48 protein-coding genes (2 of these 48 cut by a window edge) are annotated in these 57,671 nt (G+C 56.4%); 23 read left to right on the forward strand and 25 right to left on the reverse strand.

What is annotated here, in order from left to right:
- Both H4317_RS11860 and H4317_RS11865 read right to left on the reverse strand, forming a co-directional pair.
- Positions 1-415 carry the 5' end (the start) of a pyruvate carboxylase gene (locus H4317_RS11860; RefSeq protein ID WP_185886811.1) on the reverse strand. It extends 3,035 nt beyond the left edge of the window, so only the first 415 of its 3,450 coding nucleotides appear in the window; its start codon is at positions 413-415; the stop codon falls past the left edge of the window.
- Between the two features lie 208 nt (positions 416-623).
- Positions 624-1,931, reverse strand: a complete 1,308-nt coding sequence (locus H4317_RS11865) for an OmpA family protein (RefSeq protein WP_185886812.1) — start codon at positions 1,929-1,931, stop codon at positions 624-626.
- Between the two features lie 256 nt (positions 1,932-2,187).
- Here H4317_RS11865 and H4317_RS11870 point away from each other — a divergent pair, with 256 nt between their 5' ends.
- From H4317_RS11870 to H4317_RS11895, 6 genes are all read left to right on the forward strand, one after another.
- Positions 2,188-2,901 carry an SDR family NAD(P)-dependent oxidoreductase gene (locus H4317_RS11870; protein ID WP_185886813.1) on the forward strand — a complete coding sequence of 238 codons (714 nt, stop codon included), beginning with the start codon at positions 2,188-2,190 and terminating at the stop codon, positions 2,899-2,901.
- 48 nt (positions 2,902-2,949) lie between these two features.
- Positions 2,950-4,260 (forward strand): cryptochrome/photolyase family protein, encoded by a 1,311-nt coding sequence (locus H4317_RS11875; protein WP_185886814.1) that lies wholly within the window; start codon positions 2,950-2,952, stop codon positions 4,258-4,260.
- A gap of 93 nt (positions 4,261-4,353) precedes the next feature.
- Positions 4,354-5,022 carry a TetR/AcrR family transcriptional regulator gene (locus H4317_RS11880; RefSeq protein WP_185886815.1) on the forward strand — a complete coding sequence of 223 codons (669 nt, stop codon included), beginning with the start codon at positions 4,354-4,356 and terminating at the stop codon, positions 5,020-5,022.
- A 127-nt stretch (positions 5,023-5,149) separates the two neighbouring features.
- The gene (locus tag H4317_RS11885) at positions 5,150-6,457 is read left to right on the forward strand and encodes an ABC1 kinase family protein (protein WP_185886816.1); all 1,308 of its coding nucleotides are present in this window, start codon (positions 5,150-5,152) and stop codon (positions 6,455-6,457) included.
- 121 nt (positions 6,458-6,578) lie between these two features.
- Entirely contained in the window at positions 6,579-7,436 is an 858-nt protein-coding gene (locus H4317_RS11890) for a dienelactone hydrolase family protein (RefSeq protein WP_260625645.1), read from the forward strand.
- Positions 7,437-7,582: 146 nt separating this feature from the next.
- Positions 7,583-8,071 (forward strand): Mpo1 family 2-hydroxy fatty acid dioxygenase, encoded by a 489-nt coding sequence (locus H4317_RS11895; RefSeq protein ID WP_185886817.1) that lies wholly within the window; start codon positions 7,583-7,585, stop codon positions 8,069-8,071.
- Positions 8,072-8,112: 41 nt separating this feature from the next.
- Here H4317_RS11895 and phhA read toward each other — a convergent pair whose 3' ends face one another.
- The 14 genes from phhA to H4317_RS11965 form a co-directional block, all read right to left on the reverse strand.
- Complete coding sequence (phhA, locus tag H4317_RS11900; protein WP_185886818.1) at positions 8,113-8,868, reverse strand: phenylalanine 4-monooxygenase; 756 nt, start codon at positions 8,866-8,868, stop codon at positions 8,113-8,115.
- A gap of 397 nt (positions 8,869-9,265) precedes the next feature.
- Positions 9,266-10,006, reverse strand: coding sequence for a phenylalanine 4-monooxygenase (locus H4317_RS11905; protein ID WP_260625646.1), 741 nt, complete (start codon positions 10,004-10,006; stop codon positions 9,266-9,268).
- Positions 10,007-10,423: 417 nt separating this feature from the next.
- Complete coding sequence (locus tag H4317_RS11910) at positions 10,424-11,458, reverse strand: DoxX family protein (protein ID WP_185886819.1); 1,035 nt, start codon at positions 11,456-11,458, stop codon at positions 10,424-10,426.
- A gap of 36 nt (positions 11,459-11,494) precedes the next feature.
- Entirely contained in the window at positions 11,495-11,884 is a 390-nt protein-coding gene (locus H4317_RS11915) for a hypothetical protein (RefSeq protein WP_185886820.1), read from the reverse strand.
- Positions 11,885-12,001: 117 nt separating this feature from the next.
- Positions 12,002-13,339, reverse strand: coding sequence for a helix-turn-helix domain-containing protein (locus tag H4317_RS11920; RefSeq protein ID WP_185886821.1), 1,338 nt, complete (start codon positions 13,337-13,339; stop codon positions 12,002-12,004).
- 129 nt (positions 13,340-13,468) lie between these two features.
- Positions 13,469-14,482 (reverse strand): 3-deoxy-7-phosphoheptulonate synthase, encoded by a 1,014-nt coding sequence (aroF, locus tag H4317_RS11925; protein WP_185886822.1) that lies wholly within the window; start codon positions 14,480-14,482, stop codon positions 13,469-13,471.
- 54 nt (positions 14,483-14,536) lie between these two features.
- A complete protein-coding gene (trpA, locus tag H4317_RS11930; RefSeq protein ID WP_185886823.1) occupies positions 14,537-15,316 on the reverse strand; it encodes a tryptophan synthase subunit alpha in 780 nt (259 codons plus the stop codon).
- A 43-nt stretch (positions 15,317-15,359) separates the two neighbouring features.
- Entirely contained in the window at positions 15,360-16,556 is a 1,197-nt protein-coding gene (gene trpB / locus H4317_RS11935; RefSeq protein WP_185886824.1) for a tryptophan synthase subunit beta, read from the reverse strand.
- Positions 16,557-16,638: 82 nt separating this feature from the next.
- Complete coding sequence (locus H4317_RS11940; RefSeq protein ID WP_185886825.1) at positions 16,639-17,304, reverse strand: phosphoribosylanthranilate isomerase; 666 nt, start codon at positions 17,302-17,304, stop codon at positions 16,639-16,641.
- A gap of 12 nt (positions 17,305-17,316) precedes the next feature.
- Entirely contained in the window at positions 17,317-18,129 is an 813-nt protein-coding gene (gene trpC / locus H4317_RS11945; RefSeq protein WP_185886826.1) for an indole-3-glycerol phosphate synthase TrpC, read from the reverse strand.
- 40 nt (positions 18,130-18,169) lie between these two features.
- Positions 18,170-19,162 (reverse strand): anthranilate phosphoribosyltransferase, encoded by a 993-nt coding sequence (gene trpD / locus H4317_RS11950; RefSeq protein WP_185886827.1) that lies wholly within the window; start codon positions 19,160-19,162, stop codon positions 18,170-18,172.
- 84 nt (positions 19,163-19,246) lie between these two features.
- The gene (locus tag H4317_RS11955) at positions 19,247-19,813 is read right to left on the reverse strand and encodes an anthranilate synthase component II (protein WP_185886828.1); all 567 of its coding nucleotides are present in this window, start codon (positions 19,811-19,813) and stop codon (positions 19,247-19,249) included.
- Positions 19,814-19,852: 39 nt separating this feature from the next.
- The gene (locus H4317_RS11960) at positions 19,853-21,268 is read right to left on the reverse strand and encodes an anthranilate synthase component I family protein (protein WP_185886829.1); all 1,416 of its coding nucleotides are present in this window, start codon (positions 21,266-21,268) and stop codon (positions 19,853-19,855) included.
- Between the two features lie 317 nt (positions 21,269-21,585).
- Complete coding sequence (locus tag H4317_RS11965; RefSeq protein ID WP_185886830.1) at positions 21,586-23,058, reverse strand: alpha/beta hydrolase-fold protein; 1,473 nt, start codon at positions 23,056-23,058, stop codon at positions 21,586-21,588.
- Between the two features lie 948 nt (positions 23,059-24,006).
- Here H4317_RS11965 and H4317_RS11970 point away from each other — a divergent pair.
- The 3 genes from H4317_RS11970 (at position 24,007) to H4317_RS11980 (ending at position 29,552) form a co-directional block, all read left to right on the forward strand.
- Positions 24,007-27,033 carry a SusC/RagA family TonB-linked outer membrane protein gene (locus tag H4317_RS11970; RefSeq protein ID WP_185886831.1) on the forward strand — a complete coding sequence of 1,009 codons (3,027 nt, stop codon included), beginning with the start codon at positions 24,007-24,009 and terminating at the stop codon, positions 27,031-27,033.
- Between the two features lie 12 nt (positions 27,034-27,045).
- A complete protein-coding gene (locus H4317_RS11975) occupies positions 27,046-28,695 on the forward strand; it encodes a RagB/SusD family nutrient uptake outer membrane protein (RefSeq protein WP_185886832.1) in 1,650 nt (549 codons plus the stop codon).
- 74 nt (positions 28,696-28,769) lie between these two features.
- A complete protein-coding gene (locus H4317_RS11980) occupies positions 28,770-29,552 on the forward strand; it encodes a SusE domain-containing protein (RefSeq protein ID WP_185886833.1) in 783 nt (260 codons plus the stop codon).
- Between the two features lie 328 nt (positions 29,553-29,880).
- On the opposite strand, the gene H4317_RS11985 is transcribed toward H4317_RS11980, so the two are convergent.
- Positions 29,881-31,062: a T9SS type A sorting domain-containing protein gene (locus H4317_RS11985; protein WP_185886834.1), complete on the reverse strand. Its 1,182-nt coding sequence runs from the start codon at positions 31,060-31,062 to the stop codon at positions 29,881-29,883.
- Between the two features lie 428 nt (positions 31,063-31,490).
- Here H4317_RS11985 and H4317_RS11990 point away from each other — a divergent pair, with 428 nt between their 5' ends.
- Positions 31,491-32,336, forward strand: coding sequence for an N-acetylglucosamine kinase (locus H4317_RS11990; RefSeq protein ID WP_185886835.1), 846 nt, complete (start codon positions 31,491-31,493; stop codon positions 32,334-32,336).
- Between the two features lie 107 nt (positions 32,337-32,443).
- On the opposite strand, the gene H4317_RS11995 is transcribed toward H4317_RS11990, so the two are convergent.
- A complete protein-coding gene (locus tag H4317_RS11995; RefSeq protein ID WP_185886836.1) occupies positions 32,444-35,272 on the reverse strand; it encodes an alpha-amylase family glycosyl hydrolase in 2,829 nt (942 codons plus the stop codon).
- A gap of 226 nt (positions 35,273-35,498) precedes the next feature.
- On the opposite strand from H4317_RS11995, the gene H4317_RS12000 reads away from it, so the two are divergent.
- The 6 genes from H4317_RS12000 (at position 35,499) to H4317_RS12025 (ending at position 42,957) form a co-directional block, all read left to right on the forward strand.
- Positions 35,499-36,461, forward strand: a complete 963-nt coding sequence (locus H4317_RS12000) for a DUF2279 domain-containing protein (protein WP_260625647.1) — start codon at positions 35,499-35,501, stop codon at positions 36,459-36,461.
- A 138-nt stretch (positions 36,462-36,599) separates the two neighbouring features.
- Positions 36,600-37,697 carry a Smr/MutS family protein gene (locus tag H4317_RS12005; RefSeq protein ID WP_185886837.1) on the forward strand — a complete coding sequence of 366 codons (1,098 nt, stop codon included), beginning with the start codon at positions 36,600-36,602 and terminating at the stop codon, positions 37,695-37,697.
- Positions 37,698-37,847: 150 nt separating this feature from the next.
- Complete coding sequence (locus H4317_RS12010; protein ID WP_185886838.1) at positions 37,848-38,765, forward strand: metallophosphoesterase; 918 nt, start codon at positions 37,848-37,850, stop codon at positions 38,763-38,765.
- A 98-nt stretch (positions 38,766-38,863) separates the two neighbouring features.
- Positions 38,864-39,838: an alpha/beta fold hydrolase gene (locus tag H4317_RS12015; protein ID WP_185886839.1), complete on the forward strand. Its 975-nt coding sequence runs from the start codon at positions 38,864-38,866 to the stop codon at positions 39,836-39,838.
- Positions 39,839-39,939: 101 nt separating this feature from the next.
- Entirely contained in the window at positions 39,940-41,805 is a 1,866-nt protein-coding gene (locus H4317_RS12020) for a M1 family metallopeptidase (protein ID WP_185886840.1), read from the forward strand.
- A 48-nt stretch (positions 41,806-41,853) separates the two neighbouring features.
- Positions 41,854-42,957: an NHL repeat-containing protein gene (locus tag H4317_RS12025; protein ID WP_185886841.1), complete on the forward strand. Its 1,104-nt coding sequence runs from the start codon at positions 41,854-41,856 to the stop codon at positions 42,955-42,957.
- A gap of 74 nt (positions 42,958-43,031) precedes the next feature.
- Here H4317_RS12025 and porX read toward each other — a convergent pair whose 3' ends face one another.
- Positions 43,032-44,600, reverse strand: coding sequence for a T9SS response regulator signal transducer PorX (porX, locus tag H4317_RS12030; protein WP_185886842.1), 1,569 nt, complete (start codon positions 44,598-44,600; stop codon positions 43,032-43,034).
- Positions 44,601-44,948: 348 nt separating this feature from the next.
- Between porX and H4317_RS12035 the strand changes: the two genes are divergently transcribed.
- The 6 genes from H4317_RS12035 (at position 44,949) to H4317_RS12060 (ending at position 50,996) form a co-directional block, all read left to right on the forward strand.
- The gene (locus H4317_RS12035) at positions 44,949-46,178 is read left to right on the forward strand and encodes an HD domain-containing protein (protein WP_185886843.1); all 1,230 of its coding nucleotides are present in this window, start codon (positions 44,949-44,951) and stop codon (positions 46,176-46,178) included.
- A 103-nt stretch (positions 46,179-46,281) separates the two neighbouring features.
- The gene (gene lpxD, locus H4317_RS12040) at positions 46,282-47,322 is read left to right on the forward strand and encodes a UDP-3-O-(3-hydroxymyristoyl)glucosamine N-acyltransferase (RefSeq protein ID WP_185886844.1); all 1,041 of its coding nucleotides are present in this window, start codon (positions 46,282-46,284) and stop codon (positions 47,320-47,322) included.
- Positions 47,323-47,427: 105 nt separating this feature from the next.
- Entirely contained in the window at positions 47,428-48,822 is a 1,395-nt protein-coding gene (locus tag H4317_RS12045; protein ID WP_185890024.1) for a bifunctional UDP-3-O-[3-hydroxymyristoyl] N-acetylglucosamine deacetylase/3-hydroxyacyl-ACP dehydratase, read from the forward strand.
- 113 nt (positions 48,823-48,935) lie between these two features.
- A complete protein-coding gene (gene lpxA / locus H4317_RS12050) occupies positions 48,936-49,733 on the forward strand; it encodes an acyl-ACP--UDP-N-acetylglucosamine O-acyltransferase (RefSeq protein ID WP_185886845.1) in 798 nt (265 codons plus the stop codon).
- A complete protein-coding gene (locus H4317_RS12055) occupies positions 49,723-50,355 on the forward strand; it encodes an ABC transporter ATP-binding protein (protein WP_185886846.1) in 633 nt (210 codons plus the stop codon). The genes lpxA and H4317_RS12055 overlap by 11 nt, the downstream gene beginning before the upstream one ends.
- A gap of 278 nt (positions 50,356-50,633) precedes the next feature.
- Entirely contained in the window at positions 50,634-50,996 is a 363-nt protein-coding gene (locus H4317_RS12060; protein WP_185886847.1) for a hypothetical protein, read from the forward strand.
- A gap of 93 nt (positions 50,997-51,089) precedes the next feature.
- Here H4317_RS12060 and H4317_RS12065 read toward each other — a convergent pair whose 3' ends face one another.
- Together H4317_RS12065 and H4317_RS12070 are read right to left on the reverse strand one after the other, a co-directional pair.
- Positions 51,090-51,845: a DUF4197 domain-containing protein gene (locus tag H4317_RS12065; RefSeq protein WP_185886848.1), complete on the reverse strand. Its 756-nt coding sequence runs from the start codon at positions 51,843-51,845 to the stop codon at positions 51,090-51,092.
- Positions 51,846-51,952: 107 nt separating this feature from the next.
- Entirely contained in the window at positions 51,953-52,780 is an 828-nt protein-coding gene (locus H4317_RS12070; protein ID WP_185886849.1) for a DUF4197 domain-containing protein, read from the reverse strand.
- 98 nt (positions 52,781-52,878) lie between these two features.
- Here H4317_RS12070 and H4317_RS12075 point away from each other — a divergent pair, with 98 nt between their 5' ends.
- Positions 52,879-54,141, forward strand: coding sequence for a competence/damage-inducible protein A (locus H4317_RS12075; protein WP_185886850.1), 1,263 nt, complete (start codon positions 52,879-52,881; stop codon positions 54,139-54,141).
- A gap of 26 nt (positions 54,142-54,167) precedes the next feature.
- Here the strand turns inward: H4317_RS12075 and H4317_RS12080 are convergent, their stop codons facing one another.
- The 4 genes from H4317_RS12080 to H4317_RS12095 all read right to left on the reverse strand — a co-directional run.
- Positions 54,168-54,941 (reverse strand): metallophosphoesterase family protein, encoded by a 774-nt coding sequence (locus tag H4317_RS12080; protein ID WP_185886851.1) that lies wholly within the window; start codon positions 54,939-54,941, stop codon positions 54,168-54,170.
- Between the two features lie 69 nt (positions 54,942-55,010).
- The gene (locus H4317_RS12085) at positions 55,011-55,586 is read right to left on the reverse strand and encodes an ArsI/CadI family heavy metal resistance metalloenzyme (protein WP_185886852.1); all 576 of its coding nucleotides are present in this window, start codon (positions 55,584-55,586) and stop codon (positions 55,011-55,013) included.
- Positions 55,587-55,617: 31 nt separating this feature from the next.
- Entirely contained in the window at positions 55,618-55,965 is a 348-nt protein-coding gene (locus tag H4317_RS12090) for an ArsR/SmtB family transcription factor (RefSeq protein ID WP_185886853.1), read from the reverse strand.
- A 135-nt stretch (positions 55,966-56,100) separates the two neighbouring features.
- Positions 56,101-57,671 carry the 3' portion of a heavy metal translocating P-type ATPase gene (locus tag H4317_RS12095; protein WP_260625648.1) on the reverse strand. The gene runs 502 nt beyond the window's last position, so only the last 1,571 of its 2,073 coding nucleotides appear in the window; its start codon lies beyond the right edge, outside the window — the gene reads right to left on this strand; it ends in the stop codon at positions 56,101-56,103.

A 57,671-nucleotide genomic window follows, 5' to 3' on the forward strand; every position in this document is an offset into this window, starting at 1 on the left:
CCTGCTCGCTACTCTCGATGATGGGCACCTGGCATTCTACTGCCACCCGCTTGGCAGCTACTTTGTCGCCGAGGGCTTCCATTACTTCCGGCCGGGGCCCCACGAAAATGAGACCTTCCTCACGGCAGCGCCGGGCCAGCGTGGCATTCTCACTAAGGAACCCATAACCGGGATGAATAGCATCGGCACCGTTGGCCTTGGCCGTCCGGATAAGCCCCTCAATGTCCAGATACGGTTTCAGCGGCTCATCGTCACGCCCAATCTGGTAGGCCTCGTCGGCTTTGTAGCGGTGCAGCGAGTACCGGTCCTCGTACGTGTAAATGGCTACCGTCGTGATGCCTAGCTCAGTAGCGGCGCGCATCACACGAATAGCAATTTCGCCACGGTTGGCGACCAGCAGTTTGCGGATATTCATCAGGAAAAGCGGTGTAAGGGTGGCGAAGTAGTGCGGCTGGCAAGCTACAGAAACCAAAAAGAACTTTCAGCGAAAATTCGCTAAAAGTTCTTTCCTGAGGTTAGCAAGATGAATTCGCAAGTAGTTAACCTCTTGTAATCAGCTAAATACAAACCATCCAACAAGAAATTTCAGAGGCTGCACGTGTCACCTGTTCAGTTGCAATGCGCTATTTCTGCAGCACTTTCACGCTGAGCCGGCGGTTCATGGCGCGGCCAACTTCGGTCTGGTTAGAAGCTACCGGATAGTTGGAGCCGTAGCCACGGGCATCGAGGCGAGACGGGCTGACGCCCATGTCTACAAGTGCTGTCCAGGCGGTGCGGGCGCGAGCTTCACTCAGCTGCCGGTTCATCTTGTATGTGCCTGTGCTATCCGTATAGCCTCCGATTTTCAACCGAATATTTGGATAGGCCTTCATCAGAGCCGCAATATTCTGCAACTGCGGCATCGACTCTTTCGTCAGGGTAGCTTTTCCAACCTCGAAATAGACTCGGTCGAAGCTCATCCAGCCAGCAGACAGGTTTACAGTATCAACCTTTGCTTTGGGGTCGGACACGAATTTGTAGAGGAAGCTTTCGGTAGAACTGGTGCCTACGCTAGCTAGTTTGTGGCCGTTGGGCAATTGCAGGGTTGTAAGCGCACCCGTCTCGTAGATATAATTCCCAGACTTCGCGTCGTAATGACCACTGACGGCTGGTGGAGCAATTCGGGTAGCAGGGCGCCGGGTAGCCACGTAAGGACTTGGCCGGCCAGCCGCTGGCACAGTGGTGCCGGTAACAGAAGTGCCGGCAACAGAAGTGCCCACTTTGGCTAGCGGCCGTGTTGCGGCTGAGGTAGCCGCAATAGGAACTGTAGTTGCAGGAGCCAGCTTAGGATTAGCACCAGGAGCTAGCGCAACTGACGCAACAGGGCTTGCAGACGCCGTTACCGGCATAGTGCGCGGCACCGATGAGGATGTAGTGCGAGCAGCCGGCGCCGGAGTAGACGGAATAATCTGACACTGCTGTATGTATGTGAGGTGGTTGCGGGCGAGAACTGGCGCCGAAACGGCGGCAGTGCCCGTAGCAACGGTCAGCTTTTCCTCTTTGCTGTCTGCTGCCCCGCGAGACTTCCCTTTTTTGCCCGCTACCTTTTTCTCCTCCGGATGGAGCACAAAGTTTCCATTGGCCGTCTTGCCAGTCAGCAGGAATATGTCGTTGATGGTTTCCGTCTGGTAGCTAGGCTGGCTCACCTGCACCGTATAGGGCCCCCCTACTGCCAACTCCTCCACCACGAAGTTACCGGCAGCATCAGTTGTAGCATTGCGCTTCACTCCTGAAGGGATATGCACCACCGTTACGGAAGCCTTGGCCAGCAGCTGGTTATCAGTGGAGCGCACCACCCCAATTATGCCGGTAGTGCCCTGCACCTGCCCTGATCCTGCATGCAGAAGCAGCGAGCAGCAGAAAAGTAATACGGAAGTAATAAAGTACTTCATGGAGGGAAATTGAATAGCAAGTACAAAATGGACGTATAAATGTAATATTTTTTCTAAAAACTATTCAAATATAATCTGTATCAAAACTATTTTTTTATGGATTATACGAACTTACTATTCTACCAGTCTCTCCTTACACTTCAATCATTCAGCGTTTTATCCAGCACCAGAAAGCACATAGGCTCCCGTGCAGGACGCGTAAAAACCTTATGCGTAAGGCTGAGTTGTGATGTGGACCTACTCCAACCCATATCCTATGGATTTCGCAGACAAGAACATCCTCATCGTTGGTGCCTCCTCGGGCATTGGGCTGGCAACGGCGCAACTACTTAAGCAACTCGGTGCCCATCTCTACACCGCTTCGCGCCAGTTGACGCCCGCACTGGAGGAAATCGGGTCTGATTTCATGGAACTGGATTCCACGCAGCCTTTGGGCACCGCGCTGGATGGGTTGCCGGAAGTGCTGCACGGCGTGGTGTATTGCCCGGGCAATATCCGGCTGCGGCCTTTCGAGCGGATTTCGGCTGATGACTTTCGGGCCGACTTTGAGCTGAACGTAATGGGCGCAGTACAGGTACTGCAGGCAACCATGAAGCGGCTGAAAAAGGCCAACGGTGCTTCCGCTGTGCTCTTCAGCACGGTAGCTGCCGAAACCGGCATGGCATTTCACACCAGCATTGCTACTGCCAAGGCAGCAGTGGAAGGCCTGACACGTGCCCTGGCGGCCGAATACGCGGCCAGCAACATTCGGGTGAATGCCGTGGCTCCTTCCCTCACCAATACTCCGCTGGCGGCCACCCTGCTCAGCACCCCCGAAAAGATAGATGCTAGTGCCAAGCGGCATCCGCTGCAGCGTATCGGTGAGCCAAAGGACATAGCCTACATGGCCTCCTTCCTACTCTCCGACCATAGCTCCTTTATTACGGGCCAAGTGCTGCCGGTAGATGGCGGCATGAGCCGATTGAAGTAGCCGCTTCTTTACTAGTTACCCAAGCGTCCGGCAGTTCATCTAGACTTTATGGCAACTATTTCCTTATTCTGGCACCGCCGCGACCTGCGCTTCGAAGACAATGTAGGCTTGGCGGCTGCGCTACAGGCCGAGCATCCGGTTGTGCCCCTTTTTATCTTCGATCCGGAAATCCTGGATAAGCTGGAAAACCGGCACGATGCCCGGGTGACCTTTATTTATGATGAGGTGGAGCGTCTGCGGCAAGAAGCCAAAGCGGCGGGCGGGAGCTTTTTGGTCCGCTACGGCCACCCTGTGCAGGTGATACAGCAGCTACTCAAGGAGCTGGATGTAGCTGCAGTCTACACCAACCATGATTACGAGCCGTATGCCGCCACGCGGGAGGCTGCCGTGAAAGAGTTGCTGGACAAGCATTCCGTAGCGTTTCATACGTTTAAAGACCAGGTTATCTTCGAGAAGGATGAGCTGCTGACTAAAGGAGGGCTGCCATATAAGATTTACGGCCCTTATAAGCGCAGTTGGCTCGCAAAGCTCACGGAGCAGGATTACCAGACCAGTCCATCGGCCAGCCACCTTGCTAAGCTGGCCACCGTGAAGGCCGGTCACCACCCAACGTTGCAGGAGTTGGGTTTTGAGCGGAGCAAAGAGCCTGTTCCAGACCGGAAACTGACACTGCACACCCTGGAGCACTACGCGGCCACCCGCGACCTTCCGGCCCGCGACAGTACCAGCCGACTAGGCTTGCACCTGCGCTTTGGCACCGTCAGCATCCGAAAGCTGGTGCAGCGGGCACTGGCCGCACACTCCGACATCTGGCTGAGTGAGCTGATCTGGCGCGACTTCTTTATGCAACTGCTCTGGCACTTTCCTCACACTGCCACCCAGAGCTATGACCCCAAACTGCGCGACATCCGGTGGCGCAACAACGAAGCTGAATTTCAGGCGTGGTGCGAAGGCCGCACTGGCTTTCCACTCATCGATGCTGGCATGCGCCAGCTCAATGCTACAGGCTTCATGCACAACCGAGTGCGCATGGCAGCCGCCAGCTTCCTGATCAAAAATCTGCTGATAGACTGGCGCTGGGGTGAGGCATATTTCGCTGAAAAGCTGCTCGACTACGAAATGGCCTCTAACGTAGGCAACTGGCAATGGGTGGCCGGCACCGGCGCCGATTCGCAGCCTTGGTTTCGGGTGTTCAGCCCGGATGCGCAACTGGCCAAGTTCGATAAACAGCACGCGTACGTAAAGCAGTGGGTTCCGGAGTTCGGCACAGCACGCTACCCAGCTCCTATCGTAGAGCAAGCGGCCTCGCGCGACCGGGCGCTGGCGGCCTACCGTGCTTCCCGCGAGCGGCACTCCTGAGCCGGTGTTGTAGCGCGGAGGCGGGTGTTCTTTTTCTGCTTTCACGAGTTCAGATGCGTAACTTTGCGGGGCAGCGGCGGTTATAGATGCATTATGGAACAGCAACCTACGCCTGCCACCGAGGCGGCCCCCTCACCCAAGGCCCGTATCAAACAGGCCTATCTGGAGTATGTGCTGCGCAAGGGCACTCCACCCGCTTCAGTGTACAAGCTCACACGCAAGCTCAATTTGCCGGAAGAGGAGTTTTACCGCTCCTATGCCAACTTCGACACCATCGACCGGGAACTGTGGGCCGACTTTGGCCGGGATGCCCGTGCTACGGCGGAGCGGGAGCCGGTGTGGGAGCAATACGGCAGCCGCGAAAAGCTGCTGAGCTTCTACTATACTCTGCTTGAAATCCTTAAGCGCAACCGTAGCTATGCGCTGCAGGCGCTGCGCCGCTCGTTGCACCGCATGCCCGGCTTTACGCCCCGCGTGCTCGACGATTTTCGGCAGGAGTTTGAGGTATTCGTAGCTGACATTCTGCGCGAAGGCCGCCGTACAGAGGAAGTAGCCAGCCGGCCGCTGCTGCAGGAGCAGTATCCGCGTGCTTTCTGGCAGCAGATGCTGTTTGTGCTCGGCTTCTTTGCCAAAGACGATACCGTAGATTTCCAGCGTACTGACGCCGCTGTAGAAAAGGCCGTCACGCTGAGTTTCGACCTAGTAGGCCGCAACACATTGGACTCTGCAGTAGACTTTGTGCGCTTTCTGGTGCAGCGCTAGAGCATTGCCACTCAAAGGAAAGTTGAGCTAGCACTTCTGCAGGGCTTCCCATTCCACCTTCCCACTTCTTCTCCAGCCCACACGGTGCATAGGCCAGTCCTATGCGCCGCGTGTTTCCCTGCTTTTCATGGACGAAGCTCCTCATTCTCTCAACTCCCTGCCTACTACCAAGGTGGCGCGGGCCGCACGGTTTGCCAAAACCGGCCTCAATGTGGGGGCCAACTACGTGAAGCATTATGCCAAGCGGGCCGTAGGTGCCGAAAGCACGACAGCCGACCTGCACGCGGCCAACGCGGCGGAGCTTTACGGCACCCTCAGTGAAATGAAGGGCTCTGTGCTGAAGGTAGCCCAGATGCTGGCCATGGAGAAAAACCTCCTGCCCACCGCCTACGCCGACCAATTTGCGCAGGCACAGTATCAGACGCCTCCCCTTTCCGGGCCACTCGTGGTAAAAGCCTTTCGGGACTCGTTCCGCAAATCGCCATTTGAGGTGTTCGATGAGTTTGATATCAACGCGCGGCAGGCTGCCAGTATTGGGCAGGTACATTTTGCGCGTAAGAACAGCAAGCATCTGGCAGTCAAAGTACAATACCCCGGCGTTGCAGACAGTATACGCTCCGATATTCGTTTGGTAAAGCCAATTGCGTTGCGCATCCTAGGGCTCGATGAAGCCACCGTGCGCCCCTATATGGACGAGGTAGAAGCACGCCTGCTGGAGGAAACCGACTATGTGCTGGAGCTTCGCCGCGGCCAGGAAATAGCGGCGGCCTGTACTGGGCTGGCGCATCTGCAGTTTCCGCAGTACTACCCGGAGCTTTCTTCGGCCCGCATTCTGACAATGGACTGGCTGCCCGGCCAGCACCTCAAGGAATTTCTGGCCACTAACCCTACCCAGGAAGTTCGTAACCAGTTGGGGCAGGCACTCTGGGACTTTTATATGTACCAGCTTAATACCCTGCGCCGCGTGCATGCCGATCCGCACCCCGGCAACTTCCTGCTGCAAGCCGAAGCCGGCGGCACCGTGGGTGTGCTGGATTTTGGTTGCGTAAAGGAAATTCCGGCAGATGTGCACCGCCTCTTCACGGCGTTGCTGGCTCCTGAAACACTGGCTGATCCGAACCGCTTGGCAGAGCTATTGACCGAAGCCGGCGTCGTACGCTCGGAGGATGCTCCGGCCAAGCGCGCCTTTTACGTGGATACCATGCGCCAGTCGCTGGAGCTGGTTGGCCGCCCTTTCCGTCAGGATACGTTCGACTTCGGCGACCCAGCCTATCTGCAGAGCCTTTATGCCCTCGGCGACGACCTGATGCAGCAGCCGGAGCTACGCCAGCAGCGCGAGCCCCGAGGCTCTGAGCACTTCATTTACCTCAACCGCACTTACGTCGGGCTCTACGCGCTTCTGACCGAGTTGCGGGCCAGCATCCGAACCAGTTAGCGGTAGTATCTGGCTGAGTTCAAAAACCAACTTGCGTCGGGCGGGTTTACTGACTCCCGATGCAGTCTATGTAGCTACACAGGTAGGCAACGGGGTTCTCCCATTCACTCATTTCCTTTCCATGAAGAAACTCTGGACTCTCTGTGCCGCATTGCTGGGCATGGCATCGGTGGCCTCGGCCCAAACACTGAGCTGTTGCGCCAAAGCACCTGCTGCCAATGCTACCGAAGTATTTGCTATGCTGGCTACCAACGAGGATTTTTCCGGTGGCCACGATGCCCCACTGCCCTTCAACTACCAGGGCACCGGTAGCATGATTCAGTTTAAAACAGCCGATGGGCAGACTAGCAAGGCCTTTGAAATCAAAAGCAACACGCCTTCTGACAAGTACCTGTTCGTGATTCATGAATGGTGGGGCCTGAATGACTACATCAAACAGGAAGCAGCCCGGTTCGCGCAAGAGCTGCCTGGCGTGAACGTTATTGCGCTGGACCTGTATGATGGCCAAGTAGCTACAGACGCCGACCAAGCCGGTAAGCTAATGCAAGGCGCCAAAACCGAAAGGGCTCAGGCCATCATCAATGGGGCGCTGGGCTATGCCGGCCCGAAGGCACAGATAGCCAGCATCGGCTGGTGCTTTGGTGGCGGCTGGAGCATACAGACTGCGCTACTGGCCGGCCCAAAAGCCAAGGCCTGCGTGGCGTACTATGGTATGCCTGAAAAAGATGTAGCCAAGCTCAAGACGCTGAATACAGATGTGCTGTTCGTCTTTGCAAAGCAGGACAAGTGGATCAACCAGGAAGTAGTGAATCAATTCCAGAAGGACATGGCCGCAGCCAAGAAGGGCCTTACGGTGAAAGCCTATGACGCTGACCATGCTTTTGCCAATCCTTCCAATCCCAAATACAGCAAGACCTTTGCTGAGGATGCCCATGCTGCATCGGTGGCTTACCTGAAGAAGAATCTGAAGCTTAAATAGCACAGTCGTCCATTCGTTCCAATACAAAAAGGCTACCCGGTGGGTAGCCTTTTTGTATGCAGCTGGCATCCGAATGAGCAGAGGCGTGGTGCTTACTATGCTGATAATGCCCTATATTTTAGCTCCCTCCCACTTACCACATGGCTATGTATCCTGCTTCCAGTTCCGCTGTTCAAAGCCTACTCGATGAGTACGGCGAAAGCCACCAGAACCCAACTAACAAGCTGGTACACTGGATATGTGTACCGCTGATTATGTTTTCGATACTAGGCCTGCTTTGGTCGGTGCCGGTGCCGCACACCATACGTGACATCAGTCCCTGGCTGAACTGGGCTACGTTGGTCATGGTACTGGCACTGGCTTACTATGTTCGCCTCTCCGGGCGGTTGGCGGTGGGTATGATACTAGTTTGGGGGCTGATGGCCGCCATACTGCGGCTGGTGGCGGCCGAGGCCCCCCTCCCGATGTGGGCTATCTGCCTCCTGATTTTCGTGCTGGCCTGGATTGGGCAGTTCTGGGGGCACAAGGTGGAAGGCAAAAAACCGTCTTTTCTCAAGGATCTGCAGTTTTTACTTATCGGGCCGCTGTGGCTGTTGCACTTCATCTATCGGCAGCTGGGCTGGCGCTATTCGTGAGGCACTTCGGCAGTAGCTTCTGGTATTGCTGGAATCAGGTTTCACTCCAGCAAGCGTTGCAGCAGTTCCTGCAAACTATCCGGCAGCTGCTGCATGTCGTTCAGCACGAAGTAGAGGTCCTGAAATTTATCCTTTTCGAAAGCCGTATCTAGCACTCCATCAAGGCTGAATGGCAGCCGCGTAGGGCTACTGCCAAGGCTGAACTGCACTTCCCCGTGCGAAGAAAGCAACCCCGCTCCGTAGATGCGGAGTCCGGCCGGCTCCTGAATCAGGCCAAACTCGGCCGTGAACCAGTACAAACGGGTAAACAGCTCCAGCGTACCGGGCCAGCGCTGAAAATGGTGCACTGCTGCCTGGCCCAGTTCCTGCAGAAACGTGGCAAAACCCGCATCAGTCAGCAACGGCACGTGCCCGAACACGTCATGAAACATATCGGGCTCCTCTAGGTAATCAAGCTGCTCAAGCCGCCGAAGCCACGTGGTAGCCGGAAACTTCTTCTGGGCCAGCAGGCCAAAAAACGTGGCATCGTCTACGATACCCGGCACGACGACCAACTCCCAGCCCGTAAGCTCGCGTAGCCTTGGATTTACCTCCCTAAAATCAGGAATTGCGTCGCGCCTAAACCCCACGCGCCATACTCCTTCCAGAAATGCGTCGGAGGCCCTGCCCGGCAACAGTTCCATTTGTCGGTCGAAGAGCAGCTGCCATACGTGCTGGTCGGCGGCAGTGTAGCGGCTGTAATGCTGGGTTAGCAGTTGTGGAGATTCTACTACCGGAGAAATGTGTGTAGAAACCATGGGTATTAGAAAAGTGGTAAAAAGAAAAGCCTGACTCCGCTAATGCGGAGTCAGGCTTGGAGAAAGTGCCGGAAGGTATGGTTACCTCTCAAGACACGCCGCAGCCGCTCCGCTTCGTAGGGAAGCGTAATAGGCATAAGCGTAATAGCGAGTGGTAAGCAACATCAGGGTTTGGTTTGATTATAGAAGTAAGCAGAAAGTAAACAAGCCAGAAGCGCAGAAACTTATTCTGCCGCTAGCCGCGAAGCATCCCCACCGTACAGAAACAGCAACAGTAGTATCCCACCCCCACCTGTTGCATTTCTGTCATTCGGGTAGCTACAAAACAGCCTCCACACCCTGGTTTGTTATCCTTTTCTGCGAGTTGCAGTGAAAAATGAGCTAAAAGAGCCGCTGCCTACTGCTTTTCCACCGGCTCCAACTGCCAGCCAGAGGCAAACAACGCCGCCAAGTCGGCTACGCTTTCTGTAAGCTGGTCCCAGCCGTTGAGTAGAAAGTACTGCTCCTGCAAGTGAGCCTCGCTATAAGGCGTCTGTAGCACCGTGGCCAGATCAAAAGGCTGGCGGCGCGTCACGTCACTGATACAATGGTGAATTTCGCCCGAGGACGAAAGCAAACCCGCGCCGTACATCCGAGTTTCGCCCCGCTCCTGCACCAGGCCAAATTGCACCGTAAAACCATAGAGGCGTTCCAGACGGCTGAGTGCTACGGCATCGTCGAGGTGCTGAACCGCCATCTGCCCCAGGAAGTGCAGAAAATCGGCAAAGCGCTGGTCCATCAGAAGCGGGGCGTGGCCAAATACCCCGTGGAACAAATCGGGCTCCTCAATGAAGTCAAATTGCTCCATTGACCGAATCCAGACAGTTGCCGGGAACTTGCGCTGTGCCAGCAGCCCGAAGAACTCAGCATCGTTGAGTGCGCCCTTTACTGGCTCCAGTTGCCAGCCGGTAGCCCGGTACAGCCGTTCACTCACTTCCGAAAAATCGGGAATAGCATTGCGGTGCAGGCCCACCGCTGCCAGGCCCTGCCAGAAGGCAGTGCAGGCCCGCTTGTGCAGCAGGGCGGTCTGGCGGTCGAACAATACTTTCCAGACCAATTGATCCTGGGCAGTGTACCGGTCGTAGTGTTGCTGTAGCATGAGAATGGGCAGAAAAAAAGCCCGGCTCCTTGTCGGAGTCGGGCTTGTTTGAGGTCTTTCAGAGGCGAAGGTGCATGTTGCTCTTCTAGCTTCCGTACCGGCAAAACAGCCCGACTCCGGTCTGCACGGGGCAGATGGAATTCAGATAGGCGCGCTTTGCTGTCAGTTGCATCATGATAGAACAAATATATACAGCTTTATAAATAAGTTGTAGCTCATGAGCCTATATTTTTTTCATGTGTCGCAACATAGAAACTATAGTTTTACTATTACCCCTTTAATTGATAGGGCCATGCTCATAAAAACTAACTGTTACTTTAACCCCTCCTTTCTAAATCTCACCCATTTATTCCCAAAAAGGCATATAACCAGCTACACTACTCTTACCATGCATTGCTGGTAGTAACAGGTGGGGTTTTAGCGCTGAAAACGATAGGTATTGCGCACTAGAAACGTCGAGCTGCCGACATATTTCACTTCTTTCACCACCAAAATCTGTTGCGGGCCCAATAACAGTGTGCGGCGAATCAGACAGTCTCGTTGGTCGTCTTGGCCTATCCCTTCAAACTTAAGACGTAGCGTCTGGTTGGGGAGGGGCGTTTTCTCGACTAGCACCATAGGCACTCCGTCCCATTCCAGTTTTGTGCCGGTATCATCAAGAATGAGTTTGTCGTAGCCCTCCACCTGCTTTCCTTCGGGCTCTTGGTATACGAAGTCGAGGACTAGCTCATTGGAGCGGGGCCGCATTCCATTGAGATAAGTAGGTAACGTAACTGACTTTCGGGAGCTATAGTCCAGGTATGTCAGGGAACCCCGCTCCCACTGCTGCGCCAGCCTGGCTAACTCTTGCATAGTCAGGCGAGGAGTTGCGGATTGGGCACATACATCACCGTTTCCTAGCAGCAGCAGTAGTAGCAGAAGTAATGCTGGTTTTAGCGTACCAGCATCGCCCTGACTATGACTGTGCTGCGGCCGGATCAGGAAATAATCGAGTGAGTACCGGCCACCACCTACCATGGCTACCAGCACAAAGGCCCAGAAAAGCAACTGCTGATAGTACATGCCCAAGAGTGGCTCCGGACTATCGTACCACAGAAAGGCGATAATCAGAAACTGTAGCGCCAGTTGCAAGCCGCTCCAGCGAGTAAGCAGCCCTACCGCTACCAGCAGGCCGCCGGCAAATTCGCCCCAGGCCGCCAGCCAGGCCCACACGTAGGGCGAAGGATACACAAACCCAAGTTGTGCCACCTGCTGCACAAACCAGTCGGGTGGGCCCAGCGCGGCCGCCCCCGTAAGCAGCTTAGAAACCTCAGAGGCGGTGGTCAGGTTGACGAGCTTGGACCAACCGGCGCCAACAGCAATAGACAGGCCCAGATGCAGGCGAAACAGAAGCCACGCTACATCTGCAAAGCGCGACGAAAAAGGACGAGCGAAAAACAGCCATTTTTTCATGATGACACGATAGCAGAAAGTGAAATATGATTTCGCTTACAGCTTCCCGTTGGGCTCATAGCCCATGCTGAGTTTCGTATCGCCAGTGATGGTGAGGTTCAGGCTGGCTTCTTCCTTAGATGGATTTAGAAGCAATGCCGAGGAGCCCGCCATAAACCGGACAGTCCCTCTGGCGCCGGGGGCCAGGGTAGTTTTGCCGAAAATGCCACCACCGCGCGGACGCTCTTTGATTTCGACAGACACCTTCCCTACGTTGTGGGCCTCTACCTTAAAGGCACCGAGTTGACTTCCGCCTAATACGAATTGCTTGCCGGGCTCAATGCGCAGCCCGGAACGGATACCAGCCCAGCAGACCGTAGCCAGCAACAGCCCGAGAATGAATATGGCTACCGCGGGAGCCGAACGGAAAATGGAAAAAGTACGCATGACAGGTTGGGGGTTGAGGTGAAACAATGGTTCAAAGGAACCGCCGCTTAGCCTCCCAAACGCCCCGATTTACAGCCTGGCACGCCCCAATATATAATCTGACACCTTCGGGCACGCTTACTCTTCGCGTGCTACCTCACTGGGGGTGAGCCCGCGCAGCTTCTTGAATACCCGATTGAACGTAGACTTGGAATTGAAGCCGGCTTCCAGCGCCACGGCCAGCAACGTGTAGTGCCGGAATTTCGGGTCACGCAGGCGGCGCTCGGCTTCGCGCACCCGATACTCGTTGATGAAGTCGTTGAAGTTCTGCTCACAGCCCGTGTTAATGACTTTGGAAAGCCATGAGGTATTTGTGCGAAGCTGCGCCGCCAGCTCGCCCAGCGTTAGCTCGGGCTCCAGATAAGGGTGCACAACTTGCATATGGTGCAGCAAACGTTTCGTCCACCGGGCAAGCTCAGCATCGGCTTCTGCTGGCGCTGCGGTGTCGTCCGAATCTGCCGGGTCAGCAACCAGCAGCGTTTTGGGTTCGGCTCTATCCACCGCTGCTTCTGGCTGCGCGGCTGGCTCGTGCGCATAGTGCTGGCCTGGGACTACGGCTGCTGGCTGCTCGTCGGGGCTTGCACTGGGGTTAGTGGCCAAAACCGGCTGAGCGGCCGGCTGAAACCGCAGTGCCGCCAACCGGTGACCGGTGAGCAGGCCCGCAATACTGAGGTAGTAAATCAGCACACCCGTAAACAGGTAGTCGTACCAGGACTCATAGTAGCTCAAGGGGCTGATGAAGCTACCAATAAGCCCAAATGCCAGCGTAATGCCCGTGCCCGCCACCACGGCTACCAGCACGTTGCGCAGCCACCGGAGACGGATTTTCTCGGTATCGGAAAAGTTGTCGTTGAGGTAGCGGGCATACGCCCGGTATTCGCGCAGGCTACGCACCGCATACGCCAGCACCGATAGGTAGCCCAGCGCATCGGCTAAGTAATAAATGGGCTGCTGGTCGGCCCAGAAAGCCAGCGGGCCTTTGGTGCCAAAATGTTCCAGCAGTGGTTGATGCTGTATCCCGTGCCACCAGCCAATATCGTAGCCGAACACTAGCAGCCGCCACAGCAGTAGTAGCGCTACCGGCACGAAATGCCAGCCGTGCCTGCGTTCGAGCCGAAACTCCTGGTTGGTAAGACTGCGGAAGTAGAAGTATAGCCCAGGCCCTACGGCCAGCCAGTTGCTGAATGGCCAGTAGAACATAAACGTAGTGCGGGCATCGTGTGAGTCGTACCACCCTGCAAAGCCCAGCATCCACTGTGCCAGCCGCCCCGCAAACAGCAGCAGCAGCAGGGCCAGCCAGCCATCAGCCGCCGTCCCCTCTCGCCGCCGACGTGCCCATAATACCGCTGCCACCACAATGCCCTGCACGAAAAACGGCAGCAGCCCCCCACTATAGACATTGAAGCCGAACCACATACCGGCAAGGTAACAGCCGATTGGCTTTCGACTATATAAAAAACGGCCCCGACTCGGTTAAGTCGGGGCCGTTTGTAGAAAAGGCAACAGGCTCAGCAACGCTCGATAGTGCGTCTACATCCTGAGGGTTTATTCCAGCTCTTCCCGCAGCTGATACACTTTCCGCAGACTGCGGATCAGACGGGCCGACTCCTGAAAATTCAGGGTCTGCGCACCATCGGAGGCTGCTTCTTCCGGTTTCTCGTGTGCTTCGTAGATGATGCCATCGGCCCCGGCCATCAGTCCGGCCAGAGCCATAGTGGGCACATATTCCCGAATACCAATGCCATGCGAAGGATCCACGATGACCGGCAAGTGCGTTTTCTCCTTCAGAATGGGCACCGCGTTCAGGTCGAGAGTGTTGCGCGAAGCCGTTTCGAAGGTTCGGATGCCTCGCTCGCAGAGAATTAGCTTCTCGTTGCCACCCGAAAACACGTACTCGGCCGAGGACAGCAGTTCTTCGAGTGTACCAGAAATGCCCCGCTTAATCATCACCGGCTTGTCTACTCCGCCCAGCGCATCGAGCAGGTTAAAGTTCTGAGTGTTGCGGGCTCCTACCTGAAATACGTCCACGTAATCGTGCATTTCCTCCACCTGCGACACTTGCATTACCTCTGTCACGATTTTGATGCCGTGGGCACGAGCCATCTGATGAAACAGCTTCAGCCCGTCCATACCCAGGCCCCGGAAAGAGTACGGCGACGAGCGAGGCTTGAACACACCTCCCCGCATGATGCGCACGTCGTTTTCTACGAGGTGCTGCATAATCAGCTCCATCTGGGCTTCGCTCTCGATGCTGCAGGGTCCGGCCGCCAACGTAAGGCTGCCCTCCCCGATACACACTCCGTCGCCGAGGTCGAGGACGGTGGGCCGCACGCGCCACTTGCGGCTCACCAGCTTGTAGTCGTCCGAAACGCGGTGAATGTCCAGAATACCAGGTAGCTGCCCAATGGTACGCAGGTCGATATCTGCTTTGCCAATGGCCACCAGATAATGTGCCCGCTGGGTTTTCACCTCTGTGGCTTTGTATTTAAGGTCGTTGATGCGGGCCAGAATATCAGCCTTGGCGGCTTCTGAAATGGCGGGCTCGAGTTGAATGATCATACTGGAAAGAGAAATAGGGAATCTGGCCTGCGGTGCATTACTACTACCGCAGGCTTAGGCTACTACTGACTGCACGAACCGTTGGGCCGCGGCCGGAACATCTTCTACCCCATCGAGGGCACGAATGAAAGCGGAGCCGATAATGGCACCTTCGGCGTAGCGGCAGGCATGCTGGAAAGAGGCTTTGTCGCCGATGCCGAACCCGATAAGGCGAGGGTTACGCAGCTTCATGTCCTCGATGCGCTGAAAATATGCGTCCTGCACGCCAGCTGCTTGCGTGTTGGCGCCGCCCGTGGTGCCAGGGCCCGACACGAGGTACAGAAACGAATCGGTTAGCTCATCGATGCGGCGAATACGTTCGGGCGCCGTTTGGGGTGTAATGAGAAACACCGGCCGCAGGTTGTGGCGCCGAAATACGTCCTGGTATTCCTGCACATAGTCATCCAGGGGCAAATCGGGCAGAATTACCCCGTCCACGCCAGCGGCGGCGGCTTCACGGCAGAAATTTTCCACTCCAAACTGCATCACCGGATTCAGATAGCCCATCAGCAGAATGGGCGTATCCGGCACCGACTCGCGGATACCCTGCAACTGGCTGAACAGCACCCGCATATTCATGCCATTGTGCAGCGCCGCCGTGCTGCTGGCCTGAATCACCGGGCCATCCGCCAATGGGTCAGAGAATGGCATCCCGATTTCAATGAGGTCGGCGCCAGCGGTAGCCAGAGCCTGTAGCAGCGGCACAGTATCGTGCAGGCGCGGGTAACCGGCCGTAAAGTAAATATTGAGCAGGCCTTTCTGCTTTTTTTGGAAGGCACTTTTGATTCGGTTCATTGTGTTGTTCCGGTCTTCTGGGTTGAGCAGCTGATAGGGGGCGTTACATGATAGTGTCGGCGTACTTGATGTACGTTTCCAAGTCTTTGTCGCCGCGGCCCGAAAGATTGATAACTACTACCTCTTCAGGCCCAGCTCCCAGCTGGCCGATGGCAGCCAGCGCGTGCGCCGTCTCCAGTGCCGGAATAATGCCCTCCAATCGGCTGCACTCCGATACCGCCTTCAGCGCCGGCTCATCCTCAATGCTGATGAAACGCGCCCGGCCCGATTCTGCCAGAAACGCATGCAGCGGCCCGATACCAGGGTAGTCGAGCCCCGCCGACAGCGAGTAGGGTTCTGTAATCTGGCCGTCTTCGTCCTGCATGAGCAGGGTGCGTGAGCCATGAATGATGCCCGGCTTGCCCAGTACTGAGGTAGCTGCCGAGTGCCCGGAGTGAATACCGTGCCCGGCGGCCTCTACCGCCACCAGCTGCACCGACGGCTCCTCCAGAAAATGGTAGAACGCGCCGGCCGCATTGGAACCACCGCCTACACAGGCCACCACATAGTTAGGCAGCTCCGAGCCCGTTTTTTCCAGCAGTTGCTTGCGCATTTCCTCACTGATAACGGCTTGTAGCCGCGCCACAAGGTCAGGGTACGGATGCGGCCCAACTACCGAGCCGATGATGTAGTGCGTGTCAACCGGGTTGGAAATCCAGTCCCGGATGGCTTCGTTGGTAGCGTCCTTCAGCGTGCGGCTGCCACTCATGGCGGCGCGCACTTCGGCTCCTAGCAGCCGCATCCGGTACACGTTGGGCTTCTGGCGCTCCATGTCTATTTCGCCCATGTACACAATGCACTCCATGCCCATCAGGGCGCAAACCGTGGCTGTGGCTACTCCGTGCTGGCCGGCGCCGGTTTCCGCAATGATGCGGGTTTTGCCCAGCCGCTTGGCCAGCAGAATCTGCCCTACCGTGTTGTTTATCTTGTGGGCGCCCGTGTGGCATAGGTCTTCGCGCTTGAGAAAAATCCGGGTGTTGTACTTCTCAGAAAGACGCTTGGCCTCAAACAGGGGCGTGGGCCGGCCGACATAGTCGCGGAGCAACTGCTGGTATTCGCGTTGAAACTCCGGGTCAGCGAAGATAGTCAGGTAGTTGTCGCGCAGCTCTTCCACGTTGGGGTAGAGCATTTCGGGGATGAAAGCGCCGCCAAACTGACCGTAGTAGCCGCGTTCCGTGGGGTGTTGGTACGTAGGATTCATGTGTTAATGGATTTGAGAGTGGCCAATGCAGCGCTTATATCAGTTGCCGCAAGCACACGGCAACGCACTGTAGTACACCACGTCAGGCTCGCAATTCAGTAAACATTTGCGCCAGCAGTTCTGGATCTTTCACGCCGGGCGCCGTTTCGAAACGGCTGTTCAGGTCCAGCGCAAACAGGCCAGGCACATGCAGGCTTCGGAGCGTGGCAGCCTGCGCCAAGTCCAGGCCCCCGGCCAGAAAGTAGGGCACCGCCAAAGGATAGGCTGCCAGCACGTTCCAGTCGAAGGCTGTGCCGTTGCCGCCGGGTTGCGGGCCTATGGTATCGAAGAGAAAGTAATCTACTTGCCCTACGTAGGGCAGCAGCTGCGCGAAGTCGAACGTCTCTCCTACTCCGAAGGCCTTGATAACCGGGATACCTACCGCCTGAAGCTCAGCGCACTGCACCGGACTTTCGTGGCCATGCAACTGCACCAACTCCAGCCCAAATGCTGCAACCTGCTCCTGTATCTGCGCATTCGGCGCATCTACGAACACACCTACTTTACGGATGGAAGCCGGCAGATCTAGCAGGGCCGCTCGGCTCAGCTTCTCTCCCACGTAGCGGCTGGATTTCGGGTAAAAAATGAAGCCCAGGAAATCAGGCTGCAGAGCCGCTACAGCTGCCAGGTTGTCGGGCTGCGTCATGCCACACACCTTGATATGAGGTACGGCGGCACTGGCAGAAACGTGGAGACCTGTGACGGACATAGCGGCAAGTAGTTAAATCAGGGTGAAGGCCTCCGTAGTGCGGAGCTGCTGCACCAGCGCAGCGCAGGCTTTTTCGGGGCGGCTGTGGCGCATGAAGGTTTCGCCGATGAGAAAACCTCGGTAGCCAACGGCCCGCAGCGCCTCGATTTCAGCTGCCGAGCTCAGGCCACTTTCCGTAACTTTCACATACGCCGCCGGAATGCGCTGAGCCAGCTCGCCGGAAGTATCGAGGCGGACGCTGAAGTCGTGAAGGTTGCGGTTGTTGACGCCCACCAGAGTCACGGCATCGGGGTGAAGGGTATTTTCCAGTTCTTCGGCGCTATGGATTTCGAGCAGCACTTCCAGCCCCAGGCTCTTGGCGAAACGCCCCAGTTGCAGCACTTCTTCTGGCATCAGCGCGGCCGCAATAAGCAACACGGCATCGGCTCCAATACTCTTGGCCTCCAGAATCTGGTATTCGTCTATAACAAAATCTTTGCGCAGAATGGGGCAAAAGTTGTAGCGCCGTGCCGTGGTGAGGTCCTCGTTTTTGCCGCCGAAAAACTCCGTATCGGTCAGGATAGAAAGTGCCGAGGCGCCGGCCTGCATGTAGCCCAGCGTGGTACGCTCGACGGGTGCGTGCGGGTTAATAAAGCCCTTGCTCGGCGACTTGCGCTTGAACTCGGCAATGATGCCGCTCAAATCGTCGCGGAGCAGGTAGTGGCTCAGGCTGAGCGGCTGGGCATCCATATACAGGCTCTGTTCCAGCCGTTTGGCAGGCACTAGGCTCTGGCGCTCAGATACTTCTTGGCGCTTATGGGCAATGATTTTATCTAGAATTGTCATAGTCGAAAAAGATGTGGTGGCGTTCATGCGCGAATCCTGATTACTGCAACGCTACCAGTTGCCGTAGCGCCTGCCTGGCCCGGCCCGAGTCCAGTGACTCTTGCGCGGTGGCTAGTGCATCTCTCAAACCCAACTGCGGCTCCAGGCACCGAATGGCCAGCGCCGCATTAGCCGTCACAACGTCGCGCTGGGCACGGGTGGCGCGGCCCTCCAGCACGTCTACGAAAAGCCGGGCCGACTCGGCGGGGGTGCGGCCGCCCGCCAGCTCGGCGGGCTGCTTGGCGGCCAGCCCGAAGTCGGTAGCTGTCAGCAGCTGCTCGCCGGCTATGGTAGCCAGCTTAGCCGCACCGGTCAGCGAAAGTTCATCGTAGCCATCCAGCGCATGCACCACGGCATAGCAGGTATCGGTTTGCTGCAGTAGATACTGGTAGAGGCGCAGCAGCTCCAGGCTGAACGTGCCGGCTACTTGGTAGCGCGGCCGGGCCGGATTGACGAGCGGACCCAGAATATTAAAGAACGTGCGGACGCCTAACTCCCGCCGAACCGGGCCAGCATGGCGCATAGCCGGATGGAACGAAGGCGCATGCAGAAAACAAATATTGGCGTGCTCCAACTGCCGCTTGAGCAAGTCATTACTCGCTCCAAACGCTACACCCAACTGCGCCAGCACATCCGACGAGCCACACACCGATGACACGCCAATATTGCCATGCTTCGTGACTTTGTACCCCGCCCCTGCCACTACAAAGCAAGCCAACGTACTGATGTTGAGCGTGTCCTTGCCGTCGCCGCCGGTACCTACTATATCTACTGTTTCGCGTGTGCCTAGTTCCGGGTCGCGGCTGAGGCTGAGCAGCGCCTCGCGGAAGCCAGCCAACTCTGGCACCGAGATGGGGCGCATGCGGTACACGGTCATGAAGGCGGCCATTTCCGACGCGTTGGCCTCGCCCTGCCCAATGCGCAGCATGGCCTCTCGGGCTTCGGCGTGCGTTAGGATCTGCTGGTTGAAAAGCTGATTGAGAAGGTGTTTCAAAACTGTTTCTATTGCTACTTGGGTGCCTATAACCGACTGTCGTTCTTTATAAGTGGAGGCTGAAGAATTCCTCCCTCAGGGCCACTAGCTGAGCCAGTTGCGGAGCATCTGGTGGCCGTGCTCCGTCAGAATAGACTCTGGATGAAACTGCACGCCACGCACATTATAGTGGCGGTGGCGGAAGGCCAGCACCTGGCCATTTACGTCTAGCGCTGTCACTTCCAGCTCTGCCGGCACCGACTCGGGGCATACGCTCCAAGAATGGTAGCGCCCTACTTTAAACTGCTGGGGCAAGCCTTCGAACAGCAGGTCGTCGGCCACCACATGAGCGTCAGTAGCAATGCCGTGGAGCACATCGGGCAGGTTATACAGTTCGCCACCGAAGCTTTCAGCCAACCCCTGATGGCCCAGACACACCCCTAATATGCGCTTGGTACTGGCATAGCGCCGGATAATTGTGGGCATCAATCCGGCCTCCGATGGCAGCCCCGGCCCCGGCGACAAAAGCACTGCATCGTAAGCTTCTACATCTTCCAGTGTCAGCTTGTCGTTGCGGATTACCGTCACCTTATCGGTATGCCCCAACTCGCGCAGTACCTGCACCAAGTTGTAGGTAAACGAATCGTAATTGTCGAGAACGAGAATTTTCATGGCAGAGGTCATTAGTCAGCGGTTCAAGTCCAGCAGCTACTACACTTGTTCTGCCTCTTTCAGGGCGCGGCGCAGAGCAGCCAGCTTGTGGTGCACTTCCTGCAACTCGGAGTTGATGTCGGAAGCGGCCACCACGCCTGCGCCGGCCTGGAAGTAAAGCTGCCCGGCGGTGCTCAGAAACGAGCGAATCATGATGGCGTGGTTGAAGTCGCCGTTGAAGCCCAGGTGCCCGATGGCTCCGCCGTAGTACCCGCGGGCTGTTGGTTCCAGCGCATCAATGAGCTGCATGGCACGGTGCTTTGGCGCACCGGAAAGCGTACCGGCCGGAAACGTATCGGCCACCACCTGCAGCGGACTGGCCTGCGGGCTGAGCGTGGCGTTTACCTCGCTCACCAGATGAATGACATGCGAGAAAAACTGGATTTCGCGGAAGGTTTTTACGCGCACATTGTCGCCGTGCCGGGCCAAATCGTTGCGGGCCAAGTCTACCAGCATGGTGTGCTCGGCATTTTCCTTGGGGTCGTCGGCCAGTTTTTGAGCCAGCGCAGCATCTTCGGCATCGTGGCCGGTGCGGCGGAAAGTACCTGCAATAGGAAAAAGGCTGGCTTCGCGCCCTTTAATAAGCAGTTGCGTTTCGGGTGAAGACCCGAAGATTTTGAAGTTGCCGTAGTCGAAGTAGAACAGATACGGCGATGGGTTGATGGAGCGCAGCGCCCGATACACGTTGAACTCGTCGCCCAGAAAGCCCTGCTGGAAGCGCCGCGACAATACAATCTGGAACACGTCGCCGCGGTGGCAGTGCTGCTGGCCGGCCGCCAGTATCCGCAGAAATTCCGCATCGGTTTGGTTGGTCTGCTCCTCGCCGGCCAACTCGAAGCTATAGTCAGGCAACGAAGGGTTGCGGATGAGGTGGGCAAGACGCGTCAGGCCATCCTCGTCCAGTTCCTCGCCGACCAGCGTGTGCTCAAACACGTACAGCTCGTTGCGGAAGTGGTTGAGGGCAATAACGTAGCGGTACGTTCCGTACAGAATGTCCGGAATTTGGCCCGCCGGCTGTTTCTCCGGGTTCAGAGCTACGTCCTCGAAATACTGTACGCCCTCGTAGCCGATATATCCAAACAGGCCCCCGGTAATGAAATCGAAGCCGGTTTCTGTGGTCTGAAAGCTATTGGCGAATTCCTGCAGCCGGCTCAGGGCGGTGCCCGGCTCAGTAAGGATTTCCTTCGTCGTGGTGTCGTCGGGCAGGGTGAGTGTCAACTCGCTGCCGTGTAGCTCAAACCGTGCAAGTGGGTCGAAAGCGAGGTAGCTGAAAGCGTTCTGCTGCCCGTGGTAGTCGGAGCTTTCCAGTAGCAGGCAGTTGGGGTACCGGTCGCGCAGCCGCAGGTAAAGGCCAACGGGAGTCACGGTGTCGGCCAGCACGCGCAGATGGCGGGTATGAAGCTGGAATGATTGCATAAGTGGGCTGCTGATATGTGGAAACCAAAGCACGCAGCGCCGGGAAATAAAAAAGCCCGGCGAGGTGGCCGGGCGTTCTGTTGAGTCAGTGCGAAGAAGGAATTTCGATGCTTCAGCGCACGCACAGGTTGTCCCGTCCGGATTCTCCGTAAGGCCACCACCATGCTTGCTGCGTCATCGAAAAAATCATTGCCAGAGTCTTATTGAGGCGTTGAACGACACAAAGGTAAGGTTGGTTTTCAGAAAATCTTGCATTAACAGCACATTTTGTCTACCATTTCATCAAATAAGGCTTCTGACAGCTGAAAATCTGGCAATTACTTGTTCCCTTCCTGTTCCGGTAGTATTACCAGTTGCTGGCATGCTGCGGGCTGCTGCCGGCCAGCAACCCGTCCGGCCTGCTGCATCACCAACCGGTAGGTTCCCGCTGGCAGCTGGCTTAGGTCGAGGCGCGAGCCAGCAGCTTGCTTGCTGCGCTTAATGCGCTGTCCGGCCGCGTTATAAAGCCTCAACTCAATTTTTCGCAGGCTGGCCTGCTCCTGACTAGCCGCTATGTGCAGCTGCCGAGTATGGGGTTCCAGCCACGCAGCCCAGCACAGGTCACCGCCAGCGGGGTTGCCGGTATGTGGCGCATTCAACCATAGATAGGCAGCCGGAAACTCACGCCTCCAGAACCATTCGGCGTGCTGGCCATCGGCCTGTACCACCGTCTGCACCCGATTGGCCAGTGAATCGGGCCGCTGTAGCGCTTGGGCCATCTGCTGCATGAGCGGCACCATGGTTTCGCCTTCCTGGCTTCCGGCAACCAGGTAATAGGCGGTCTGTGTGCCTTGCGGCTTTGGCGGCAGTTGCTGCATATAGCTCCGCAGCGAATCTTCGGCAAACCAGAAAGCAGGCGAAAACACCCCTACTCTGCTGTACGCCAGCGGGTATTTCAGGGCCGCGTACGTGGAAATGAGGCCACCCATGCTACTGCCTGCTATGCCCGTAAACTCTCGCCCTGTTAGGGTGCGGTAGTTTGCATCGATGTATGGTTTCAGGGTTTGTGCCAGAAAATCCACGTAGGCGTTGCCTTGGCCGCCGCCGTATTTCGGGTTGCGCCACGGCGAGAGTTCGTTGAGCCTGTCCTGGTCGCCGTGGGCCACAGCTACCACAATGCTACCGGTTGCATCCAAACCCTGTTGCTGGAACTGGCGCAACGTCTCGTCTACTCCCCACTCGCCTGAAAAGCTGGTGCAGGCATCAAATACGTTCTGCCCGTCGTGCATATACAGCACGGGGTAGCGCTGGCCAGGGTTGGCATCATAGCCGGCTGGCAGATATACCCATACCTGGCGCGTGCGGCCCAACTGCGGAATCAGGAATGCAGCACTCACCATCTGTACGTTGGGCTGCACTGCCGTGCTGGCACAGGGCTTATCCTCCTGTCCCAGATCTTTCCAGTTGGCTACCTGCACATCAATGTACCCTGCCTTACCAGGCAGTTCTGCTCGGCGGTTCTCTATTCCGACGTTCTGGGCATTGGTTTCAACGCGCTGCCACGAGCCGCGCGTTATCTTGAACTCAATAGCGCCCCTGAGAGTAGCCGGAAGTGTGAGTTGGTAGGTCCCGTCCGGCTTTTTGACCAAGCGGTATGCCGGGCTCGCCGGGCTCCAATTGTTGAAAGCCCCAGCCACATACAGCGTATCGGTAGGTGGCGTGGTAATCGGAACCTTCGTGATGCGCAGTATGGCCTGAGCAGATGCAAAAAGGGGAAAGAAAAGCAAGGCTCCCAGAAGGACTGTTTTCATAAGACAAAAATACATGGTGAGTAGATACTCACTCTACCTGACACCTATTGACCATTCCTAAGCCTTCTGGTTAGTATGCTGATGAAAAAGAAGGCATAATTCAGATTTATCCCATTTTGACCATCTGTACTTTTCCAGGAAACTACTGAGTGAGTCCTGACTTCACCTACTGCTCTACAGCTAGAAACCCCAGACACAAGCCACGCTTCACGAGCCGTATCCTTATGATACACCAGCTGATACTCGGAGATGAATACCTGACTAAGATATATACAAAAAAAGTCGGATGGATATCAGAAATCATGGTTAAACAACCTTGTACTGTGTTGACTTATTGCTGTATCAGAGACCTGAGACTTAGAAACAGGGTTTGTTCTCTGCCTCAAAAGCACCATCCGATTTCAATCGTGCACAGAGGTGTATGTGCGCATTATTGCTCATTCGCACCATCACATTAGTGGTCTACCTGTGCTAGACAAGCTTCATTATCTGCCTACGTCTCGTTTTTATGGCCACGCTCCCTCAGTCAATACAGCATCATAAAATTTATCAATTGTCGCATTCTTATTGAAATGATATTGCGGTATATGTCGGCTTTCCGACCGGTAGAAGGCTGTTTTAAAGGCGGCGTTTGTGTCTCTTTGATGCATGAATTATTTGTGGCAGTGACCGAGCCTTACACGGCCTCCTCTGTTGTAGCGGTTTTGCGCACGCATAGTCCAATTATCACTATACCTCTTTCCTCTGTTTGGCCCGTTGTTTTTGTGGGATATACCACTTTAACTTGCGAAGTTTATTAACGATTTGGTGATGTTGGACGGACTGAAAACGTACTGCGGGAAGCCCCCCGGCTGCCAGCTGTTTTAGTCAATTTTTCCGTCAAAAATCCCAACTAATTCCCACTCCGGCCAAGCCGGAAAAATCCATTTCACCCCTAACCATTTTTCAATGAAACACCCATACCTGGCGAAACTACTGTTTCTGCTACTGTTCGTTTGTGCCGGTTTCACCGGGGCATTCGCTCAGACTGGTTCCGTGAGTGGCCGCGTCGTCGACGAGAAGAACGAAGGGCTGCCTGGCGTAACTGTTCTGATTGAAGGCACTTCGCTTGGCAACTCCACCAACTCGGATGGCACGTACTCCATTCAGAGCGTTCCGGCCGGAAGTAATACGCTGGTTGTCTCTTTTGTAGGATACACCACCAACCGGATTCCGGTAACTGTTGCGGCAGGCCAAAACACTGCCGTTGGCAACGTAACGCTTAATGAGAATACTACTCTGCTCAATGAGGCAGTGGTAGTAGGCTACGGCACCCAGCGCCGCCAAGATGTAACCGGTTCCATTGCAACGGTGCAGGCCAAGGATTTTGTGCCGGGCCAGGTGACGAACCCCGAGCAGTTGGTTCAGGGCAAAGTTGCCGGCGTAAGCATTACGACCGGTGGTGGCGCTCCAGGCTCTACCAATACTATTCGTATTCGTGGTGGCTCTTCGCTGAATGCCAACAACGATCCACTGTTCGTAATTGACGGAGTACCAGTGGACAAGGGCACCATCAGCGGCGCCAGCAACCCGCTCACGCTCATCAACCCTAATGATATTGAGTCTATAACGGTTCTGAAGGATGCTTCGGCGCTGGCAATCTATGGCAACCGGGCTTCGAATGGTGTGGTACTCATCACAACCAAACGTGGGGTACAGGGCGAAAAGCTTACGGTAAACTTCTCGTCGCAGACTTCCGTTTCGCGCCCCTTCAAAACCTACGACGTGTTGGGAGCTGATGAGTTTCGCACTCTGATTCAGGCCAACGGTTCGGCTTCGCAGATAGCTACACTGGGCTCAGCTAACACCAACTGGCAGGACGAAATTTTCCGCACTGCTGCTACCTACGACAACAACATCAGCCTGACTGGCAACCTGGGCAAAGTTCCCTTCCGCGTTTCCTACGGCAACCTGTACCAGGATGGTATCGTCATCACCAACAACCTGAAGCGGAATACTGGCTCCTTGAGCCTGTCGCCTGTTATTCTTGATGGCCACCTGCGCATTGATGTAAATGCCAAAGGCACGAAGCTGAAAAACCGCTTCATCGACAACGGTGCTATTGGAGGCGCCTTGTTCTACGACCCAACCCAGCCTGTACGCTCATCAGAGGCCCAATATGCTCCTTATGGTGGCTATTATCAGTATCTGACCGCCAATGGCGTGCCCCTGACGCTGGCTCCCGGCAACCCAGTAGCCGCTCTGCAAAACACGAATAACATCAGTGATGTAGACCGCCTGATTGGCAATGTGCAGCTGGACTACAAGTTCCACTTCCTGCCGGAACTGCGTGCCAACCTGAACCTGGCTACTGATATTTCGCGTGGTTCTGGCTCGACAACCAACTCGGTGACCGACTTCGGCAATTTCAACAGTGGCGCTACCAACGTCAACCAGAATGGCCGCTTCTCGCAGTACAAGCAAGACAAGGATATGCGTCTGCTGGAATTCTACCTGGCGTATAACAAGCAGCTAGGCGAGAATACCAAGTTTGACGTGCAGGCTGGCTATTCGCATCAGGACTTTGAAACCCAGGGCCCGCTGTTCCTGCCGTACCGTTTCGACCGCACCACCAAGTTCAACCCGACAGATACGCTGACAGTAGCAGGTTACTACGACCCCTACCGCCTCATTTCGTACTTCGGCCGCGCCAACCTGTCTATCAAGGACCGCTACCTGCTGACGGCAACTCTGCGTAACGACAACACCTCACGCTTCGGCGAAGGCAACAGAAGCGGCTACTTCCCGGCCTTGGGCTTGGGCTGGCGCCTCAAAGGCGAGGAGTTCTTCGCCAACAATGCTTCTATCACAGAGCTTAAGCTGCGCGCTGGCTACGGCATCACGGGCCAGCAGGAAATTGGTGGTCCCTTCGATTACCTGCCCCGCTACGTGACGAGCCGCTCCACGGTGCAGTACCAGTTCGGGGTGGATGCCAACGGTGCTCCCATCTTCGTCACCGGACGGCGCCCCGCGGGCTACAACCCTGACCTGAAGTGGGAAACCACGACCACCTATAACCTGGGCCTGGACTGGGGTATCATGGACAACCGCCTCTCGGGTAGTTTTGATGTATACCAGCGTGAATCCAATGAGCTGCTGGCCAACGTATTTGTACCAGCTGGTGGCCTAAGCAACCAGTTGAACCGCAATATTGGCTCGCTCCGCAACCGTGGGGTGGAAGTTGCCCTGAACGCCGTGCCAGTCCAGACGGAAGATTTCACCTGGGACATGAACTTCAACGTGGCTTACAACAAAACTGAAATCACCGACTTGGGTACGCAGCAGGAAAACTTCCCTGGCTATCTGACGGAAGGAATTCCGGGCGGTACGGGTACAACCGTACAGATTAACTCGGTAGGCTACGCAAACAATGCCTACTACGTCTACCAGCAGGCCTACGGCGAAGATGGCCGTCCGCTGGAAGGCGTGTATGTGGACCGCAGCGGTGACGGCAACGTGAACGAGCAGGACTTGTACCGCTATAAGCAGCGTGCTCCACTCGCTACGTTTGGCTTCACTACGAACTTTACCTACAAGCGCCTCTCTCTGAACGCTGTGCTGCGTGCTAACACCGGCAATTACGTGTACAACTCGCTGGCAGGCAACCTCGCTAACTACGCTAACGCCAACACGTCAACGGGTTTTGTGGGTAACCTGCCCGTAGGCATCCGTGAAACTGGTTTCCGTTCGCAGCAAGTACTCTCCGATTACTACGTGGAGAACGGCTCGTTCCTGCGTGGCGAGAACGTAACGCTGGGCTATAACTTCGGTAAAATTTTCAGCGAAGGTTCGAATCTTCGTCTGACTGCCGCTGTTCAGAACTTGTTCCTCATCACCAAGTACACGGGCTTGGATCCGGAAATCTTCAATGGTGTAGACAATAACTTCTACCCTCGCGCCCGCACTTTCACTTTCGGCCTGAACGCCAGCTTCTAATTCCCCGACCCAATGAATAAGTTTTTGATTCGTGGCTTAGTAGTAGCCACAGCGGGCATGGCCCTGAGTACAGGCCTCACCTCCTGTAACGACTTGGATCTGGAACCCAAGTACGAAACAACACCGGACCGTGTATATGTGGACATAAGCGGCTACCGTTCTGTACTGGCCAAAGTGTACGGTGGTTTCGCCGTAACGGGCCTGGGGTCGGATGACAATGGCGCTTCCGGTGGCGGCGACGTACAGGGCATCGACGAAGGTACTTCTGACTATATCCGTCAGTTGTGGAGTGCCCAGGAATTGTCGACTGACGAATCCATCCTGGCCTGGGGCGACGCAGGCGTACGGGACTGGCACAACATGAACTGGACGGCTTCCAACCCGCTCATTCGTGGTCTGTACTACCGTATCTACTATGAAATTGCCGTTGCAAACGAGTTCATCCGCGAGTCGAGCGATGATAAGCTGAACTCCCGGCTGAGTGGCGGTGACGTAGCTACTGCCAAGCGTTTCCGCGCCGAAGCGCGCTTCCTGCGCGCAGTGGCTTACCAGCACGTTCTGGACCTGTACGGTGGTGGCCCTTTCGTGGTAGAAACCGACCCTCCCGGGGTGTTTACCCCTCCGTACCGCAACCGTCAGCAGCTGTTCGACTATGTTGAGAGCGAGCTGCTAGCGTTGAGCACAGATGCTGACTTTGCTGAGCCGCGTTCCAATGAGTACGGCCGCGTAGATAAGGCTGCTGCTTGGGGCATGCTTTCCCGGCTATACCTGAACGCACAAGTATATACTGGCACTGCCCGTTACACTGACGCCGCAACCTATGCCAAACGTGTAATAGACGCCGGCTATGCCCTGTCGACTACCCCGGCTGGCAACGTAGCGTCAGCATACGGCCGCTTGTTCTTGGCCGACAACAACACCACGCCGGCCCGCAACGAAATCATATGGCCCGTGACCTTCGATGCGAACAATACCCGCAGCTTTGGTGGTACCACGTTCCTGGTAAACGGCTCAACCAGCCCAAGTAACACCAGCTGGAAAGCGAAAACCGGTATGCCTCAGGGTGGCTGGGGCGGCATGCGCGCCACTAAAAACCTGTTCAACTTGTTTGGAGCAGATACCGCACGTGACACTCGCGGCCGCTTCTGGACGCAGGGTCAGACTTTGGAAATTGCGGACATCGGCAACTTCAACGAAGGTCTGGGGGTAGTTAAATTCCGTAACGTAACGTCGACAGGTACCGCTCTTGGCGGTTCGCAGAGCCAGTCGAGCGTAGACTTCCCGATGATTCGTCTGGGGGAAATGATGCTCAACTATGCAGAGGCCGTGAAACGCGGTGGTTCAGGGGATGCTAATCTGGCCCTGACCTATGTGAACCAGCTTCGTGCCCGTGCTTACGCCGGAGCCGCTGGCAGTGCCATCACAGCTGGCCAGCTCACTACCGACTACATTCTTGATGAGCGTGGCCGTGAGTTGTTCTGGGAGGGCTTCCGCCGTACGGACCTGATTCGCTACGGACGCTTCGTAGAAGGCTCTTACCTGTGGCCCTGGAAGGGTGGTGTTCTGAATGGTCGTGGAGTAGATGCTTATCGGGTACTGTACCCCATTCCAGCTTCCGACCTTTCGGTTAACAAGAACCTACGTCAGAACGACGGATACTAGCACTTTTCTAAAAGGACCGACTTTCCTTCATCGGAAGTCGGTCCACCTAGTTCACACTCAATTTCACTTCCCACATGAAAAACTGGTTATCTCCACTGGTGGGTCTGTGTTCCTTGCTGTTCGTGTTTTCGGCCTGCGAAAAAGACGAAACTCAAGCTACCCTCACCCCTTCAAACGCTCCTACCCTCGCCACTACCACCAGCAACGTGGTACTGAACCAGGCTAACGAAACGCAAACTGCCATTACCTATACTTGGAGCAAGATAAACTCCTTTGCATGGACCAATGCGGAGCATCCGTACAATCCGGCGGTTGTGTATACACTGCAGATTGACAAGCAAGGCAACAACTTTGCCCGGCCTGTTTCTGTAGCAGCGGGTGCCGGCCCAACTACTGCGCTTCGTGTTGATACCTTGAACGCAGCCTTGAATGCCCTTGGCCTGACTCCGGGCACGGCTACTCCTGTGGAAGTGCGTTTGGCTGCCACTTATGCGGCTAATGCTCCTGTTCTTTCCCCTAGCATTCCCCTGACGGCTACTTCTTACAGAGTTTGCCTGCCGCCAAACACGGACAGATGGTCTATCATCGGCCCAGCTGGTGTCGATTGGAATACGGACGTGCCGCTACGCTACGACTGTGACACGCGCACCTACAAGATTACGCGCGTGCTCAACGCTGGCGAGTTCAAGTTCCGCAAGAACAGTGACTGGGGCGTAAACTATGGTTCTGACACCCCACGCAATGCCAGCGGCACCGGTCCGCTGAATGCAAACGGCGCCAACATTGCAGTTCCTACAACTGGCACCTACACCATTACGCTGAACCTAACTGCCCAGACGTACACACTGAGCAACTAAGCCCAGCTAAACGCTTAAAAAGCAGAAAGGCCGTCGATATTCGACGGCCTTTTTTGTTACCTCATAGTGCCGACAGTCCCTGCACCAAATATGTGTTGGAATCCTGCAGCGCCTTCAGCCTAAACCGACAGTCGCGGTATTGTAACGTGAAGACCTCTTCCATTTTCACGCTGCTGGTTATGTGCCATCTTACGCAATGCGTTACCCCACGCTTTACAAGAAGGCTTTCAAACTAACCGGCCTATTCCAGCGTGTTTTCTGGGATGAAAAATGACACAAAAAAGCCCCATCATTAGATGACGGGGCTTTTTTATTAGAAGTCTTAACCTTACAGCAGGGATACCCGGCGCGTAGAGGATTGGTCACCAACTTGGACCTTCACGAGGTAAGAACCAGCGGCAATGTTTTGGCGGCTTAGCTCTAGGCTGCATGTACCAACTGGCTGCATACCGTTCTGCAGCATCCGGACCGGACGGCCCAGCAAGTCCATCAGCGTGATATCTACTTTCTGGGCTTTGTCAAGCACGCGGTACATAATAGTTGCCTTGTCCGAAGCAGGGTTAGGATACACCGACAGGGCTACTGCAGCTTCTTCAGCGCGCTTGTTGCTGAGAACCGTCAGGCCAGTGGCCGTAACGACCAGGGTTGCTGCCTGCGTGCCGGGCACGTTGGCAAAGTTAGCAGCGGCAGCATCGCCGATGTTGGTGCCGGTGGCAGGCACCGGGTTGATCTGAGGGATGAAGTCAGTGGACAGGAAGCCTCCATCCTGGTTGTTCTGCAACGCAAAAATCTGCACGTTACCGCCCGCAGTTGGCAGACCCATAGCCGTCCGGCTCACCGATATTTCCAGGCCGTTGCTTGGCGCACTGCCATTGCTGGCAAAGCCTGGGTTTGAAGACAGGTTGGCACTGCTCGTGTAGGCCACTTGGGCACCAGCAAATCCAGCCAGCGCACCCGTTGCGGCGCTGGCCGGCACGGTCCCGGCTGTTCCGTTAGCAGTCAGAGGAGTAGTGCCAGTCAGGACGGCGGCAGTACCGGCCGTGGCCGACGTATAGGCTACACCTTCTACCTGAAACTGGTTGGCGGTATTATTGCCTCTGATAGCCACTGCAATGTCGGCGGCTAGATCTAGGCGGGCTGTCATCCCATTGAAAGAGGTGCCCGATGCCCCAGTGGCTACTGGCAGCGCAGTACCTACTGGCACACCTGCTACTCCTGGCCGGTCGATGAACAGCTGCAGGGAATTTTTAACTCCGGTCGAGTTATTCTCCAGCGTACCAGCAACAAAGAAATACAGATTATTGGCGTCCGAGGCGGCATATAGCGCCAGCAGTCCGGCATCACCAAAGCCCCGTGGGCTAGTAAAACGGCCTACCAACTGGTAGCCGTTGGCTGCCACTTCTGAAGCAGCAAGCTGGCCGTTGATGGTGATGGGAGCCTGCGCTTGTGCGCTGGTGAAAGCAGCTGTAGCCAACGCTCCAACGGCGGCCAGAGTAAAGATTTTTTTCATGGTTAGGGAATGAAAAAATTGTGGAAAAATTGATTGGGCAGACACGCTGAAACCGCTGATACGGCTAGTAAGTATCTGTAGTAAATATAAGTACTCACTAAGTATTAAAAAAACAGTATAAGCACGCAAAACGGCATTTTATTGCAGATTTCGGGTTGATATTTTAAAAATCTAGTTGGCATTTCATCAATACTCTGCTACGCTGTAATTAAGTACCTGCTCACCTTCACGCATTTTGTCATATGCGGGCTAGTTGCTGTGCCTCCGGCCTGGCCTTTGGCACGACAATTCTGCCGATTTGCTGTTCCATCTGAGGATAGTTTGTGCTGCTGATGGTTGCGAAAGCGCCCACTTCCTGTACTTTCGTAGTTCCCCTAACCTGAAGCCGCAAGCCTGAGTGGTGGCGGTTTCTTTCTAACCAACCTTCTATGATTCTCATTGCCGACGGAGGCTCGACCAAGAGTAGCTGGTGCCAACTTGATGAAGCTGGCAACCGGGTGTATTTCAACACCGAAGGCTACAATCCTGACTTCATTAAGACGGCAGAAATAGCCGCTTCGCTCGACAAAAACCTGCCAGAAACACTACCTCGGGCAGAAATAACCGAAGTGTATTACTACGGCGCGGGCGTATCCAATGCGAAGAAGGCGGAAATCATTGCGGCCGCCATGCGTCAGATCTTCCCGAACGCAAAGGTGAAGGTAGACCACGACCTGCTGGCAGCTGCCCACGCACTGCTCGGCGACAAGCCCGGTTTTGCGGCCATTCTGGGAACCGGCACCAACTCCTGCCTCTACGATGGAGAAAAGGTGATTCATAACGTCGATTCGCTGGGCTATTTCCTGGGCGACGAAGGATCCGGCTCGTTCATCGGCAAGCGGCTCCTGCGCGACTACCTGCGTGGCCTGCTGCCCGATGGGCTGCAGGAGATATTCCAAAAGGAATTCAACCTTACCCGTGAAGACATTCTGGACCGGCTCTACAACCAGCCGCTGCCCAACCGCTTCCTGGCCAGCTTCGGCAAATTCACTTACGACCATAACAACATCAGCTACTGCCGCGAAATCGTGTTGCAGGGCTTTGAGACCTTCTTCACCAACATTGTAGCCCACTACCCCAACTACCAGGACTACACATTCAACTGCGTAGGCTCCGTTGGCTACAACTTCCGGGATGCGCTGGCGCAAGTAGCCCGCGCCCACAATATGGAAGTAGGCAAAATCATCCGCTCCCCCATCGATGACCTGGTAAGCTACCACGAAGGCAAAGCGTAGTACCTCGCATACTGTACAGTATTCAGCCACAGAAAAGGGCCGATTCCAAATGGAATCGGCCCTTTTCTGTGGCTGAATGCCGGATTACTTTCCGGCACACGTTCAGCTTAGTGCTGCACGACCAAGCGGGTGGTTTGCATCAGTTGGCCCGTGCTGACCCGCACAATGTATATCCCGTTGGCAAGGTCCTGCACCGGCAGTTGAAGCTGGTGGGCACCGGCCGCCTGCTTCGCACTGACATTGATAGTCCGTACCGTAGAGCCCAGCATGTTAACTACCGCCACAGTAACCGGGGCGGCACTTGCCAGCTCATAGCGCAGGGTAGCAGCGGTGCTGGTAGGGTTTGGCGAAGCCGTCAGGCGTAGCGCTTCGGTAGCGCGTGGCTTGGTGCTGAGCACGCTGCCCTTCTTCACAAGGCGAGAAGTGTATACGGCATATTGGCCCGGCTGCAACGAGATAGGAGCCGTGGCATTCGTGACCGTGATACTGTCGCCGGTGAGGTAGTTATACCATTTGCCCACGCTCTGGAAGGCCGGGTTCACGCTCTGCGTCGTCACGTCGAAGTTGCCGATAACGGTGATATTCTGCGCCGCGCTGCTGAGGTGAATAGATTTGGTAGCACCACCCACGCTCTGCGTAAACGTGCCGGTTTCGAACACCGGATCCGCCTTCTTCAGCGCAATCAGGTAGCGGTATGTGTCGTAGAGCTTGCGGCGCGCCGGATCCTGGTAGTAGTTCCACCGGATCGGTTTATTGCCCACGCGGCCGTTAAAGTCGATGTTTACGTCGTAGCCTACTTCGCCAAACTGCCATACCATTTTGGGGCCGGGCACCGTGAAGAAGAAAGCCGCTGCCGCTTCATTACGGGCCAGCGCCGTAGACAGGTCGCGCGGGTTGTGCGCCGGGTTCAGCTGGTTGCCGAACGTGAGGTTCTTGTACATCAGACGCTCTTCATCGTGGCTTTCCATGTATGTCACCAGATGCGGATTGTTCCAGGTGCGAGCACCGTAGTAGCCGCCGCTCAGGTCAGAGCTGCCCACGAAGCCCATTGTGGCCTCGTTGTAGTTGAAGTTCATGTTGCCCCACAGCATCATGCCGGCATCGGCCAGCACCTTCTCCTCCGTGTTGTCGGCAAAGTGCTCCAGGATGCAGTACACATTGGGGTCAATGGCCGTCAGCTGACCATAGATACGGTTCCAGATGTTAACGCGCGACTGGTCGTACTGGCCCCACTGGCCTACGTTGGAACCGGAGTTCACCTGCGTGAAGCCCTTGCTCAGGTCGAAGCGGTAGCCGTCGATCTTGTATTCCTGCAGCCAGTGTGCATTCACTTTCTCCACGAAATACTGGGTAAACGTGCTTTCGTGGTTGAAATCGTAGCACACGTTGAACGGGTGCGTGGCATCTTGGTTGAACCAAGGTGAGTTGGCAGCGGGCTTGCCGGTGCTGCCGTCAAAATACATCTGCACCATCGGGCTCTGGCCGCAGCTGTGGTTGAGCACCATGTCCATGATGACGGCAATGCCACGGCGGTGGCACTCATCAATGAATTGCTTTAGCTCGTTCTTGGTGCCATAATACTTGTCGGGAGCGAAGTAGAAAGACGGATTGTAGCCCCAGCTTTCGTTGCCTTCAAATTCATTGAATGGCATCAGCTCAATGGCATTCACGCCCAGGCGCTGCAGGTAGTTCAGCGTGTCGCGCAGGGTCTGGTAGTCGTGGCGGGCAATGAAGTCGCGCACCAGCAGTTCGTAGATTACCAAGTCGGTTTTCTTGGGCTTCTGGAAGTTATTCACCTGCCACTGATACGCCGTCTGGCCGGTTTGCAGCACCGACACAATGCCCGTGGTGCGGCCCGTTGGGTAGGGTTTCAGGTTCGGGTACGTGACGGCCGGAATAAACGAGTCGTTGTTGGGGTCGAGCACCTTCTCAGTGTACGGGTCGGCAATGCGCAGCGTGCCATCCACGAGATATTGGTAAGCGTACTCTACTCCGGGCGTAAGGCCATTGACCTGAATCCACCAGCGGGTGCCGTCGGGGGTTTTGTTCATGTAGGCCGCGTTTTCAACCTGCCAGTTGTTCCACTCGCCGAGAGCATACACAAACTGCTTGTTGGGGGCGGTCAGGTTCAGAATTACTGAGGTGCCACCATTTAGGTAGGTCACGCCGTCTTTGGCACCGGCCGGCAGAGCGGCTACATTCACGGCAGGGCGCACCACAAATACCAAAGAGTCAGCCACCTGCTGGGCGCCGCTACCGGCTACCAGTTTCACTACGTTGCGGCCGGTCTGGGTTGCCGTGACGGTACCCGTAAGTGTAGTGGCGTTAGCCTGCTGCGTTACCAGTGTATTGTTCAGGTACAGTGCCAGAGCGGTGCTGGCCGAAGCCGTGCCGGTTACGCTCAACTGGTCGTTCAGATTCAGGAAAAGAGGATTTCCACCGCTGGGCACCACCGGGTTGGTGATGCGCACCGTGAGAGCAGAACTCTGCTGCACATCCACAAAAATGTCGGCGCCGCCATTGCCGCGGCCCACCACGGAGCCACTGGCATTCTTGAAAATCATGGCCAGCTTCAGAATCTGCTCGCCAGCCGGCACGCCATAGAAGCTGCGGGGTGTAAAGCTGATGGTGTACAGATTAGGGTTGGTAGAGCTGCGCGTCATCTGGGCCGCCGGGTCGGCGACATTGAACGACGGGCTTTTCACGTATTTCCAGTCCGAGTTGTTCGTGCTGTTGTTGGTGATAACGCCCGTCCAGATGTATACCGGCCCCGTAAATCCGGCTAATGCTGCATTGCCTTGTGAGGCGTCAAAGGTCAGCGTGATGGGGGTAGTATCCTGAAAGAATACCGGTTGAGTGCTCACTACCTGGGCCTGCAAAACCGGCATTCCGGCCAACAGCGCCACAAGACTGAGTAACAGTCGAAGTGTTTTCATGAAAAGTTGAATTGGGAATTTTTAGAACAAGAACAAGAGCCACTGGTGCTGTATTAACTGATTCAATAAAGCAGCCACCCCATTTCAGTGCAAAGGGGCATTAAAGATACATTGCACGCCAGTATTTATACAAGCCACAAAAGGCTTTTATCGTAGCTTTAAGCCCTTTTTAACCTGCTGCCGCGCATCCCCGATGCTATTCTTTTCCCTGCTTTCTTGGTTTGGCTTGCGGTGCCGCAGAAACGGGTGGCTGGTGAGTGCTGCCTTGCTCGTGGCACTGGTACCAGCTCTGGCACAACCAAGCATAGTTGCAGGGTCCGACACCATACAAACCCTGCGCGCGCCTTCGCTCGGCCCTACCAGCACCACACCGGACAGCAGCCGCCTGAACCGGCGGCTACCACTGCTGGCGGGCGGACTGGCCGTAACCTATACGGGATTGATGTACGGGCTTAGCAAGAGCTGGTACACTGGCGAACGGGTGCCGCTGCATTGGTTCAACGACTTGCCGGAGTGGAAGCAAATGGACAAGGCCGGGCACTTCTGGGGCGCGTTCCATCAGAGCCGGGGCGCCGTGGCCATGCTGCGCTGGGCTGGCGTGCCGGAGCGGCGTGCCCTCTGGTACGGTGGTTTTGTGGGGTTTCTGCTCCAAAGCCCTATCGAGCTGCTTGATGGCCGCGACCCAGCCTATGGTGCTTCTGCCACCGATCTGGCAGCCAATTTTCTGGGTTCAGCGGGGCTTATTGGGCAGCAACTGGCTTGGGGAGAGGTGCGCATCATGCCCAAATACTCCTTCCATACTACCCGCTACGCTCCCATGCGGCCCAACGTGCTGGGCCGTAGCCTTGCCGAGCAGCACCTGAAAGACTACAACGGGCAAACCTACTGGCTCTGCGCTGATGTGGGCGCATGGCTACCGGCTGCTTCGCGCTGGCCCCGCTGGTTGCAGCCGGCCGTGGGCTACGGCGCCCAACAGATGCTTTACAACGACCCGGCCACCAACGCCGCTGCCGGCCTGCACGCGTATCGTCAGTACTATTTGAGCCTGGACGTTGACTTGCGCCGCATCCCGACCCGCAGCAAGCTGCTACGGCGCGTGTTCTATGTGGCCAGCATATTCCACTTACCTGCCCCCGCCCTCGAATGGAACCCACGGCGCGGCTTCGTAATGCACGGGCTATATTACTGAGCAACCGGCACCCGACAGATTCCGATGGAAGCGGCGTTTTGCGGAGGGGCGGCGTAAGCAGGGAAATAACCGTAGGCCGGAGCTAAGTCCCGGTTACCTTTGTTGCTTTCCCACACCTGACCTGATACCGCTACCACTATGAACATAGGAGACCGAGTGCGCCTGTTAACTGGCCGCGAACAAGGCATTGTTACCCGTTTGCTCAGCGACGAGCTGGTTGAAGTAGCCATCGATAATGATTTTACGATTCCGGTGCTGCGCCGCGAAGTGGTGGTGGTTGCCGCCGAAGAAGATAAGGCTTTCGGGCGCCAGGGCCCGGCGCCCGTGTCGCCACACCGCGCCAAAGCCGGCAAGCACAAGCCGGCCAAACAGGCGGTAGCCCAGCCAGCGGCACAGGCTGCTGCCGGTGCGCCCGAGCAGCCTGCGCCGCCCAAAGCCACAGTACCTCAGCCTGCGGCCAAAGGCCTCTACCTGGCCCTGAGCCATCAGTCGCCGGAGCTGCTGTCGGTGCATATCATCAACCACACCGACCGGGACGTGCTCTATACCTACGGCGAGGAAAACCAGGGCCGCTACCGGGGCCTGCGCTCCGATAAGCTGGGGGCTAAGGCTGTAAGCGGCGCGCTGGCTCACCTGCACCTCAAGGATTTCGACCAGTGGCCGGCCGTAGTGGTGCAACTGCTGCCCCACCAAGTGAATGGCGACACAGCTTACGAGCTACTCACCAAGCGCACCCAGTTCAAGGCCGCCAGCTTCTACAGCAGCCGCCGCGAAGCGCCCGTGCTGGGCCGCGAGGCGTATCTGTTCCAGCTGGATGAGAAGCCGGCTGCGCCCGTAGCTATTGCGCCCGAGAAGCTGGCCGAAACGCTGCAGGCCCAGCTCACTGGCAACGCGCCTGCCAAACCTGCTGCGGTAGCCCCGGCTCCTGAACCCGCCAAAGCCATTACGCCCCCGCCCCACGAGCTGGACCTACACCTGGAAGCCCTGCGCCCGGAAGGCGGCGAGGAGTTGAGCAACACGGCCATCCTGAAGCTACAACTCGAAGCCTTCGAGGATGCGCTGAGCCGCGCGCTGGCCACCAACATGCACGAAATCGTGTTCATTCACGGCTCGGGCAGCGGTACGCTCCGCAAGGAAATTCATAAGCTGCTCAGCCGCAACAAGGACATCAAGTTCTTCGAGGACTCGCAGAAGGAAAAGTTTGGCTACGGCGCCACGCTGGTCCGGCTGAAGTAAGCCCTGCCAGGGCCGTTGCGCTCCTGCTGACTCTACCAGAAACCTGCTCCCGCAAGAACGACCATCGTTTCAACGACTCGTTTTTGTGGGAGCAGGTCTTTTTCAGCAGGTAGCTGAGTAGATTGTGCTTCTTTTTATCCTGTTTCCCGCATGTACGACATCATCGGCGACATTCACGGCCATGCCACAGAGCTGCGGCAGCTGCTTACGAAGCTGGGTTACGTGGAGCAGCACGGCGGCGTGTACCGCCACTCCAGCCGGCAGGTTATTTTCGTTGGTGATTTCATAGACCGGGGCCCGCAAATTCGGGAAACGCTACGGCTGGTGCGCGGCATGGTGGAAAGCGGCGCGGCCCTGACCGTGATGGGCAACCACGAATACAACGCCATCTGCTTTCACGAACAGCATCCGCACGGCGGGCACCTGCGGCCGCATATTCCGCGCAATATTTTCCAGCACTTGCGCACCCTGGAAGAGTTTTCGAGCCGGGAAGGCTGGGCCGAGTGGCAGGACCATATTGCATGGTTTAAGAAGCTGCCACTGTTTCTGGAGCTGCCTGGCCTGCGCGTGGTGCACGCCTGCTGGGACCCACGCCACATTGCCTACTTGCGCCAACAACTGCCCGATGCCCGCCTCACCCCGGACTTTCTGCTGCGCAGCGCCACGCGCGGCACCCCGGAGTATCTGGCCGTAGAGGAAACCCTGAAGGGCAAGGAAGTGGAACTGCCCGACGGCGTGCAGTTTCATGATAAGGACGGCAACCCACGCACCAAAATGCGCACCCGCTGGTGGTGCAATCCGGCTGGCTGCACCTATGAACAGTATTACCTCGAGCCCATTGAGGCCCTGAACTCTCAGCCCGTTGACGTAGATGCGCTAACCGACATCTGGCACTACCAAGATACGGTGCCCGTGTTCTTCGGGCACTATTGGCTGCGCGGCACGCCGCAGCTACTGGGTCCGCACGCCCTTTGCCTCGACTACAGCGTAGCGAAAGGCGGGGAGCTGGTAGCCTACCGCTGGAATGGTGAGCAGGAGCTGACCACTGCCAGATTGGTGAGCGTATAAGGGCAACGCCACTTTGCCTTGTGCTTGCCGACTAGTAGCTGGCATACCCTATTTCTACTTTCCCTATCTCTCCACGCGCGCCCTTTCGAGTACTGCTTATGTCTATTCTGACCTTTTTACCGCGGCTGATACCGGCTGTTGGGTTGGGCGTGGTGTTGGCGGCCTGTCGTTCGGAACATTCATACCAGCAACTCCCCCCTTCCGAGCAGATGATTACCGTCCGCGACGAGGTGAAGGTAGCCGTAAAGGTAGCGGGCCAGGGCTACCCCTGCCTGTATGTACACGGCGGCCCGGGCCAAGACTACTTATCGTTTGAGCAGCTTGGCGGCAATCGTCTGGAGCAGTGCCTGACGATGATTTACATGGACCAGCGTGGGTCGGGGCACTCCCAGAATGCAGCGAACTATCACCTGGACAGGCTAGTGGAAGACATAGAGGAAGTCCGGCAGCAGCTTGGTGCTCAGAAGATATACCTGCTCAGTCACTCGTTCGGGGGTATCTTGGCCGTGAACTACGCCCGCAAATATCCGCAGCGCGTGGCCGGCCTGATTCTGGCAAATTCTACCCTGCATTTCTTCAACAACGCCTTCTTCAAAGATCAGACAACTGCCGGTTATCGCCTGTTGGGCGTAGATACGGTGCTTACGACTACCAGCCGCCCACGCTTGGTGCATGCCTGGAACGAGGTGCGGCAGCAGCTTAGTCAGCGGCGCCTGACCTACCGGTTGCTGGCCGACAGCATTAGTACCATCGCCCGCATGGACAGCGTGGAAGGCAGTTATTCTCGCACCCCTGACTTCGGAACACAAGTCATTCGGCCTTTGCTGGATAGTACGCTGGTTAACCCCTATCCTGAATACGTGGCGGACTACACGGCGCTAACGGCCCAGATACACGTACCGACCCTTGTTATTACTGGCACCCGGGACTATGCCGTAGGCGTTCAGCATTACAAGTCTTTCCAGTTTCCGCAGCAGCAAACGGTGGTGCTTCCCGGTAGCCACCTGCTTTACTACGAGAACAACACGGCCTTCGTGCGGACAGTTTGCAGCTTCGTATCTTCTGTAAACTAAGTAGCTGGCAACGGGGTAGAGCAGGTCAGGCAACAGTTTGTATAGCTGGAATGCAGCCTGGCAGGGACTATGGTTACTTTTGTTGCCTACCTTCTTCCTCCATGAAACGTTCTATCCTACTGGCCCTGACGCTGCTGTCTGCATGGCCTGTTCTGGCCCAGCAGCTGCCGGTACCGCTCAACCTGCAGGCTACCTACGCCAAGGGCACCCGCTCCGAAACCGGTGCGCCCGGCCCCAAGTACTGGCAGAACACCGCCGAATACGACATTGTCGTGCGCTTCGACCCGACCACGCGGCGCGTAGCGGGAACCGTAGATATCAGCTACCAGAACCTCAGTCCCGACTCGCTGCGGCAGCTGCAGTTCAAGCTCTACCCCAACTTCTATCAGAAAGGCGCACCCCGCGCCGGCCGCATTGCGCCGGAAGATGTGAATGAGGGCGTGCAGATAGAAAGCCTGAGCCTCGACGGACAGCCGCAGGACGTAAGCAAGCTGCGCATTCAGGCCACCAACATGCCCGTGCGGCTGCCGAAAGCTCTGGCTTCGGGCCGCGCCATCAAGGTGCGGGTAGCGTATTCCTACACGCTCAACAAAGGCTCCCACATGCGCACCGGCGAGGTAGAACCCAACGCGGCTTTCGTGGCCTATTTCTTCCCCCGTGTGGCTGTGTATGATGACATCGACGGCTGGAACGAGTTTGCATACAATGGCTCCCAGGAGTTCTACAATGACTTCTGCACGTTTCGGGCGGCCATTACGGTGCCGCGCAACTTTGTGGTGTGGGCCACCGGCGACCTGCAGAACACCGACCAGGTTCTGACCAAGAAATACGCCAAGCGCCTCCAGGACGCGGGCCGCAAAGACGCCATTGCCACCATCATCAGTGAAGCCGACCTGCAGCGCCAGGACATTACGGCTGCCAACGCCGAAAACACCTGGAAATTCGAAGCGAAGAACGTGACGGACTTTGTGTTTGCCACTACCGACCACTACGTGTGGCAGGCCAGCAGCCTTGTGGTAGACCCCGCCACCAAGCGCCGCACCCGCGTAGATGCGGTGTACAATCCCAAGCACAAGGATTTCGAGGAAGTGGTGCAATTCAACCGCCAGACGGTGCAGGCCATGAGCTATACGTTTCCGAAGTGGCCCTTCCCCTACTCCCACGAGACTGTGTTCGACGGCCTCGACCAGATGGAGTACCCGATGATGGTGAACGACAATCCTGTGGAAACCCGCAACGACGCCATTACCCTCACCGACCACGAAGTGTTTCATACGATGTTCCCGTTTTACATGGGCACCAACGAAACCAAGTACGGCTGGATGGACGAGGGTTGGGCCACCATCGGCGAGTGGATTATTTCGGGCATCATCAAGCCCGGTTTCGAGGACGACTATGGCGTGGAGCCCTACGCCAAAGGCTCGGCGCAGGAGTTCGATGTGCCTATCACCACGCTCAGCACCCAGCAAACGGGCACGGCGTTTTTCCTCAACTCCTATCCCAAGCCCGCGTTGGGCTACCTCTACGTGAAGGATTTGCTCGGTGATGAGCTGTTTACGAAAGCGCTGCACACCTACATCCGCAACTGGAACGGCAAGCACCCCATGCCCTACGACTTTTTCAATTCGATGAACACGGGCGCGGGCCAAAACCTGAACTGGTTCTGGCAGCGCTGGTTCTTCGACGGTGGCTACCCCGACCTGGCCATTGCCAGCGTCACGAAAACCACCACCGGACACGACATCCTCGTGCAAGCCAAAGGCACCAAGCCCGTCCCGATTGACCTGACCGTAACCTACACCGACGGCAAAACCGAAAAGCTGCACCGCACCATAGCCGTATGGCAGGCCGGTAACACCAGCATCACGGTGCCACTAGCCACCACCAAAGCCGTGAAACGTGTGGAGCTAGGCAGCACCTGGGTACCGGACAAGAACAAGGCGGATAATGTGTGGGAGGGGCAGTAGGACACTGAAACCTATATTTCCACCTCTCAATTACCCTATATCCAGACTATGAGAATCAGCAGTATTTGTGCGCTGGGCTTTATGCTAAGCCTTCCCCTATCTGTTCACGCTCAGGACCTACCCAATACAGCGCCATCTGACAGTGCTCATACCAAGGTGTTCACGCTGGCAGGTGCCCCCAAACAGGCGGGCAGCATGGATGGAAATGGACCGGCAGCTCGTTTCAAAAGGCCGATGGGTATAGCTGTAGGTCCTGACGGAATGATTTATGTAGCTGACACGGAAAACCATACTATTCGCCGCATTACGCCTGCTGGCGCCGTCACTACGCTGGCAGGCGCAGCAGGCAGCAAAGGCAGCCTTGATGGTAGCGGAGAAGCAGCCCGATTTTACCATCCGGTGGGCATTGCACTTGATTCTCAAGGCAACTTGTATGTGACAGACAGTGAAAACCACACTATTCGCAAGATTAGTCCGGCTGGTGTGGTAACGACTCTGGCCGGCGCGGCAGGCAGAAAAGGCAGCTCAGATGGCGTAGGCACCAAAGCTAGCTTTAACTACCCGCACGGTATAACTGTAAGTGCAGACGGCACTATCTATGTAACTGATACAGAAAACCACAGCGTCCGGCAGATTAGCAATACAAGCACTGTAACTACGCTGGCAGGTGTGTCAGGAAAGAAAGGAACTGCTGATGGAAAAGGCGCCACAGCCCTTTTCTATCATCCTTCGGGTATAGCCGTCACTGCAGATGGAATCCTTTATGTAGCAGACAACGGCAACCATACTATTCGTAAGATTAGCCGAAACGGCGCCGTAACCACACTCGCCGGAACGGCACGGAAAAATGGCCACGCCGATGGCATAGGCCCATCAGCACGCTTCGACTGGCCAAACGGTGTGGCGGTCGATTCGCAGGGCCTTGTGTATGTGGCGGACAATGTCAACTCCATAATCCGGATAATCACCCCTACCGGTATAGTAACCACGTTGGTCGGCAAAGCACTCAGTTGGGGCAGTCAGGATGGAAATACAGAAAGCGCACGGTTCGAGTTTCCGTTTGGCGTAGCTGTTAATCCCTCCGGCAATACTATCTATGTAACTGACACTAAGAATCAAACGATTCGCCGCATTCAACGCTCCTTGTTATAATAAATAATGGACAGACCTGAAATTGAAAAGGCCAACCCGAATGGGTTGGCCTTTTCAATTTCAGGTCTGTTTAATTACCCTTTCGGGCTGAGCGTGATGTACGGAATGATACATTCCTCCAGCGAGATGCCGCCGTGCTGGAACGTGTCCTTGTAGTAGTTCACGTAGTAGTTGTAGTTGTTGGGGTAGGCGAAGAAGTAGTCGCCGACGGTGAAGACATAGGCCGTGCTTACGTTTTCGCGGGGCAGGAAAATACGCTCCGGCTTGCGCACCGTGTACACGTCCTTGCTGTCGTCGAAGCCCAGATTTTTGCCGTGCTTGTAACGCAGGTTGGTGTTCGTGTTCCGGTCACCTACAATCTTGTAAGGGCGCTTCACCCGGATGGTGCCGTGGTCCGTCGTGATGATGAGCTTGCCCTTCTTCTCGGCAATCACCTGCAGCATCTCATACAGTGGCGAGTGCAGGAACCACGAGCGGGTAATGCTGCGGTACGCCGACTCATCGGCGGCTAGCTCCCGAATCATGGCCATGTCGGTGCGGGCGTGCGAGAGCATGTCCACGAAGTTGTAGACAATGGCGTTCAGCTTGAAGTTGTTGTGCAGGTTGGACATCTTGCCAAGCAGGTCCTTGCCGGCCTGCAGGTTGGTCACCTTGTGGTAGCTAAACTTCTGCTTCTGGTTGGCCTTCTGGAACATGATTTCCATGAACTCGGCCTCGTTGAGGTTTTTGCCCTCGTCATCATCGTCCCACACCCACAGGTTGGGGTATTTCTTCTGAATCTCGCCGGGCATCATGCCCGAGAAGATGGCATTGCGCGCGTAAGCCGTGGTAGTGGGCAGAATGGAGTAATACATTTCCTCCTGGTCCACGGTGAACAGCTCGGCAATGATGGGCTCCAGAATCTTCCACTGGTCGTAGCGCAGGTTGTCAATCAGCAGGAAGTATACAGGCGTGTCGCCGGTCTGCTTCATGAGCGGAAACACACGCTCCTGAAACAACTGGTGCGACATGAGCGGGGCTTCCTTGTCGTCGCCGTTCACCCAATCTTCGTAGTTCTCCGTGATGAAGCGGCCGAAGTACGTGTTGGCTTCGTCCTTCTGCATGTTGAAGACTTCGGCCATGCTCTTGCCTTCCGTCTCGTTGATTTCCAGCTCCCAGTACACCAGCTTCTTGTATACATCGGCCCACTCGGCGGGGCTGAGGCGGTCGGAGAGCTGCATACCCAGCTGGCGGAAGTCGCGCTGATAGCCGGAGTTGGTTTTCTCGCTTACGAGGCGCTTGTTGTCGAGCACCTTTTTCACGGCCAGCAGAATCTGGCTGGGGTTCACGGGCTTGATCAGGTAGTCGGCAATCTTGGAGCCGATGGCGTCCTCCATGATGTGCTCTTCCTCACTCTTGGTAATCATGATGACGGGCAGCGTGGGCTTTACCGCCTTGATTTCGGTGAGGGTTTCGAGGCCGGTCAGGCCAGGCATGTTCTCATCCAGGAACACGATGTCGTAGTTCTGCTCCTGCACCTGCTCAATGGCGTCGGCGCCGGAATTAACGCCGGTTACGTCGTAGCCTTTCTCTTTGAGAAACAGAATGTGGGGCTTGAGCAGGTCGATTTCGTCGTCGGCCCAGAGGATGGAGTATTGTTGCATAGTAGGGTCTTGGGTATGGCCGAAGCATTTGCTCCGTGCCTCATTAAACGAGCTATTGCAGGTGCTGCCCGCTCTGCTCTGCGGCTCACAAAGGAAGCCGAAGCGCGCAAGTAGGTTGCAACTGAAGTTTCGTAAGTAGCTTTACTCCCAATCCCTGGTTTTTGGTTCTAAAAAATTACCGGAAACAGATATTTGCCTGTAACTCCGCCGTAAAGAAGCCGAAAAAAGTTGGTTTAGGTTCCCGGCTGCCACTGGTCAGGACCCGCCGGGCGGGACGTTTCCTGCTTCTGCAACAAGCTCAAAACAATATCTAATGATGCGCCAAGCCAGTGCTTGGCGGACCACTATATGAACAAAAAGAAAATATTCAACGACCCGGTATATGGCTTCGTCACGATTCCTACCGAGCTGTTGTTTGACCTGATTGAGCATTCCTATTTCCAGCGGCTGCGGCGCATTCAGCAGCTGGGCCTCACGATGTTCGTGTATCCGGGCGCGCTGCACACCCGCTTCCACCACGCGCTAGGCGCCATGCACCTGATGTCGTTGGCGCTGCGCACGCTCAAGGATAAAGGTGTCGCTATTACGGCCCGCGAGGGCGAGGCGGCCCAGGCCGCCATTCTGCTCCACGACATCGGCCACGGCCCCCTCTCCCACGCCCTGGAACGCAGCATTTTTCATGATGTGCACCACGAGGAAATCAGCCTGCATCTGATGCAGAAGCTGAACGCGGAGTTTGGCGGTGCGCTGGACCTGGCTATTGCCATCTTCAAAGGCACCTACCACCGGCCGTTCTTCCATCAGCTCGTGAGCAGCCAGCTCGATATGGACCGCCTCGACTACCTCAACCGTGACTCGTTCTATACCGGCGTGCAGGAAGGCCGCCCCGGCGCCGACCGTCTCATCAAGATGCTGACTGTGGTAGATGAAAAGCTGGTGCTGGAAGAAAAGGCGGTATACAGCATCGAGAATTTTCTGGTGAGTCGCCGCCTGATGTACTGGCAGGTCTATCTGCACAAAACCGTAACCAGCGCCGAGCAGATGGTGATTCGCATCATGCAGCGCGCCCGGGACCTGGTGCGCACCGGCGTGGAGGTGCCGGCCTCGCCTAACCTGCACTTCTTTCTCTCGCGCAACGTCACGCAGCAGGAGTTCGAGCAAGACGACCAGATTCTGCGCCGCTTCACCCGCCTCGACGACACCGACGTGTGGAGCGCCGTGAAGCTCTGGGCCGACCACCCCGACAAGGTGCTTAACTTCCTGGCCCAAAGCCTGCTCGACCGGCGCCTGTTCAAAATCACGCTGCAGGCTGAGGCTTTCGATGATGATTTCCAGGTGGGTATTGTGGAACTGATTGCCGAGCGGTTTGGCCTCACGCACCAGGAAGCGGCGCAACTGATGATATCCGGCCGCATCAGCAACAACGCCTACGACGCCGACGGCCAGGACACCATCGATGTGCTAACCAAGCGGGGCCGCGTGGTGAACGTAGCCGAGGCCTCCGATTTGCCCAATATCAAAGCGCTGGGCCAGCGCGTGGAGAAGCACTATATCTGCTACCCCAAGGAAATCCTGTAAGTCTTTATTAGACACTGATTATCAGCCAGAAACTCTAGTACCTAAGGCTGGTCTGTACCAGCGCCTGACAACTGACGACTGAACTTCACTACTTTTGCACCCTATGGAATTTACGGTAGGCCAGATAGCAGAAGTGTTGCGCGGCGCAGTAGAAGGCGACGCAAGCCAGCGGATTGACCGGCTGGCCAAAATCGAAGAGGCGCAAACCGGTGCCCTTTCCTTCCTTTCCAACCTCAAATACGAGTCGTACCTCTATACTACGGGTGCCTCAGCCGTAATTGTGAGCCGCACGCTGGAGCTGAAGCACCCCGTTGCTACGGCCCTTATTCGCGTCGACGACCCGTATACGAGCTTCACCACCCTGCTCGAGTTCTATCAGCAGGCCACCCGCACCGGCAAGCGCGGCGTAGAGGAACCGGCCTACATAGCCAGCAGCTCTACCATCGGCGACAACCACTACCGTGGCGCGTTTTCCTACATCGGCGAGAACTGCCAGATCGGCAACGACGTGGTGATTTTCCCGCACGTTTTCATCGGCGACCGGTGCAAAATTGGGGATGGCACAATTTTGTACGCCGGGGCCAAAATCTACGCTGAAACCGTAATCGGCAACCGCTGCACCGTGCATGCTGGAGCCGTTGTTGGGTCCGACGGGTTTGGGTTTGCGCCGCAGCCTGATGGTTCCTACCGCACTATTCCGCAGATCGGTAACGTGGTGCTGGAAGACAACGTGAGCATTGGGGCCAACGCCACCATCGACTGCGCCACCATGGGCTCCACCGTTATCCGGGAAGGCTCCAAAATCGACAACCTCGTTCAAATTGCCCACAATGTGGAGATTGGACGACACACAGTAGTAGCGGCTCAGACGGGCATTTCAGGCTCCACCAAGATTGGCGACTTCTGCGTGCTGGCTGGCCAGACTGGCATTGCCGGGCACCTTTCCTTGGCCAACCGCACCACCGTCACAGCCCAGTCGGGCGTGGGCAAATCCATCAAGGAAGAAGGTATTCTGCTGCAGGGCTCCCCGGCCTTCAGCCTGCGCGACAGTCTGCGGGCGAATGCCGTTTTTCGGCACCTGCCGGAGCTGGAGCGCCGCCTGACGCAACTGGAGCGCGGCACAAACCCGCCGGAAAAGTCCTAGCTTTGCAGCCCTAATAGTTGCCAGTTATCAGTTGTCAGTTGTCAGATGGTTGTCTTATCAGCCCGCTCTACTGACAACCAACAACTGACGACTGATAACTACCTAATGAACGACAAGCAACACACTATTAAGGCACCCGTCACGGTGAGCGGCATCGGCTTGCACACCGGCGTACAGGCTACCATGACATTTTGCCCGGCACCGGTCGGCCACGGCTATAAGTTTCAGCGGGTAGATTTGCCCGGCCAGCCCATTGTGGATGCCGATGTAGACAACGTGGTAGACCTCTCGCGTGGTACCACCATCGAGCAAAACGGCGCCCGTGTAAACACGGTGGAGCACACGCTGGCCGCTCTGGTAGGCCTGCAGATTGACAACGTGCTCATCCAACTTGATGGCCCTGAGCCGCCCATCATGGATGGCAGCAGCTACGAGTTTATTGAGGCATTGGAGCAGGCGGGCCTTGAAGAGCAGAATGCGCTCCGCAACTACTTCGAGATTCCCGAGGAAATCCGTTTCCTCGATAACGCTCGCGGCGTGGAAATTGCGGCCCTGCCTCTCAACGACTACCGCCTCACGGTGATGGTCGACTATAACTCGCCGGTGCTAGGCTCCCAGCACGCCTCCCTCACTGATATCAGCCACTTCAAGGCTGATATTGCTAGTTCCCGCACTTTCTGCTTCCTGCACGAGTTAGAGGCGCTCTATAAGCAGAACCTCATCCGGGGCGGCGACCTAAGCAACGCCATTGTGGTAGTAGACCGGGTGGTGAGCGAAGATGAGCTCAGCGAACTGGCTACCATGCTAGGTAAGCCCAAAGTGGCTGTAAAGAAGGAAGGCATTCTCAACAACGTGGACCTGCGCCACAAAAACGAGCCCGCCCGCCACAAGCTACTCGATATGGTCGGTGACCTGGCCTTGGTGGGCCGGCCGCTGAAAGGTCAGATTTTGGCGGCCCGCCCTGGCCATGCCGCCAATGTGGCTTTCGCCAAGAAAATCAAGAAGAAAATGCTGGAGGCCGATTCATCGCCAATTCCCAGCTACGACCCTAGCCGGACGCCGGTGATGGATATCAATCAGATAGCCGCCACGCTGCCCCACCGCTACCCATTCCTGCTCATCGACAAAATCATTCACCTCGACGCCACTACCGTGACGGGCGTGAAGAATGTGACGATGAACGAGCCGTTTTTCCAAGGCCACTTCCCCGGCAACCCGGTGATGCCCGGTGTGCTGCAGATTGAGGCCATGGCCCAGACCGGCGGCATTCTGGTACTGAATACTGTGCCCGACCCGGAAAACTACTGGACCTATTTTATGGGCATTGAAAACTGTCGGTTCCGTCGCAAGGTTATTCCCGGCGACACCCTCATTTTCCGTTGCCAGCTACTGGCGCCCATCAAGCGCGGCATTGCCAAGATGAAAGGCCAGGCCTTTGTGAATGGCAAAGTGGTAATGGAAGCCGAAATGTCGGCCAGCATCGTCCGTAAAGACGCCTAATCATCAATAAGTGGTGAGCAACAGGCAACAAGCAATATTCAGCGTTTTCCCCGTCGTTTATTGCTTGTGCATGATTTACTCAGTGCTGATTGCTAATTGTTAACTGAACCCGAATGAACCAGCCGCTCGCCTATATCCACCCGCAAGCCAAAATCGCACAGAACGTGGTAGTGGAACCTTTCACGACCATTGATAAGGATGTGGAAATCGGGGAAGGCACCTGGATTGGCCCCAACGTGACCATCATGGCCGGGGCGCGTATCGGCAAAAACTGCAAGATTTTTCCGGGCGCCGTCATTGCCGCCATGCCGCAGGACCTCAAGTTTGCGGGTGAGAAAACCACGGTTCATATCGGCGACAATACCGTCATCCGGGAATGTGTGACCGTGAACCGCGGCACTGTAGACCGGCTCCGGACTGTAGTGGGTGCCAACTGCCTGCTGATGGCCTACGTGCACGTAGCCCACGATTGTGTAATTGGTGACAACTGTGTGCTGGCAAATGCCGTGCAATTGGCCGGCCACGTCGAAATAGGCGACCATGCCATCATCGGCGGCACCTCGGCGGTACATCAGTTTGTGAAAGTAGGTCCGCACGCCATGATTTCAGGCGGTTCCCTGGTGCGTAAGGATGTTCCTCCGTTTGTGAAGGCCGGCCGCGAGCCGCTGACCTACGCGGGCATTAACAGCATCGGGCTACGCCGCCGGGGTTACTCCGACCAGAAGATTTCGGAGATTCAGCAGCTTTACCGTCTGCTATTTCTGGGCGGCATGAACAATAACGACGCCCTCGACAAAATTGAGTTGGAACTGGCTCCTTCGCCGGAACGCGACGAAGTGGTAAACTTCGTGCGCAACTCGGGGCGGGGCATTATCAAGGGCTATTCGCGCGGCGGCAACGGTGCAGATTGAAGCAACCGGGCTAAGCAAGCGCTACGCCCGCGACTGGATTTTCCGGGGTCTGACGCATACGTTCCTACCTGGCACGGCAACGGCAGTGCTGGGCCCAAACGGCGCCGGCAAAAGCACCCTCCTCAACACGCTGTCGGGCCAACTGCTGCCCACGGCTGGCACGCTTAGCTACACGCACGCGGGCCAAGCCATTCCGGTGGAAGAACTACCACCTTTGCTGGCCTACGCGGCCCCGTATCTGGAGCTAATTGAGGAGCTCACGCTCACCGAGCTATTGCAGTTCCACACGCGTTTCAAGCCGCTACGCCCCGGTTCCAGTCCCCGGCAGCTCATCGAGTTGATGTACTTGGAAAAAAGCAGCCATAAGCTGGTGCGCGACTTTTCCTCGGGCATGAAACAACGGCTGAAGCTGGCGTTGGCGCTCTATGCCGACACGCCGCTATTGCTGCTCGACGAGCCTACTACCAACCTCGACCGTACCGGCGTGGCCTGGTACCTAGAGCACGTACACGCCACGCTGACTGGCCGCACGGTGCTGGTGTCGTCGAACGTGCCGGAAGAGTACGCCTTCTGTACCCAGCAGCTGCTGATTACGGATTTCGGAGCACAGGCAGCACGGTAAGCAGGTTATGGCGTAGCTGCATTGCGTGGTTCAACGCTTGTCTCGACACATTACACCGAATGTGAGTAAGACGAAGTCCGTACAGCAGTGGCTCTGCTACACAATCTGGCAGTTGTTAAGTCAGGCATTGGCTTAGCCAAAGTGGCTAGGGAGTACACTGCCAGCAGAAAAGCAAAATCATGCATCAACCGGAAATGGTTCGTGCCGTATCTTCGCAACCGAAACGGCGGTACTTGCGCCTCTTCCTTTTCACCTTCTTACCGCCCCTGACCAAGGCCATGAGACAATACGACGACCTAGACGATGACGACCTGCTCGGCGACGATGACGAGCTGGATAATTTTGCCAAAACCGGTGGCAGCAAAACCCGCGGCACTTCTGAAGACCAGCTTTCGGCTAAGTACGCTGACTATCTGATGTGGCGCGACACCGGCTCTTCACACGATGAGGCGCTGGACCTGGCCAACATGAGCGAAGATGAGTTTGAGCTGGCAGATGCCTCCGAGGATTCGGAAAATGACACCAAATTCACTAGCCTCGACGACCTCGACGAGGACGATTATTCCGACGGTGGCGACGAGTATGGTAGCTCCGGCAGTTCCCGCAACATCGGCCGCAACTCCGACTACGACGATTATTAGTCTGCTTTGATCTGACCGTATATAAAAAGAGCCTGCACGTACTGTGCAGGCTCTTTTTGTGTGTAGCAAGAATACTCCCGCAACTGAATGCAGCTAGTTCTTGCGGCCGAATACTTTCTTAAGCAAATCTGTAGTGCGCGCAACGGGGTTTTCGCGGATGTTGGCTTCTTCCTGCGCAATCAGCGTGAACAGGCCACCAATGGCGCGGTCGGTAGCATACTGATTCAGGTCAGTCTGAACGGGCGTTACGAGCGGAATCCGGTTGTAGCGGGTTGTCAGGTCGGTGTAGTAGCGGGTGGCGCCCACTTTGTCGAGGCTTTGCTGGATAATTGGCTTAAAGGCCGAGCTCAGCTGGGCAGTAGTAGTGCGCTGCAGATACTGCGTAGCAGCATTTTTCTCCCCCGTCAGAATGTTCCAGACGTCCGTGAAGGTCAGGCTTTTGATAGCCGACAGGAAAATAGGCTTGGCACTTTTAGCGGCATCCTCAGCCCCCCGGTTCAACGACAGCTCAAACTTATCGACCTGGCTACCCAGCCCAATGTTGCGAAGCGTTGTGGCAACGCGCTGAGCATCGGGAGGAAACGGAATCCGGATAAGCCGATTTAGATTGAAGCCATCCGTTTTAGACGCTTGATCTGCGCCTTTGCTGATGCCCTGCACCAAGGCCTCTTTCAGACCATTGGCGGCTTCCGTATTCGTCAGGCCCCCCTGGCTGGTAGTGCTACCCGATTTGGGCAGCGGCGGCAGCTTGATGTTGCCAATTTTAGGAAGGCTGAAAATCTGCGCCGAAGCACTGAACTGGAAACCCAGTAGCGCCAGGGGAAGAACGAGAAAGAGGCGTTTGTTCATGGTAGGTGCGGCGGTAGTGATAAGAACAGGCCGAGGCCGTACAGTGCCAATTGCACAAACCGGACCAAACCCCGCCGCGTTCCTGCCAGGTGCCGACCAAGCCGCTTCTATTGCCCGAATACCCGCTTTAGCAACTCACTGCCACGGGCAGCCGGGTTTGCCCGAATCCGAGCTTCTTCAGCGGCAATCAGCGTGAATAATCCATCAACGGTCTTCTGGCTAGCGTAGGCATTGAGGTCCGCGTTGATGGGCGTCACGAGTGGAATCTTGTTGTATTTGGCTACCATTTCAGCATATAGCTTGGTAGCACCCGTTTGGTCCAAGGACTGCTTAATGGTAGGCTGGAATGCTGTTTTGAGTTGTTCGGCAGTCTTTTCGTACAGAAACGTAGTGCCGGCGTCGCTTTCTTTGCTGGTAGCCAACCCCAGTGCGTCCTGAAAGCTCAGATTCTGCAGCGCACTCAGGAATATCGGTGCGCCATCTTTGGCAGCCGTTTCTGCACCACGGTTCAGGGCTACTTCAAACTTATCCACCAGCGCGCCCATGCGGAGGCCCCGCAATGTGGTAGCAACCAGTTCGGCTTCGGGCGGAAATGGAATCCGGATATCAGCGTTGGCATTGAATCCATCGAGGGCCGAGGCCTGCTCTACGCTGCGTGTAATGCTTTGCGTCAAGGCTTCTTTCAAGCCGCTGCTGGCATCAGTATCCGTCAGTGGAATTTTTACCGGGGCTACCACCGTAGCGGCTTTGGTGGTAGTAGTCGTGGTCTTCGCCGTAGTTTTTACGGGCGATTTTGCGGGCGTTTTCGCCGTAGTTTTTTTGGCAGTGGTGGTTTTCTTGGTAGTAGTCGTGGTCTTTTTGGTCTGAGCCTGAGCGGCTACGGGAGCAACCAGGGCCAGCCCAAGCGCGAAAGTGAGCGTACGAAACGTGGACATATGCGGCAGATGACGAAAACCAGACGGCCTGCGTGGCGGTCTTACGCGTCAGGGTGCCAAATTGCGCCAAATCCCTCTCCTATCCTAACCTCCGCTGTATGCCGCTGCTTCCCGACGTTGAAATCATGACTATTGGCGATGAGCTACTCTATGGGCAGGTCATCGATACCAATTCGGCCTTTATGGGGCAGGAATTGGCCAAAATTGGGCTGCGCGTCCGGCAGATCAGTAGCGTGTCTGACCGTGCCGACGAAATTGTAGCGGCCCTTGATCAAGCCCGTGAACGGGCTCAGGTGGTACTCATTACGGGCGGCCTTGGCCCAACCAAAGATGACCTGACCAAGCACGTGCTGGCGCGCTACTTCCAGACAGAACTTGTGCTGCACGAGCCCACGCTGGAGCATGTGGAAGGCATTTTCCGTCGTTTCAACCGCCCGATGCTCGACGTGAATCGGCAGCAGGCGCTGGTGCCGGCCAACTGCGAAGTGCTATTTAACGCAGTAGGCACGGCACCAGGCATGTGGTTCGAGGACCAGGGCACTGTGTTCGTGAGTATGCCCGGCGTGCCTCACGAAATGAAATACCTGATGACGGAAGCCGTGCTGCCGCGCCTGCAGCAGCGTTTTCAGGTGCCACCCATTGAGCACGTAGTAGTGCAGACCGTGGGCCTTGGCGAGTCGTTTCTGGCCGAGCAGATTGCGGACTGGGAAGCAGCCTTGCCCACCAATTTCAAGCTGGCCTACCTCCCCTACCTTGGCGGCGTGCGGCTGCGCCTGACCGGCCACGCCGACGGCCTGCCTGACCTACGACCACGAATGGAAGCGCTGCTGCCGGAACTACGGGCCCGGTTGGGCGAGCATGTTTTCGCCGAAGGCGAAGTGAAGCTGGAAGAAGCAATTGGCCGGCTGCTGCAAGAACGCGGCCTCACGCTGGGCACTGCCGAAAGCTGCACCGGCGGCCTGCTGGCGCACCGCATTACCAGCATTCCGGGCAGCTCGGCTTACTTCCTGGGCAGCATTGTGGCCTACGACAACCGCGTGAAACAGCAGCAGTTGGACGTGAAAGCCGAAACTCTAGCGGCTTACGGAGCAGTGAGTGAGGAAACGGTGCGGGAAATGGCCGAAGGAGCCCGCCAACGCTTAGGAGTAGACGTAGCGCTGGCTACAAGCGGCATTGCCGGCCCCGACGGCGGCACCACAGACAAACCCGTGGGCACTATTTGTATCGCCTACGCCGATGCCCACCAGACGGTGAGCCGGCGCCTCACCTTCAATCGGGGCCGGCAGCTCAACGTGGAGTACACCGTCACGATGGCTCTTAACCTGCTACGGCTACACTTGCCAGCCCTAGCTGAAGCCTAGCTACCATGAGTCTACGGTACGTTTTCTCAGTAAGCCTTACGGAGCATATCAGCGTATTCATCAGGCAGAGTTGAGAATTCAATGGCCTGAGCGGCTTTCTCCACGTCGTATGCCACCCGAACCAGTTCGGAGCGGATACTCCGGGGGTTGGTGAGCCGGGTGTTTTCATCTAGGTGCAGCAACTGGTAGGCTGCTCGGGGGTCGCCATCCTTGGGTTTGCCTACGGAGCCGATATTAAGCGCATGCCGGTAGCGGGTTTCGCCCTGATACTCATAGGGCAGAATGCGGTGGTACGGCTTGTGGGTGTGGCCGAAGAGCAACACGTCAGCATTTGATTCCTGCAAAATCCTCAGTGTACTGGCTTCTGGTCGTTCCTCGAACAGATACTCATTGATTTTGCGTGGCGAGCCGTGCACCATCAGCAGACTCAGGGTGCACGGCTCTTCCTGAAACTCCAGCCGCATGTGTTTGGGCAGGCAGCGTAGGTAGCGCCGCTCAGTTGCGTTCATCACGTGGTTGGTGTAGGCGATGCTGCGTGCTCCCAACTCTTTTTCACGACTGGTTTTGTAGGCGCATCCACATTCTGACGACCCCAGCCCGATGCCTTGGTCGTAGTTTCCGGCCAATGTTGGTATTCCACGGCGGCGCAACTCGTTGACCACTTCATTGGGCCAGGGGGCATAGCCTACCAAGTCGCCTAGGCAGAAAATCATATCCGGCTGCCGCTGCTCCATGTCAGCCAGCACCGCTTCCAGAGCGGGCAGATTGCCATGCACATCCGAGAAAAAGGCAATTGTCATCTTCGCTGTTTTAGGAAGGATAAATACTCAGGCGGACCGCCGACACAACTAGTATGACCAACTGCCTGCCTAGCAGCAGCCGCCACCGGGCGTGCAAGCGGCCGTAGTGGCCGGGGTAGCCTCCAGCAGCGTGAAGGCCATGGGCGCAGTAGTAAGTACCTCTTCGGCTTTGGGGGCAGCAGATGCAGATGGCGCAATGCAGCACTGGGTACTGCTGCTGGCAGCGTGGTCGTATTCCTGCTGGTAGCGCGGGTCGTTGAATTCGGCATCCTCGTGAAAATAATATACCTCCCATTCCACGCCGTCCGGGTCGTTTACCCAGAACTTGTCCTGTTTGGCATAGCAGCAATTCGTTCCCATTTCTTCGCGCGGTAGCAGACCAGTGTTGCGAGCCTGCTCCAGCCGCTGCTCCATTTCCTCCATAGTTTCTACCTGAAAGCCCAGATGGCCGAAGTTGCTGGCTACCCGTTCAGGATTTTCCACAAACGAAATGATGAGCGAAGGCTGATCAAGTACATATTTGGCATAGCCCCGCCGAATTTTGGCAGCGGGCCGGCCAAAGAAAGCCGTGTAGAAATTGACGGTAGCCGTCAAATCAGCCACGTACAGCGAGACGTGCATGCGGGGAAAGGCAGAAGTTTCCATAGAGCAAAGTGGGGTGAAGTGAACAGAAAAATTAGCAGCAGGATGCACCTGGACCGCAAACATCTTCGGTAGTGGCATCCGTGAAAAAGGTCGTGAACTGCTGCTGCACCTGGCGCAGCAGCCCCATGTTGAGGCAGTAGCAAACGGTAAGTCCGTCTATTTCACCCCGAATCAGGTCCAGGGTTTTGAGTTCCTGCAAGTGCTGTGACACCGTCGTGCGGGAGAGCGGCAGCTCGGCGGCAATGTCGCCGGAGATGCATGTTTTTTTGGAGGCCAGCAGTTGAATAATGGCTACCCGGGCTGGGTGCGCCAACGCTTTAGCCACGCGGGCCAGCTGTTGTTGCTCCTCGGTAAAAACAGTTGTTTTGGCGTACGTCATAGCATCAATGTATTATGACGTAAACATACGACATAATAAGTCGTATGTTTACGTCATAGTCAATTATTTTTTCTCGTTACTCTTAATTGCCTTCTCTGCCGCTTATCCAGAAGCATGCAAAGCCAGCCCTCTTGTTTAGAATTTCATACGCTGAATTCGTACGGCGTTCAAAATAGCGAGCAGCGCCACGCCCACATCGGCAAACACGGCTTCCCACATGGTGGCCAGCCCACCGGCGCCCAAGGCCAGCACAACACCTTTCACGATGAAAGCCAGCCAGATATTCTGCCAGACCACGCTATGTGTGGCGCGGGCAATACGACGGGCAGTGGCAATTTTGCTCGGATGGTCGGTCTGGATTACCACATCGGCCGTTTCGATGGTGGCATCGGAACCCAGCCCACCCATGGCTATGCCCACATCGGCAAGGGCTACTACTGGAGCATCATTTACTCCGTCGCCTACGAATGCCACCCGGCGGCCTTCTGCCAGATACTGCTGCACATAGCGAGCTTTGTCTTCCGGCAGCAAGCCACCGTGCGCTTCGTCGATGCCGAGCTGCCGGGCCACTTGCTGCGTGACGCTGTCTTTGTCGCCGGAGAGCATTACCAGCTTTGAGATACCATCGGCTTTCAGCTCCTGCACGGCTCGGGCAGCATCTTCTTTCGGCGAATCGGCCACTGTGATGTATCCGGTGTACTGCCCATCTATGGCGGCTACCACAATGCTGTCTACCACCTCGTCGATTTCTGCGGGGTAGGCTACATTGTATTTGCTGAGCAGCCGTGCGTTGCCGGCCAGCACGTCGTGCCCTTCTACCCTACCCCGTAAGCCGTGGCCGGCTATTTCCTCAACATTTTCCACGGCTACACCCACAGCAGTCTCTCCTACATACGCCACCACGGCTTTGGCTATGGGGTGAGTAGATTTGGTTTCCAGAGCGCCAACCAAGCGAAGCAAATGGGCTGGCTCTATACCAGCTGCGGGCCGCACCTGCTGCACAGCAAACACGCCCTGCGTCAGGGTACCGGTTTTGTCCAGCACTACCGTATTGATTTCGCGCATCAGGTCCAGGAAGTTGGACCCTTTGAAGAGGATGCCTGCCTTGGAGGCCGCCCCGATACCGCCGAAATAGCCCAGCGGGATGCTGATGACCAACGCGCAAGGACAGGCTATAACCAGAAATACCAACGCCCGATACAGCCACTCCCGAAACACATAGTCCTGCACCACGAAATACGGCACCAGCACCAGCAACGTAGCCAACGCCACTACAATAGGGGTGTAAACTCGGGCGAAGCGGGTAATGAACTGCTGCGTTTTGGCTTTGCGGCCTACGGCGTCCTGCACCATAGCCAGTATTTTCGAGAGCTTGGTATCTGCAAAACCGGCCGTAACCAGAATCTGGGCCAGAGTTTCCTGGTTAATCATGCCGGCCAGCACCGTTTCGCCGGGCTGTTTGGTCTGGGGCACAGATTCGCCTGTGAGAGCCGCCGTGTTGAAAGAAGCCGCCGTGTTCTGCAGCGTGCCGTCAAGCGCGACCTGCTCGCCCGGCCTGACTTCCATGATGTCGCCCAGCACAACTTCCTTCGGGTCCAGCACCAGGCTCTGGCCGGCCCGTAACACCCTAACTTCAGTAGCCTGAATATTCAGCAAGGCCTGGATACTGCGCTTGGCTCGGTTCACAGCGGCATCCTGAAACAGCT

It is taken from the genome of Hymenobacter sediminicola (genome assembly GCF_014250515.1).
In the GTDB taxonomy this organism is placed as follows: domain Bacteria; phylum Bacteroidota; class Bacteroidia; order Cytophagales; family Hymenobacteraceae; genus Hymenobacter; species Hymenobacter sediminicola.

Excerpts from the sequence above, each read along its gene's own strand:
- H4317_RS11865 (WP_185886812.1), bottom strand. The coding sequence starts at position 1,931 with ATGAAGTACTTTATTACTTCCGTATTACTTTTCTGCTGCTCGCTGCTT.
- H4317_RS11870 (WP_185886813.1), top strand. The coding sequence starts at position 2,188 with ATGGATTTCGCAGACAAGAACATCCTCATCGTTGGTGCCTCCTCGGGC.
- H4317_RS11875 (WP_185886814.1), top strand. The coding sequence starts at position 2,950 with ATGGCAACTATTTCCTTATTCTGGCACCGCCGCGACCTGCGCTTCGAA.
- H4317_RS11880 (WP_185886815.1), top strand. The coding sequence starts at position 4,354 with ATGGAACAGCAACCTACGCCTGCCACCGAGGCGGCCCCCTCACCCAAG.
- H4317_RS11885 (WP_185886816.1), top strand. The coding sequence starts at position 5,150 with ATGGACGAAGCTCCTCATTCTCTCAACTCCCTGCCTACTACCAAGGTG.
- H4317_RS11890 (WP_260625645.1), top strand. The coding sequence starts at position 6,579 with ATGAAGAAACTCTGGACTCTCTGTGCCGCATTGCTGGGCATGGCATCG.
- H4317_RS11895 (WP_185886817.1), top strand. The coding sequence starts at position 7,583 with ATGTATCCTGCTTCCAGTTCCGCTGTTCAAAGCCTACTCGATGAGTAC.
- phhA (WP_185886818.1), bottom strand. The coding sequence starts at position 8,868 with ATGGTTTCTACACACATTTCTCCGGTAGTAGAATCTCCACAACTGCTA.
- H4317_RS11905 (WP_260625646.1), bottom strand. The coding sequence starts at position 10,006 with ATGCTACAGCAACACTACGACCGGTACACTGCCCAGGATCAATTGGTC.
- H4317_RS11910 (WP_185886819.1), bottom strand. The coding sequence starts at position 11,458 with ATGAAAAAATGGCTGTTTTTCGCTCGTCCTTTTTCGTCGCGCTTTGCA.
- H4317_RS11915 (WP_185886820.1), bottom strand. The coding sequence starts at position 11,884 with ATGCGTACTTTTTCCATTTTCCGTTCGGCTCCCGCGGTAGCCATATTC.
- H4317_RS11920 (WP_185886821.1), bottom strand. The coding sequence starts at position 13,339 with ATGTGGTTCGGCTTCAATGTCTATAGTGGGGGGCTGCTGCCGTTTTTC.
- aroF (WP_185886822.1), bottom strand. The coding sequence starts at position 14,482 with ATGATCATTCAACTCGAGCCCGCCATTTCAGAAGCCGCCAAGGCTGAT.
- trpA (WP_185886823.1), bottom strand. The coding sequence starts at position 15,316 with ATGAACCGAATCAAAAGTGCCTTCCAAAAAAAGCAGAAAGGCCTGCTC.
- trpB (WP_185886824.1), bottom strand. The coding sequence starts at position 16,556 with ATGAATCCTACGTACCAACACCCCACGGAACGCGGCTACTACGGTCAG.
- H4317_RS11940 (WP_185886825.1), bottom strand. The coding sequence starts at position 17,304 with ATGTCCGTCACAGGTCTCCACGTTTCTGCCAGTGCCGCCGTACCTCAT.
- trpC (WP_185886826.1), bottom strand. The coding sequence starts at position 18,129 with ATGACAATTCTAGATAAAATCATTGCCCATAAGCGCCAAGAAGTATCT.
- H4317_RS11955 (WP_185886828.1), bottom strand. The coding sequence starts at position 19,813 with ATGAAAATTCTCGTTCTCGACAATTACGATTCGTTTACCTACAACTTG.
- H4317_RS11960 (WP_185886829.1), bottom strand. The coding sequence starts at position 21,268 with ATGCAATCATTCCAGCTTCATACCCGCCATCTGCGCGTGCTGGCCGAC.
- H4317_RS11965 (WP_185886830.1), bottom strand. The coding sequence starts at position 23,058 with ATGAAAACAGTCCTTCTGGGAGCCTTGCTTTTCTTTCCCCTTTTTGCA.
- H4317_RS11970 (WP_185886831.1), top strand. The coding sequence starts at position 24,007 with ATGAAACACCCATACCTGGCGAAACTACTGTTTCTGCTACTGTTCGTT.
- H4317_RS11975 (WP_185886832.1), top strand. The coding sequence starts at position 27,046 with ATGAATAAGTTTTTGATTCGTGGCTTAGTAGTAGCCACAGCGGGCATG.
- H4317_RS11980 (WP_185886833.1), top strand. The coding sequence starts at position 28,770 with ATGAAAAACTGGTTATCTCCACTGGTGGGTCTGTGTTCCTTGCTGTTC.
- H4317_RS11985 (WP_185886834.1), bottom strand. The coding sequence starts at position 31,062 with ATGAAAAAAATCTTTACTCTGGCCGCCGTTGGAGCGTTGGCTACAGCT.
- H4317_RS11990 (WP_185886835.1), top strand. The coding sequence starts at position 31,491 with ATGATTCTCATTGCCGACGGAGGCTCGACCAAGAGTAGCTGGTGCCAA.
- H4317_RS11995 (WP_185886836.1), bottom strand. The coding sequence starts at position 35,272 with ATGAAAACACTTCGACTGTTACTCAGTCTTGTGGCGCTGTTGGCCGGA.
- H4317_RS12005 (WP_185886837.1), top strand. The coding sequence starts at position 36,600 with ATGAACATAGGAGACCGAGTGCGCCTGTTAACTGGCCGCGAACAAGGC.
- H4317_RS12010 (WP_185886838.1), top strand. The coding sequence starts at position 37,848 with ATGTACGACATCATCGGCGACATTCACGGCCATGCCACAGAGCTGCGG.
- H4317_RS12015 (WP_185886839.1), top strand. The coding sequence starts at position 38,864 with ATGTCTATTCTGACCTTTTTACCGCGGCTGATACCGGCTGTTGGGTTG.
- H4317_RS12020 (WP_185886840.1), top strand. The coding sequence starts at position 39,940 with ATGAAACGTTCTATCCTACTGGCCCTGACGCTGCTGTCTGCATGGCCT.
- H4317_RS12025 (WP_185886841.1), top strand. The coding sequence starts at position 41,854 with ATGAGAATCAGCAGTATTTGTGCGCTGGGCTTTATGCTAAGCCTTCCC.
- porX (WP_185886842.1), bottom strand. The coding sequence starts at position 44,600 with ATGCAACAATACTCCATCCTCTGGGCCGACGACGAAATCGACCTGCTC.
- H4317_RS12035 (WP_185886843.1), top strand. The coding sequence starts at position 44,949 with ATGAACAAAAAGAAAATATTCAACGACCCGGTATATGGCTTCGTCACG.
- lpxD (WP_185886844.1), top strand. The coding sequence starts at position 46,282 with ATGGAATTTACGGTAGGCCAGATAGCAGAAGTGTTGCGCGGCGCAGTA.
- H4317_RS12045 (WP_185890024.1), top strand. The coding sequence starts at position 47,428 with ATGAACGACAAGCAACACACTATTAAGGCACCCGTCACGGTGAGCGGC.
- lpxA (WP_185886845.1), top strand. The coding sequence starts at position 48,936 with ATGAACCAGCCGCTCGCCTATATCCACCCGCAAGCCAAAATCGCACAG.
- H4317_RS12060 (WP_185886847.1), top strand. The coding sequence starts at position 50,634 with ATGAGACAATACGACGACCTAGACGATGACGACCTGCTCGGCGACGAT.
- H4317_RS12065 (WP_185886848.1), bottom strand. The coding sequence starts at position 51,845 with ATGAACAAACGCCTCTTTCTCGTTCTTCCCCTGGCGCTACTGGGTTTC.
- H4317_RS12070 (WP_185886849.1), bottom strand. The coding sequence starts at position 52,780 with ATGTCCACGTTTCGTACGCTCACTTTCGCGCTTGGGCTGGCCCTGGTT.
- H4317_RS12075 (WP_185886850.1), top strand. The coding sequence starts at position 52,879 with ATGCCGCTGCTTCCCGACGTTGAAATCATGACTATTGGCGATGAGCTA.
- H4317_RS12080 (WP_185886851.1), bottom strand. The coding sequence starts at position 54,941 with ATGACAATTGCCTTTTTCTCGGATGTGCATGGCAATCTGCCCGCTCTG.
- H4317_RS12085 (WP_185886852.1), bottom strand. The coding sequence starts at position 55,586 with ATGGAAACTTCTGCCTTTCCCCGCATGCACGTCTCGCTGTACGTGGCT.
- H4317_RS12090 (WP_185886853.1), bottom strand. The coding sequence starts at position 55,965 with ATGACGTACGCCAAAACAACTGTTTTTACCGAGGAGCAACAACAGCTG.